This window comes from Paenibacillus sp. strain BS8-2, assembly GCF_054483835.1.
This window is the reverse complement of sequence record NZ_CM137010.1, coordinates 5,804,901-5,862,571: the sequence shown is the minus strand read 5'-3', so window position 1 is coordinate 5,862,571 and position 57,671 is coordinate 5,804,901. Positions and strand designations below refer to the sequence as shown.

The 57,671-nt window shown below is 50.7% G+C and carries 45 protein-coding genes and 1 tRNA gene (2 of these 46 cut by a window edge); 33 read left to right on the top strand and 13 right to left on the bottom strand.

Annotation, left to right across the window (positions count from 1 at the left end):
• A protein-coding gene (locus tag ACX1C1_RS25325; RefSeq protein ID WP_458957797.1) for a Ppx/GppA phosphatase family protein crosses the window boundary here: on the bottom strand, nt 1-701 show its start. 787 nt of this gene lie to the left of the window's left edge; only the first 701 of its 1,488 coding nucleotides appear in the window; it begins with the start codon at nt 699-701; its stop codon lies off the left edge, out of view.
• A 327-nt stretch (nt 702-1,028) separates the two neighbouring features.
• On the opposite strand from ACX1C1_RS25325, the gene citZ reads away from it, so the two are divergent.
• The 4 genes from citZ to recQ all read left to right on the top strand — a co-directional run bounded on the left by citZ (nt 1,029) and on the right by recQ (nt 6,841).
• A complete protein-coding gene (gene citZ / locus ACX1C1_RS25320) occupies nt 1,029-2,141 on the top strand; it encodes a citrate synthase (protein ID WP_458954883.1) in 1,113 nt (370 codons plus the stop codon).
• 106 nt (nt 2,142-2,247) lie between these two features.
• A complete protein-coding gene (gene icd, locus ACX1C1_RS25315; protein WP_458954882.1) occupies nt 2,248-3,543 on the top strand; it encodes an NADP-dependent isocitrate dehydrogenase in 1,296 nt (431 codons plus the stop codon).
• 77 nt (nt 3,544-3,620) lie between these two features.
• A complete protein-coding gene (mdh, locus tag ACX1C1_RS25310; RefSeq protein WP_458954881.1) occupies nt 3,621-4,565 on the top strand; it encodes a malate dehydrogenase in 945 nt (314 codons plus the stop codon).
• A gap of 119 nt (nt 4,566-4,684) precedes the next feature.
• Entirely contained in the window at nt 4,685-6,841 is a 2,157-nt protein-coding gene (gene recQ / locus ACX1C1_RS25305) for a DNA helicase RecQ (RefSeq protein ID WP_458954880.1), read from the top strand.
• 75 nt (nt 6,842-6,916) lie between these two features.
• Here recQ and ACX1C1_RS25300 read toward each other — a convergent pair whose 3' ends face one another.
• Nucleotides 6,917-7,471, bottom strand: a complete 555-nt coding sequence (locus tag ACX1C1_RS25300; protein ID WP_458954879.1) for a manganese efflux pump MntP — start codon at nt 7,469-7,471, stop codon at nt 6,917-6,919.
• A gap of 132 nt (nt 7,472-7,603) precedes the next feature.
• Here ACX1C1_RS25300 and ACX1C1_RS25295 point away from each other — a divergent pair, with 132 nt between their 5' ends.
• The 7 genes from ACX1C1_RS25295 to ACX1C1_RS25265 all read left to right on the top strand — a co-directional run bounded on the left by ACX1C1_RS25295 (nt 7,604) and on the right by ACX1C1_RS25265 (nt 12,203).
• Nucleotides 7,604-8,035, top strand: coding sequence for a WGxxGxxG family protein (locus ACX1C1_RS25295; RefSeq protein WP_458954878.1), 432 nt, complete (start codon nt 7,604-7,606; stop codon nt 8,033-8,035).
• Nucleotides 8,036-8,151: 116 nt separating this feature from the next.
• A complete protein-coding gene (gene pqqA, locus ACX1C1_RS25290; RefSeq protein ID WP_458957796.1) occupies nt 8,152-8,223 on the top strand; it encodes a pyrroloquinoline quinone precursor peptide PqqA in 72 nt (23 codons plus the stop codon).
• A 49-nt stretch (nt 8,224-8,272) separates the two neighbouring features.
• Nucleotides 8,273-9,184 carry a pyrroloquinoline quinone biosynthesis protein PqqB gene (gene pqqB, locus ACX1C1_RS25285; RefSeq protein ID WP_458954877.1) on the top strand — a complete coding sequence of 304 codons (912 nt, stop codon included), beginning with the start codon at nt 8,273-8,275 and terminating at the stop codon, nt 9,182-9,184.
• Nucleotides 9,184-9,909, top strand: coding sequence for a pyrroloquinoline-quinone synthase PqqC (pqqC, locus tag ACX1C1_RS25280; protein WP_458954876.1), 726 nt, complete (start codon nt 9,184-9,186; stop codon nt 9,907-9,909). Before pqqB ends, pqqC begins: the two co-directional genes overlap by 1 nt.
• A complete protein-coding gene (gene pqqD, locus ACX1C1_RS25275) occupies nt 9,906-10,184 on the top strand; it encodes a pyrroloquinoline quinone biosynthesis peptide chaperone PqqD (RefSeq protein ID WP_458954875.1) in 279 nt (92 codons plus the stop codon). Before pqqC ends, pqqD begins: the two co-directional genes overlap by 4 nt.
• Nucleotides 10,175-11,257 (top strand): pyrroloquinoline quinone biosynthesis protein PqqE, encoded by a 1,083-nt coding sequence (gene pqqE, locus ACX1C1_RS25270; protein ID WP_458954874.1) that lies wholly within the window; start codon nt 10,175-10,177, stop codon nt 11,255-11,257. The genes pqqD and pqqE overlap by 10 nt, the downstream gene beginning before the upstream one ends.
• Nucleotides 11,258-11,264: 7 nt before the next feature.
• A complete protein-coding gene (locus ACX1C1_RS25265) occupies nt 11,265-12,203 on the top strand; it encodes a dipeptidase (protein ID WP_458954873.1) in 939 nt (312 codons plus the stop codon).
• 7 nt (nt 12,204-12,210) lie between these two features.
• Here the strand turns inward: ACX1C1_RS25265 and ACX1C1_RS25260 are convergent, their stop codons facing one another.
• From ACX1C1_RS25260 to ACX1C1_RS25250, 3 genes are all read right to left on the bottom strand, one after another.
• Nucleotides 12,211-13,323 carry a carboxypeptidase-like regulatory domain-containing protein gene (locus tag ACX1C1_RS25260; RefSeq protein ID WP_458954872.1) on the bottom strand — a complete coding sequence of 371 codons (1,113 nt, stop codon included), beginning with the start codon at nt 13,321-13,323 and terminating at the stop codon, nt 12,211-12,213.
• A 77-nt stretch (nt 13,324-13,400) separates the two neighbouring features.
• Nucleotides 13,401-15,128, bottom strand: a complete 1,728-nt coding sequence (locus ACX1C1_RS25255) for an outer membrane protein assembly factor BamB family protein (protein ID WP_458954871.1) — start codon at nt 15,126-15,128, stop codon at nt 13,401-13,403.
• 226 nt (nt 15,129-15,354) lie between these two features.
• Nucleotides 15,355-15,597, bottom strand: coding sequence for a hypothetical protein (locus ACX1C1_RS25250; protein WP_458954870.1), 243 nt, complete (start codon nt 15,595-15,597; stop codon nt 15,355-15,357).
• A 166-nt stretch (nt 15,598-15,763) separates the two neighbouring features.
• Between ACX1C1_RS25250 and ACX1C1_RS25245 the strand changes: the two genes are divergently transcribed.
• From ACX1C1_RS25245 to ACX1C1_RS25230, 4 genes are all read left to right on the top strand, one after another.
• Nucleotides 15,764-16,165: a cupredoxin domain-containing protein gene (locus ACX1C1_RS25245; RefSeq protein ID WP_458954869.1), complete on the top strand. Its 402-nt coding sequence runs from the start codon at nt 15,764-15,766 to the stop codon at nt 16,163-16,165.
• Between the two features lie 336 nt (nt 16,166-16,501).
• Nucleotides 16,502-16,921: a hypothetical protein gene (locus ACX1C1_RS25240; RefSeq protein ID WP_458954868.1), complete on the top strand. Its 420-nt coding sequence runs from the start codon at nt 16,502-16,504 to the stop codon at nt 16,919-16,921.
• A gap of 43 nt (nt 16,922-16,964) precedes the next feature.
• On the top strand, nt 16,965-17,921 hold the full coding sequence (locus ACX1C1_RS25235) for a sugar kinase (RefSeq protein WP_458954867.1): 957 nt from the start codon (nt 16,965-16,967) through the stop codon (nt 17,919-17,921).
• Nucleotides 17,921-18,709, top strand: a complete 789-nt coding sequence (locus ACX1C1_RS25230; RefSeq protein ID WP_458954866.1) for a DeoR/GlpR family DNA-binding transcription regulator — start codon at nt 17,921-17,923, stop codon at nt 18,707-18,709. Before ACX1C1_RS25235 ends, ACX1C1_RS25230 begins: the two co-directional genes overlap by 1 nt.
• 65 nt (nt 18,710-18,774) lie before the next feature.
• On the opposite strand, the gene ACX1C1_RS25225 is transcribed toward ACX1C1_RS25230, so the two are convergent.
• From ACX1C1_RS25225 to nagB, 3 genes are all read right to left on the bottom strand, one after another.
• Nucleotides 18,775-19,398 (bottom strand): hypothetical protein, encoded by a 624-nt coding sequence (locus ACX1C1_RS25225; RefSeq protein WP_458954865.1) that lies wholly within the window; start codon nt 19,396-19,398, stop codon nt 18,775-18,777.
• A 168-nt stretch (nt 19,399-19,566) separates the two neighbouring features.
• A complete protein-coding gene (nagA, locus tag ACX1C1_RS25220; protein ID WP_458954864.1) occupies nt 19,567-20,754 on the bottom strand; it encodes an N-acetylglucosamine-6-phosphate deacetylase in 1,188 nt (395 codons plus the stop codon).
• Entirely contained in the window at nt 20,755-21,480 is a 726-nt protein-coding gene (nagB, locus tag ACX1C1_RS25215; protein WP_458954863.1) for a glucosamine-6-phosphate deaminase, read from the bottom strand.
• 299 nt (nt 21,481-21,779) lie between these two features.
• Here nagB and fni point away from each other — a divergent pair, with 299 nt between their 5' ends.
• Together fni and ACX1C1_RS25205 are read left to right on the top strand one after the other, a co-directional pair.
• On the top strand, nt 21,780-22,853 hold the full coding sequence (fni, locus tag ACX1C1_RS25210) for a type 2 isopentenyl-diphosphate Delta-isomerase (RefSeq protein ID WP_458954862.1): 1,074 nt from the start codon (nt 21,780-21,782) through the stop codon (nt 22,851-22,853).
• Nucleotides 22,854-22,892: 39 nt separating this feature from the next.
• The gene (locus tag ACX1C1_RS25205; protein WP_458954861.1) at nt 22,893-23,903 is read left to right on the top strand and encodes an MBL fold metallo-hydrolase; all 1,011 of its coding nucleotides are present in this window, start codon (nt 22,893-22,895) and stop codon (nt 23,901-23,903) included.
• Nucleotides 23,904-23,927: 24 nt separating this feature from the next.
• On the opposite strand, the gene ACX1C1_RS25200 is transcribed toward ACX1C1_RS25205, so the two are convergent.
• Nucleotides 23,928-25,532, bottom strand: coding sequence for a response regulator (locus ACX1C1_RS25200; protein WP_458954860.1), 1,605 nt, complete (start codon nt 25,530-25,532; stop codon nt 23,928-23,930).
• A gap of 2 nt (nt 25,533-25,534) precedes the next feature.
• Nucleotides 25,535-27,295: a sensor histidine kinase gene (locus ACX1C1_RS25195; protein WP_458954859.1), complete on the bottom strand. Its 1,761-nt coding sequence runs from the start codon at nt 27,293-27,295 to the stop codon at nt 25,535-25,537.
• Between the two features lie 319 nt (nt 27,296-27,614).
• Here ACX1C1_RS25195 and ACX1C1_RS25190 point away from each other — a divergent pair, with 319 nt between their 5' ends.
• The 5 genes from ACX1C1_RS25190 to glpX all read left to right on the top strand — a co-directional run bounded on the left by ACX1C1_RS25190 (nt 27,615) and on the right by glpX (nt 41,455).
• A complete protein-coding gene (locus ACX1C1_RS25190) occupies nt 27,615-28,469 on the top strand; it encodes an ABC transporter permease (protein ID WP_458957795.1) in 855 nt (284 codons plus the stop codon).
• A gap of 18 nt (nt 28,470-28,487) precedes the next feature.
• Entirely contained in the window at nt 28,488-29,366 is an 879-nt protein-coding gene (locus ACX1C1_RS25185) for a carbohydrate ABC transporter permease (protein ID WP_458954858.1), read from the top strand.
• 128 nt (nt 29,367-29,494) lie between these two features.
• Nucleotides 29,495-31,228, top strand: coding sequence for an extracellular solute-binding protein (locus ACX1C1_RS25180; RefSeq protein WP_458954857.1), 1,734 nt, complete (start codon nt 29,495-29,497; stop codon nt 31,226-31,228).
• Between the two features lie 155 nt (nt 31,229-31,383).
• The gene (locus ACX1C1_RS25175; protein WP_458954856.1) at nt 31,384-39,936 is read left to right on the top strand and encodes a carbohydrate binding domain-containing protein; all 8,553 of its coding nucleotides are present in this window, start codon (nt 31,384-31,386) and stop codon (nt 39,934-39,936) included.
• 547 nt (nt 39,937-40,483) lie between these two features.
• Nucleotides 40,484-41,455: a class II fructose-bisphosphatase gene (gene glpX / locus ACX1C1_RS25170; protein WP_458954855.1), complete on the top strand. Its 972-nt coding sequence runs from the start codon at nt 40,484-40,486 to the stop codon at nt 41,453-41,455.
• 94 nt (nt 41,456-41,549) lie between these two features.
• Here the strand turns inward: glpX and ACX1C1_RS25165 are convergent, their stop codons facing one another.
• A complete protein-coding gene (locus tag ACX1C1_RS25165; protein ID WP_458954854.1) occupies nt 41,550-42,089 on the bottom strand; it encodes a phosphatidylglycerophosphatase A family protein in 540 nt (179 codons plus the stop codon).
• A 133-nt stretch (nt 42,090-42,222) separates the two neighbouring features.
• Between ACX1C1_RS25165 and ACX1C1_RS25160 the strand changes: the two genes are divergently transcribed.
• The 3 genes from ACX1C1_RS25160 (at nt 42,223) to rdgB (ending at nt 44,856) form a co-directional block, all read left to right on the top strand.
• A complete protein-coding gene (locus tag ACX1C1_RS25160; protein WP_458954853.1) occupies nt 42,223-43,278 on the top strand; it encodes a GerMN domain-containing protein in 1,056 nt (351 codons plus the stop codon).
• Between the two features lie 155 nt (nt 43,279-43,433).
• Entirely contained in the window at nt 43,434-44,174 is a 741-nt protein-coding gene (rph, locus tag ACX1C1_RS25155; RefSeq protein ID WP_458954852.1) for a ribonuclease PH, read from the top strand.
• 4 nt (nt 44,175-44,178) lie between these two features.
• Nucleotides 44,179-44,856, top strand: a complete 678-nt coding sequence (rdgB, locus tag ACX1C1_RS25150; protein ID WP_458954851.1) for an RdgB/HAM1 family non-canonical purine NTP pyrophosphatase — start codon at nt 44,179-44,181, stop codon at nt 44,854-44,856.
• 66 nt (nt 44,857-44,922) lie between these two features.
• On the opposite strand, the gene asnB is transcribed toward rdgB, so the two are convergent.
• Nucleotides 44,923-46,767 carry an asparagine synthase (glutamine-hydrolyzing) gene (gene asnB, locus ACX1C1_RS25145; protein ID WP_458954850.1) on the bottom strand — a complete coding sequence of 615 codons (1,845 nt, stop codon included), beginning with the start codon at nt 46,765-46,767 and terminating at the stop codon, nt 44,923-44,925.
• 157 nt (nt 46,768-46,924) lie between these two features.
• Between asnB and ACX1C1_RS25140 the strand changes: the two genes are divergently transcribed.
• Nucleotides 46,925-47,269, top strand: coding sequence for a hypothetical protein (locus ACX1C1_RS25140; protein WP_458954849.1), 345 nt, complete (start codon nt 46,925-46,927; stop codon nt 47,267-47,269).
• Between the two features lie 249 nt (nt 47,270-47,518).
• On the opposite strand, the gene ACX1C1_RS25135 is transcribed toward ACX1C1_RS25140, so the two are convergent.
• Nucleotides 47,519-47,595, bottom strand: a tRNA-Arg gene (locus ACX1C1_RS25135).
• 285 nt (nt 47,596-47,880) lie between these two features.
• Here ACX1C1_RS25135 and ACX1C1_RS25130 point away from each other — a divergent pair.
• From ACX1C1_RS25130 to lon, 7 genes are all read left to right on the top strand, one after another.
• The gene (locus ACX1C1_RS25130) at nt 47,881-48,729 is read left to right on the top strand and encodes a hypothetical protein (RefSeq protein ID WP_458957794.1); all 849 of its coding nucleotides are present in this window, start codon (nt 47,881-47,883) and stop codon (nt 48,727-48,729) included.
• Between the two features lie 89 nt (nt 48,730-48,818).
• Nucleotides 48,819-50,108 carry a trigger factor gene (tig, locus tag ACX1C1_RS25125; RefSeq protein WP_458954848.1) on the top strand — a complete coding sequence of 430 codons (1,290 nt, stop codon included), beginning with the start codon at nt 48,819-48,821 and terminating at the stop codon, nt 50,106-50,108.
• A 302-nt stretch (nt 50,109-50,410) separates the two neighbouring features.
• Nucleotides 50,411-50,998: an ATP-dependent Clp endopeptidase proteolytic subunit ClpP gene (gene clpP / locus ACX1C1_RS25120; RefSeq protein ID WP_458954847.1), complete on the top strand. Its 588-nt coding sequence runs from the start codon at nt 50,411-50,413 to the stop codon at nt 50,996-50,998.
• Nucleotides 50,999-51,022: 24 nt separating this feature from the next.
• On the top strand, nt 51,023-52,279 hold the full coding sequence (clpX, locus tag ACX1C1_RS25115; protein WP_458954846.1) for an ATP-dependent protease ATP-binding subunit ClpX: 1,257 nt from the start codon (nt 51,023-51,025) through the stop codon (nt 52,277-52,279).
• Nucleotides 52,280-52,432: 153 nt separating this feature from the next.
• On the top strand, nt 52,433-53,542 hold the full coding sequence (gene ispG, locus ACX1C1_RS25110) for a flavodoxin-dependent (E)-4-hydroxy-3-methylbut-2-enyl-diphosphate synthase (RefSeq protein WP_458954845.1): 1,110 nt from the start codon (nt 52,433-52,435) through the stop codon (nt 53,540-53,542).
• Between the two features lie 140 nt (nt 53,543-53,682).
• Nucleotides 53,683-55,386 (top strand): ATP-dependent protease LonB, encoded by a 1,704-nt coding sequence (lonB, locus tag ACX1C1_RS25105; RefSeq protein ID WP_458954844.1) that lies wholly within the window; start codon nt 53,683-53,685, stop codon nt 55,384-55,386.
• A 39-nt stretch (nt 55,387-55,425) separates the two neighbouring features.
• Nucleotides 55,426-57,671, top strand: the 5' portion of a protein-coding gene (gene lon / locus ACX1C1_RS25100; protein ID WP_458954843.1) for an endopeptidase La. 157 nt of this gene lie beyond the right edge of the window; only the first 2,246 of its 2,403 coding nucleotides appear in the window; the start codon lies at nt 55,426-55,428; the stop codon falls past the right edge of the window.

Genomic DNA, 57,671 nt, shown 5'->3' with positions numbered 1-57,671 from the left:
AATAACTCGTCCACGCCCTGCTTCTCGATAATGTAATTATGGGTTTGACGCAGCGGATAGTCGATGGCAGCCTGATGGACCTTGCCAAGCGCCCGCACAGTCCCGCCTACTCCAATTAACGGAAGTCCAGAAATTTCACCTATCCATGGATGCTCCTTAACGGCTGCGGTTACGATCGTTTCAATGGCTTTCAGCGATTCATCGGACAAACCTTCCTTCGAATCGAAAGTTTTGTTCATGCTGACGCAGCCGAACGGAAAGGAGACGGATTGGATTAATTCCCTGTCTTTGAATAACGAAACCTCGGTGCTGCCTCCGCCAATATCAATTAAATAACCTTGATCTGCATCAAGTGAGTTAATCATGCCAAGGAAACCAAACGAGGCTTCGTCTTCTCCGGATAGAAGCTCGATGACGAGACCTGTACCGATCTTAATCTGACCCAGAATCTCGTCGCGATTAACCGCGTTGCGGATGGCGGCCGTTGCGACGGCCCGAATCTGCCCGATGTCATGATTGGCGCAGATTAGCGTGAAGTGGTTGAGTGTATCGACAAGTTCAACGATATCTTCTTGAGGAAGGGATCCGCCTTCATCCATCTTGCCGCTCAGCCGCGTCGAACGTTTGCTGCCGTCAACGACCCGATGACTGCCCCTGTCCGTTCTTTCGTAGACGACGAGGCGTACGGAGTTGGATCCTATGTCGATAATTCCTATACGTTGTCCGGTTATGGCGATACCTCCGTTCAGGCAAGTGCTTTAGTCTTCTGGACATTTTATCATATATTCGGCCAATTTTCGAAGTATAATACCTTCCCTTCTGTGGAATAATTACTTGTCGAGGATAGATTTGTTCGATCGTTATTTATGGCCGGATAAAGCGATTCAAATTATGTATGATGCTGATAAAGCATTTTTATGTCCCGTTTTGTTGGCTTCATGGGCAAAATCAATTATGATTAATAGCGACAATCAGAAATGTATTCCAACTGTTTGAATAATAATTGATGTATAAAAGGAGAGAGAACGATGACAGCAACCAAAGGTCTTGAAGGCATCGTCGCAGCTGCTTCGTCCATCAGTTCGATCATTGATGGAGTGCTGACGTATCGCGGCATTAATATCGACGATCTTGCCGAGAACGCTTCCTTCGAAGAAGTTGCCTACCTGCTCTGGTATGGCAAGCTTCCGAATCGTTCCGAGCTTGATAAGCTTCAGCAACAATTGGACGAGTATGCGGCAGTACCAAGTGCGGTGCTCGAAGGCATGAAGCTCTACCCGTCCCAAACCAATTCCATGGCGGCTCTCCGTACGGCGATTTCCAGCCTTGCTCTGTATGATCCGGCTGCTAACGACATGAGTCCAGAAGCGAACCAACTTAAAGCGATTAAGCTGCAAGCGCAGCTGCCTACGATCGTTGCTGCTTTCTCGCGTATCCGCGAAGGCAAAGACCCGATCGCGCCGAAGAAGGGCGTTTCTATCGCTCACAACTTCCTATACATGTTAACAGGCAACGAGCCGGCTGAAGTAGCAGTTAAGGCTCTTGATCAAGCCCTTGTTCTGCATGCAGACCATGAGCTTAACGCATCCACGTTTGCAGCACGTGTAACGGTTGCTACGCTTTCCGACATTTATTCCGGCATTACCTCTGCGATCGGCGCTCTCAAAGGACCGTTGCATGGCGGCGCTAACGAAGCCGTAATGGTTATGTTGGAGGAGATTGGTTCGTTCGCGAACGTAGAGAGCTACATCAATAACGCGCTCACGAACAAACAGAAAATCATGGGCTTCGGTCACCGCGTTTACAAAAACGGCGATCCGCGCGCCAAGCACCTGCAACAAATGTCCCGCGAGTTGGGTAAGCTTAACGGCAATATGGAGCTTTACGAGATGTCGGTTAAGATCGAAGAATTGGTTACAGGCCAAAAAGGTCTGAAGCCGAATGTCGATTTCTATTCCGCTTCCGTATACACAGCGCTAGAAATTCCGCGCGACCTGTTTACTCCAATCTTCGCGATCAGCCGCTTGTCTGGCTGGAGCGCGCATATTCTGGAGCAATACCAAGACAACCGCTTGATCCGTCCGCGCGCCGACTATGTAGGTCCAGTCAACGCAAAATACATTCCGATCGAGCAACGCTAATACACCTTGGGAGAAGAGAGGGAGCAAGCTGACGGCTTGTTCTCCTTTTCCTTGTTTGCAGCACAACGTATCATACATCCAACCATTATTTAGGAGGAATTCATTCATGGCAACATTCGAGAAATACGCGCTTCCAACAGAAGGCGAGCAAATTACAATTGACAATGGCAAACTGCAGGTCCCTAATCAGCCGATCATTCCTTTCATCGAAGGCGACGGCACAGGTCGTGACATCTGGCGCGCTTCCAAGCGTGTTCTTGACGCAGCAGTAGAGAAAGCATACAACGGCGAGAAAAAAATCGCTTGGTATGAAGTATTCGCAGGCGAGAAGGCGTTCAACGAATACGGCGAATGGCTTCCAGCTGACACATTGACAGCAATCCGCGAATACATCGTTGCGATTAAAGGACCTTTGACTACGCCAATCGGCGGCGGCATCCGTTCCCTTAACGTCGCGCTTCGTCAAGAGCTGGACCTGTACACTTGCTTGCGTCCAGTTCGTTACTTCGCTGGCGTACCATCCCCGGTTAAACGCCCTGAGCTTGTAGACATGGTTATCTTCCGTGAGAATACAGAAGATATCTATGCAGGTATCGAGTATGCAGAAGGTTCTGCTGAAGTTAAAAAAGTAATTGCTTTCTTGCAAAATGAAATGGGCGTTAAAAACATTCGTTTCCCTGAAACTTCGGGTATCGGTATCAAGCCAGTTTCCGCAGAAGGTTCGAAACGTCTGGCTCGCGCTGCGATCGAATATGCGATCAAACACGGTCGTAAGACTGTAACACTTGTACACAAAGGCAACATCATGAAGTTCACAGAAGGCGCGTTCAAAAACTGGGGTTACGAAGTAGCCGAGCAAGAGTTTGCTGAACAAACGTTCACTTGGGGACAATATGACCGTATCAAAGAAGCTGAAGGTACAGACGCAGCGAACAAAGCTCAAGCTGATGCTGAAGCAGCTGGCAAAATCATCGTAAAAGACGCAATTGCGGACATCGCTTTGCAACAAGTATTGACTCGTCCTACAGACTTCGACGTAATCGCGACGTTGAACTTGAACGGCGACTACCTGTCTGACGCTCTTGCTGCACAAGTTGGCGGCATCGGTATCGCACCAGGCGCTAACATCAACTACCTGACAGGTCATGCGATCTTCGAAGCTACTCATGGTACAGCTCCTAAATACGCGGACAAAGACGTTGTGAACCCTGGTTCCGTTATTCTGTCCGGCGTTATGATGCTTGAGCACCTGGGCTGGCAAGAAGCGGCTGACCTGATCTACAAAGGTATGGAAACTTCGATCAATAACAAAACGGTAACTTACGACTTCGCGCGTCTGATGGAAGGCGCAACTGAAGTGAAGTGCTCCGCATTTGCAGACCAAATCATCACAAACATGTAATCAAAAGTCGCAAACATACCCTCGGCCGCCTCTAGGCCGAGGGCTTCGGCGTCTTTTGAACGGGAGGGTAAACTCATATGGCAATCAAACGCAACAAAATTACGGTAGTCGGGGCAGGCTTTACTGGCGCAACAACAGCGCTAATGTTGGCACAGAAGGAACTTGGCGACGTCGTTCTGCTTGATATCGCGCCGCTTGAGAACCCAACCAAAGGAAAGGCGCTCGATATGCTTGAGGCTACGCCGGTGCTTGGTGTAGATGCGAAAATTATCGGTACGGCCAACTACGAGGATGCTAGAGATTCCGATGTCGTTATTATTACAGCGGGTATCGCGCGCAAGCCTGGCATGAGTCGTGACGATCTTGTTAATACCAACGCAGGTATCGTTCGTTCCGTATGCGAAAGCGTGAAGGCTACGAGCCCAAATGCTTATGTGATCATCTTGAGTAATCCCGTTGATGCCATGACGTACGTGGCGTTCCAAACGCTCGGATTCCCTAAGAACAGGGTCATTGGCCAATCCGGTGTGCTCGATACGGCTAGATACTGCACATTCATCGCTCAGGAGCTTAATGTTTCGGTTGAGGATGTACGTGGTTTCGTGCTTGGCGGACATGGCGACGATATGGTACCGCTTGTACGTTATTCCAACGTTGCTGGTATTCCGATCGAGAAGTTGATTTCCGCTGAACGGATCGATGCGATCGTACAACGCGCACGCGTAGGCGGCGGTGAAATTGTTGGATTGTTAGGCAATGGCAGCGCCTATTATGCGCCTGCCGCATCGCTTGTCCAGATGACCGAAGCCGTACTTAAGGATAAGAAACGAATCATTCCCGTCATCGCTTATTTGCAGGGCGAATACGGCTACGACAATTTGTTTATGGGCGTACCTGCGGTATTAGGCGGCGACGGTATTGAGAAGATTATTGAGCTGGAACTAACATCGGAAGAAAAGGCGGCGCTCGACAAGTCCGCCGATTCCGTCCGTAACGTCATCAGCGTTGTCGAGGCGGGTTAGAAGCAGCCGTCCACACATATACGAAGGCCGCATCTTACGGCCGTTACAGGAGGACCCTGACAGCTGTTGCCAGGGTCCTCTTCTTTTTTTTTCAGAAGCAGATGGAGAGGAGGATCGGAATGGAAGAAGCATACTCGATCTTAAAGCAAGTTTATGGTTACGATACCTTCCGTAAAGGGCAAGCAGAGATTATTGAGGGGATCGTGGAAGGGCATGATACGCTTGCGATCCTTCCGACGGGGGGAGGAAAGTCGATCTGTTATCAGCTTCCTGCATTGCTGTTGCCAGGCACGACGCTTGTTATTTCTCCACTTATCTCGCTCATGAAGGATCAGGTGGATAGTCTGCGCAGACTTGGTGTATCCGCGGCCTATCTCAATAGCTCGCTTGGTGCCGCCGAGTACAGAGATGTGCTGCGAAGCGCTATGCAGGGCGAATATAAGCTGTTGTACGTTGCCCCGGAGCGTCTGGATTCTGCCATGTTTCAATCGTTATCCGAACAACTCCAGATTCCGCTTATCGCTATCGACGAGGCACACTGCGTATCGCAGTGGGGGCATGATTTCCGGCCGAGCTACAGACAGCTGGCAGGTTGGATCGGTCGTATGTCGAACCGCCCTCTGGTAGCGGCCTTTACGGCAACGGCCACGCCTGAAGTGGCCGAGGATATCGAGGCGATGCTGAGGCTAAGAGAGCCGCGTCGTTTCGTAACGGGTTTCGCGAGACCAAACCTCTCGCTTTCGGTCGTGACCGGAGTGGACAAGAAGCGGTTTCTTGCCCAGTTTCTGAAAGATCGTCCCGATCAGTCCGGCATTATCTATGCGGCTACCCGAAAGGAGACAGATGAGGTATGCGCGATTCTGAAGTCTAGTGGAATTGAGGCGGACAAATACCACGGAGGTCTAAGCGATGTCGAGCGAGCAGAAGCGCAAGAGTCGTTCCGATTCGATCGCAGCAAGGTTATGGTGGCGACTAATGCGTTCGGTATGGGGATCGACAAACCGAATGTCAGGTTCGTGCTTCATTGGCAGATGCCTGGCGACCTGGAGTCGTATTACCAAGAAGCAGGCAGGGCAGGACGGGATGGCGAGGAAAGTGATTGTATTCTGTTATTCGAGCCTGCCGATATGCAAGTCCAACGCTTTCTAATCGAGCAGGGCACTGGCGACACGGATCGTAAGTCGATTCAGTTGTCCAAGCTGAACCTGATGATGAACTATAGCCGGACACAGCGCTGCCTGCAGCAATTTATCGTCGACTACTTTGGCGAATCGGACGTCGTCCCTTGCGGGAAGTGCAGCAGTTGTCTGGACAAAAGTGAGGCCGTCGATCGAACGGAGGAAGCGAAGATGGCGCTCTCCTGTGTTGGCCGCATGAAGGGACGTTTCGGCGTCATGATGGCCGCCAAGGTGCTTAAGGGCTCGAGGGACAAGCGATTGCTGGAGTTCGGACTAGATCGGTTGACTACATATGGTCTTATGAGTCGGCTTCCTGAGCGAGAGATTGCGGATTGGCTCTATTGGCTTGTCGCGGAAGGGTATATGAGGCTAAGCGAAGGACAATATCCGACGGTATCGCTTACCGCGAACGCTCTCCCCGTGCTTGAGGGCAAACAGAATATAACCCAGCGTATGCGCGTGACGGTCAAACAGACCGCCGGCGGATCGTCGGCAATCGAGTCCTCGCCGCTATTCGAAGCGCTGAAGCAGTGGAGAAGAGAGGCTGCAGCAAGAGAAGGCGTGCCGCCGTTTATGATTTTCTTCGACTCCACGCTTAAAGATATAGCGGATGCAAAGCCACGGGATTTGAATTCGTTGCTGACTCTGAAGGGGATTGGCGCTGCCAAAGGAAACAAATACGGCGAAGATCTGCTGCGGATCGTAACGGAGTTTGCCGGAATGGGTGATGGTGTAAGCAGTTCAGCGGGGACAGGAGCTACAAAGTCGCGTGCGGTTACGCGTGCTGTAGCCGTTGGTGAAACACCGAGCCACCTCGTGTCGCTAACCATGTTTAACGAAGGCATGACGACGGCAGAGATCGCGAAGGAACGCGGCTTCAGCCAGGTAACAGTGGAGGGTCATATTATCCGCGGTGCTGGCGAAGGGAATGAAGTGGATTGGGAGCGTATTGTTCCACCGGATCAAGAGTTGCTTATTCTGGCGGCGATCGAAAAGGTAGGCGCTGAGAAATTAAGGCCGATCAAGGACGAGCTTCCGCCTGAGGTCGCGTATTTCTCGATTCACGGGGTTCTGTGCAAGCATGGAATTGGACAATAACAGAGACATTAACAGATATAATGCCCGCGGGAGAGATCCTGCGGGCTTTAACGTGTTTGGCTGTAAATAGCAGCATTACAAGGCAATGATTTCGACAAGCATCCATACGCCGATCAGCCCCAGCACGAGACCGGATCCCTTCTCTGCCCATTCGCCAAGGTAACGCTTAAGCTTGGCTCCGAAAGTAAGTCCAATCCAAGTGAATACGAAGGACTGGATCGCTATCATCATAATGGTGAATACAATCGGCAATTGCATCAATCCGGCGGAAAAGCCGACAGCAAGCTCGTCCAAGCTGATGCCGATTGCTACTGTAATGAGTGCCCATCCGACGAGCGGCTGCTCGGACGCCCTGTCAGCATCTTCGTCTCGGTCGAACCAAACAAAATAGACTGCTACACCGATCAACATCAGTGCGCCAATCGCCGATATGACGCCATCGAAATAATGGCCGAGCGCTGCTCCAATGATCATACCGGCAATGGGCATGAGGGATTCGGCTAAAGCAAACACTAACGCGATTTGCATCTTGTTCCCTGACTTTTTTCTGAGCCCCAATGAGGATGAAATAATTAAAGCATCGAGGCCTAGCGACAAGGTTATAAGCCCTGCGTACAACATCTCCATCATTCATCCACCATCCTTGTATCCAAATATATACACAATAACAAGTTCGTAGTACAAGCATGGAATAAATTCACCGCTCCTATGGGAATCTAATGAAAACAGTATCAATATCCTTTAGAAGGCTGGTGTTCAATAATGTTAGCTAAATGGTTGTTAAGGCTCAGTATCCCCCTTGTCGTGCTAATGACCGCGTCTCATGTTTATGCTTATGCTGGAACGGACAACGGAGGAAATGGCGGGTTAGGTGGCGGTATGGGGACCAATAGGTCCGTCGTGAACGAAGGGATTACTACAAAAAGCTACGATTCAAGGATGGACAAGATGGACCACTCGTCAAACGTTAGTGTATACGGAACGGGAACGGGCAGCCAGTTCTTGAACGTAAATACGGACACTCCTCGCGCAATTGGCAATATCCCGCAATATCAAATGGATTCTTATACCGGCAACGATTTTCATGCCGCATCGACAACGTCCACTAAAACGACAAATTGGAGCTGGCTGGGTCTGATTGGACTGCTCGGTTTATTCGGATTTCGTAGCCGTAATCCAGAACGTAACAATTAAGAACGCAACAATTAAGAAGCCCAGAGAACCAATTTGATTCTTGGACATCCACAAGCCGACATATAATGGATTACAATCATGTCGCCTGCAAAAGTCCATAGAGAGGAGGGCTGGCCATGTGGGTAAAACCAGAATTCAAAATTATCGATCTATGTGCCGAAGTGACGGCATACTCTTATAAGAAGTAATTTGTCATGCCGGTGCAAACCGGCATCTTTTTCTATAAGGGGGGATGATATGATCATTAAAGTGTTAGGCTCCGCGGCAGGCGGGGGGTATCCGCAATGGAATTGCGCATGCCCCAATTGCATACGATTGAGAGCCGGCGACACCGCGGTAAGCGCCCGCAGCAATGATTCATTGGCTGTAAGTCCCGATGGGATCCACTGGGCGCTGCTCAACGCTAGTCCGGATATTTGCGAGCAGGCAGTTTCGCACGACTGTCTCCACCCTGGACCTTCCCTACGTGGTTCCCCCATTAAAGCCGTATTGCTGACGGACGCTGAATTAGATCATACAACAGGTCTTCTCCAACTCAGACAAGGCTCCTCCATTCAAGTATACGCTCCTGCTCCTGTTCTTCATGCTCTTGCAAATGACTTCCCGATTCGCCGAATGATTGAACCTTTTGCGAGTTTTGAATGGTTAGAGGCGATGCCAGAAGAATATTTCCCACTTTTTGGGGGGAAATTATTAGTATGTCCATTTTATTTGAGCGACAAGTTTCCTCGGTATATCGAGTCTAATCAACCCCTTCAGGAGCGGGACCATTGGGTGATTGGCTACCGCATAATGGATCGATCAACTGGAGGCGTCGCTGTCTACGCGCCTGGAATAGAGGCATGGTCGCCGATATTGGAGCGACATATGGAAGGCGCAGATTGTCTGTTCATAGACGGTACCTTCTGGTCTGGTGATGAGCTGCGTGCGCTGGGAATATCCGATCTGGACGCCTCTGATATGGGACACATCCCGATATCCGGAGCGAATGGAAGTGCCGAACGGCTTGCGCGTTTACACGCGCGACGCAAAGTCTATATTCACATTAATAACACGAATCCGATATTAGTAGAGACTTCGTCTGAACGCCGAAGTTTGACTGCCCTTGGTATTGAAGTTGGATTTGACGGAATGGAGATGGAGGTTTGATGTTGGAGTCTTATTTGCTTTCGAATGAACAATTCACGTCGCGATTGCGACAGGTAGGAGAGAAGTATTATCACGACAAACATCCCTATCATATTGCCATGCATGCAGGAGAACTTTCCCCGGTGCAGCTTCGAGCCTGGATCGCTAACCGCTTTTATTATCAGAAGAACATCCCGATTAAGGACGCGCTGATCCTGTCCAAATTGCCGTCCATCAATGATCGCCGCGAATGGATTCAACGTATTATCGATCATGACGGGAGAGAAGGCAGTGAAGGCGGCATTGAAGCATGGGTTCGGTTGGGTGAGGCGGCAGGTATACCGCGAGAAGAAATGCTGGATGAACGCCATGTGCTTCCGTCTGTCAGGTTCGCCGTTGATGCATATGTGAACTTCTGCAGGCTTGAGCCATGGCCAATAGCTGTCGCTTCTTCATTGACAGAGTTGTTCGCCCCTACTCTAGTATCCAAGCGGATCGGAGTATTCGAGCAGCTATACCCATGGATTCTTCCGGAAGGACTCGCCTACTTCCAAGCCCGGCTTCACCAAGCTCCACGTGATGCAGATCATGGCCTGAGTATCGTATTGCGCGAATGCAGCGATCGCAGCGACCAAGAGCAGGCAATTAACGCTTTGCGTTTCAAATGTAATGTACTATGGTCGCTCTTGGACGCATTAAGTTTGGCTTATCCCATTTCCGCTGATGCTGGAGCTAATGGCCGATGAGTGTATGGGCGCTGTCGGAAAGGCCGATACTGCGCAGTCCAGGCCGCATGAAATACGATAAGGCCCGTCAGATGGAGCTGTTGCTGCTGCCGGAGCGAGTCGTCGAGCTTAACGAGGCGGCCGCAGCGATTCTCAGGTCTTGCGACGGGCAGCGTACAATTGCACAAATCATCGAGGAACTCGAGTTGAAATATAATCAGACAGGTCTCAGTGATGACATTATGGAGTTCTTCGTTGCGGCTGCGGAGAAAGGATGGTTGGAGCCATGTCAGTAAGTTTGCCTTATGCCTTGACCGCGGAGCTCACTCATCGCTGTCCGCTTCATTGTCCATACTGCTCGAACCCAATGGAATTGCAGAAAAGAGAGAATGAGCTGACGACGGACAAATGGCTAAGCGTGTTAGAGCAAGCTAGCGAGCTAGGGGTTGTGCAGGTACATTTCACTGGCGGAGAGCCCTTGCTGCGCTCGGATCTGGTGCAATTGGTAAGGTATGCTCGAGAACTGGGGCTGTATGTCAATCTCATCACGAGCAGCGTCGGCTTGACGGATGGGCGAGTCCGGCAGCTGGCAGAGGCTGGGGTCGACAGCATTCAACTTAGTCTTCAGGCCGCGTCGGCAGACATTTCCGATCACATTGCCGGCTTCAAAGCTCACGAGCTGAAACGACAAGCTGCTAATTGGATCCGTGCAAATGGTCTCGCTCTAAATATGAACGTCGTTCTCCATAAGGGCAATCTGCATCAGTTCGAACAGATTATCGAACTTTGCGCGGAATGGGGGGCACAGCGTGTGGAGCTGGCTAACGCACAGTATTATGGCTGGGCTTTGCATAACGTACATAAACTGTTGCCGCGGAGAGAACAGCTCCAGGAGGCAGAAGCCGCATTTGTTAAAGCAAACGAGCGATATGGCAATCAAATGGAACTTATTTGGATTTTACCTGATTATTACGAGGATTTCCCGAAGCCCTGTATGGGCGGTTGGGGCAAACTTTCACTTACGGTTGCTCCTGACGGAAGGGTATTGCCCTGTACGGTCGCATCAGAGATTCAGAGCTTGTCTTTCGAAAATGTGAAGGAACGCGATCTGGCTTGGATATGGCATCATGCCCCTTCGTTTAACGTTTTCCGAGGCTATGATTGGATGGAGGAGCCATGCAGAAGCTGTGAGCGGCGCGAGCTGGATTATGGCGGATGCCGCTGTCAGGCTTTCCTGTTGACAGGCGACGCTCGGGCTGCAGATCCGGTATGTATACATTCTCCTCATCGCAAGGAAGTCATGAACCGGGTGGACTTGACCGGGCATGACGAAAGTGCGGAAGCTACTTATACTTACCGCGGCAGGTGATCGTGAGTTGAGAATATTCGATGCGCACTGCGATGTGCTCAGCAAGCTATTACAAAATCCTGAACTGGATTTTGCCAATGGCCAAGAAGGTTTGGATGTTACGCTGAACAGAATGTTGTCATCAGGCATCTGTGTTCAGAGCTTTGCCGTCTATCTGCCGCAGCGATGGTCGCGAGAATTTACGTATGTGCTGGAGAGCATCGACTTATTCTACGAACGTATTCTTTCCTTGCCTCAAATGAAGATAATCCGCACTCAATCCGATTTGCGAATCGCCTTGAACGGAGATCGGATCGGAGCCATGCTGTCTCTTGAAGGCGTAGATTCACTTCATGGGAACCTGGCCTATCTACGTATTCTATACCATCTTGGACTAAGGACCGTCGGCATTACCTGGAACCGCGCCAACTGGGCGGCAGACGGTGTGCTCGAGCCTAGAAAAGGCGGTTTTACTTCGGCGGGAATGGACTTGATTAGCGAATGCAACCGCCTGGGCTTGATCATGGACGTCTCCCATCTTGCAGAGAAAGGCTTCTGGGAGCTTATCGAAGCTTCCCGGAAGCCTGTCATTGCTTCTCATTCCAATGCAAGTGCAATCAGCCCTCGCTTAAGAAATCTATCAGACGATCAAATCAGAGCACTCATTCAAAGGGATGGCGTCATTGGGATTACATTCGTCCCTCCGTTTGTGAGTACAGAACAACTGGTTTCGTTAGATCAATTGCTGCTTCATATTGACCACGTTTGCGCATTGGGCGGCAAGCGTAATATCGGCTTTGGCTCTGATTTCGACGGGATACAGGAATGGATCACCGGTTTGGAGCACGCTGGTCAGTACGACAGGCTGGTCAATCTATTGTTGAAGCACTATAAGGAAGAGGATGTCGAGCACTTCGTTTACGGTAATTGGTCCCGATTCTATCTGGAGCATCTGCCGATCGAATAGCCGTCCATCAGGATGCCGAATACTCTACTTTCGGATCTGTTGATTTAGGTTGCAAATATTCGCCAGGCAGCTCGTCCCCCGCCTTCAGTATGTTCGCCTGCTCGATAAACTTTTTCAGTTTCATCTCAATGAAGAGCGGGTGCTTGTCCCAAACCTCCTTATGGACTGTCAGAACGAACCGGCCAAGTTCATCGGGTATCGTCACAGAATAGGAAGTACCGAGAGGTACGTCTAGTCCGGCAAGCAGGCCGGAATATGTCGCTCCCTTCGTAGTCGTGCCTACAAGGTAAGGCGGCTTATCATCGATCACGAGCCCTTCTCTTGGCAGTTGAATCTCAATATCAACGCTTGTGTTCCGCGGCAGGCTAAATACTTTGCCCTCGGGCAGCGTGTATCTGCGCGTACCTACGATTACTGTAAGATTCGTGTCCTCGGCCTCCGGCCAGTACATCATCTCGTATCGCCCTTCCTTATCGGTCGGGGTTGACTTGGCAAAGCCCTCACCTTGATCTCGGTCGATCCATACGATTGCGTCCTTAACAGGATTTCCATCGGCATCGCGCAATTGTCCTGCAATCCGGTACTTGTCTGCCTGGAAATATGAAATGATGTCACCCGAATTGCTCGTGATCCTGGCGTGCACCATAACCTTGCTCGCGTCTTCAGCTGACGGTACTACCTTCGATACTTCAATAGGATGGAAGATGCTGATAGAGGAGGAAATCGACCTTATGGATGCCGTTTCTTCATTCCCGATTGGCTTGCTATCGATTGAAGCGCCTTCGAGCGAAATGACGCGAAGGTGCTTCATGGCGATTAGACTTCGGTCCACCAACAGCTCAAAGGTTCCGTCTTCTCCTGTTTGTATGCTCCTGCCATTAGAATCGGTTTGCAGCAGGGCGCCTGCGACTGGCCGATCTCCAAGTGTCAGTCTGCCTTTGACAGCAGCCAAGTGGGAGCTGTCATGTCGCCATGCCTTGACGGCAAAGCTCGACTGCTCCAGCTCCAATCTGGCCCCAATGTCATTTGTTCTTGCAATTGCAATTGAGCTAGGATCTGTCAAGAAGACTGCCGCAACAGCAGACAACACAAACAGTCCCGTCATGATTCTTCTAATCATAGTCGTAATCTCCTGGTTATGTATTGATCAAGCCAGGACGAAGGGCGACCTGGCTTGGCGATAAAGTCTGAGCCGAATTACTTCGACGACGAATGCGCACTGCCCGAATCTGCTTGGCCGGATGATCCTTGCGTCTTGTCGCCGCCAAGCCCGAACACATGCACTTTAGGTTTAGTTCCGCCCGTAGTGATCGCCACATATTCTTTGTCATCAACTGTGTAGATCGATGGAGCAGCCTGCACGTTATCTCCGGACATTTGGAAAGTCCAAATGATTTTGCCGGCTTTAATATCGAGCGCATTCAGCTTGCCGTCCAATTCTCCGAAGAACGCAAGTCCCGAGCCAGTACTCGACAGCCCTCCGCGTTGTGCATCCTTTGTTTTGATCTGATAAGCTTGTTTGCCAGTATTTACGTCAATCGCCGTCACCGTACCGTAACCCGTAACACCTTCTACCGCTTCGTATATGGTGCCGAACGCCGCTGCTCCAGGGAAATCGGGTGTACCCGCCTCAGCTTCGGACTTAGCCGACTTGAACAGAGAAGGATTCTCGATACCTGGAATCAAGACGTAATTCGAAGCGGGATCATAGGTTTCGGGCGCGTAATTCTCCCCGCCAAGCACGCCGGGATAACTGATGGTACCTTCAGGCGTAACTTCCTTCTTGTCGATCTGGGCGAATGGAACCTTGTCCCATACGGCGTCCCCGGTAGCAGCATCCCAAGCGAACCATAACCCGCTCTTGCCGCCCTCTACAACCAGCTTTTTCTCCTCGCCTTTCACTGTGGCGTTAATTATCATTGGAGATGCCGCCGCATCGTAATCCCATGTGTCGTGGCTGACCTCCTGCTTGGCCCAAATAAGCTCACCGGACATTGCGTTGACTGCCACGACCGAGTCCGTGTTCGGGTTGTCTCCCGGACGACCTGCACCATAGAAATCTGGAGCCGGATTACCTGTCGCAAAGTACATAATGTCGGTATCTTCGTCGATGGCAACAGGATTCCATACCGCGCCTCCGCCTTGGAACGAGCTGTTCGCTAACCAATCTTGGCCCTTCGGCGGTACGGTCCAGAAGGGAGAATCCCAGGCTGGCGTCAAGTCACTCGCCTTAAACGCCGCTACAAAACCTCGAGTACCGTTGTCGCCGCCGCTATTGCCGAAATAGATGTTGCCCTTATAATATTGGGGCGCGGTCGTCTCATAGTAACCATTCTCTAGCGAAACCCCTTCAATATAATCGGAGAGCTTAATCATTTTTACCAGCTCACCGGTTTTCTGATCTAAGGAAATGAGCGAATTATCGACCGCAAGCATAAAGACTTTGCCGTCACCTACGGCTACGCCGCGATTGGCAATGATTCCTGCCTTGGAGAAGGTTGCGGCTTGCTCAGCCGACGGCTTCCAGTGCCAGATCGTCTTTCCAGTCACTGCGTCTAACGCGAACACCTGATTGCCAGCTGTTGTGATAAAGATGACACCGTCAACGACGACCGGATACGACTGATTTCCGTTTTTGACATCTGGGTCGAGCGTTTTAAGGTCTGCGGACCAGACGACGCCAAGATCGTTGATATTGTCGGCTGTGATCTCTTTGTAAGGGACATGACGGGTATTAGCGAGCGTAAAACCATAGGATCCCCAATTCTCAAAGGACTTCCCTTGCCCGCCTTCAGCAGTAGGTGCATCTGTGGCGCTGGGGCTCGGCGTTGCCTCAGGTAGATTGTTAGTGTTGTTTCCGCTGCAAGCGGTAATAGCCAACAATAGTAACAGTGCAGCTCCGCCTTTTGGATATGTGTTCTTCATCGTTGTAACCTCCATGCGTATGAGTTGGCGATGTGGTAGGGGATCCAAATGGAGATTCCGCTTCACATGTTTTATGAAATATGGTATTTCCTAATCAAAGTAAATTATGCAAATAAACGAAACAAAAAGAGGCCTCTCTATGACTCGAGAGACCTGCTTTTATCGTAACGTTTGCTTCTGTATTATGTGTAATAACCGGGCAGTGCAAACCTTCTACGACAGGAATTCAAAGCAAGCTGGTTGCGTTCTTGGCATCAGAATCGACAACTGATTCCTTATCATTGGCACCTTGTGAATCATAGAGCTTTCCGAGCGTCCAGCCAACCCCGATATTGACGACTGCCATCGCCGAGAATAAGACAACATCCCCCCAAGGCTCAGGAAGCAAGAGATCGCCTAAGAGCCAACCGCCAGTCATGGAGGCTCCCATCAAAGCGCCTTTCATATGCGATTTCATCTTTCTAGCCATCCGCTGCACTCTCCCTATTCGCTCATTTTATTGGGTACGTTCTTGAGACACTTATCAAATAGGTATGTCTAGGACAAGAGCGATTATGACTTAAATTCTCCGAGTATGGTTTATGCTGGAGACGGGCATAATCTTGACGAATAACATAAAAAGGAGGGTTAGATACATGATGAAATTAAATTTCTCTAAGCTATGTATGGCTCTTGCGCTAATCGCCCTATTAACGCTTAGCGCATGCGGCAATTCGAATGACAATAACACAGGCTCTCCGTCGGATTCAACCAAGGCACCTGCTGGTGGAGGTGCAACGAAGGAAATCACCATCAATGCCGTGAACTGGTCGTTCAACGAACCTGAGATAAAAGCGAGCGTAGGCGATACGCTTAAGATTACCTTGGTTAACGAAAAAGGGGTTCACGCGCTGCAAAGCGACGATCTTAACTTAACGATCAATGGTGGAGAAAGCGCAACGATCACCTTGGATAAAGCAGGGACGTACGAGTTTCATTGCAGCATTCAGTGCGGGCAAGGCCATGACAATATGGTGGGACAAATTATCGTAGAATGATAATCGGGCAGATGGATCCCTTTATCCATTTGGTTCATAGTTTCACGGCGGTAGTGACGGAGACTGCGAAGGTTGGGGTTATTCAAAGCAGAGATGCCGGGCATGTATGATGGAGAAGAGAGCCAAAGGAAATGAAGTCAGGTAGGGAAATAATGAAAGAGACGCCTTCTACGTTGCAGAAATGCGGCGAGGAGGCGTTTTTGCCGATTAGGGGGGTGTTTAACCAAAATAATGCTTCTAAAATTCGACAACGCTCCCCTCTCTTTGATGATTTGAAAATATTCTGGATTCTGATAAACTACTAGGTATAGGTAAATTGATACAGGAGGAATTAAAATGTCAGATGTTATGATGTTGTTACATGTGTTAGGCGCTGTCGGAATGGGATTCTATATCGTATTGCCGATCATGCTCGGAGGAGCCTCCAAGATGGATGGAAGCGGTCAAGCTGGTTTGGCCAAAGGGTTGTTATCCGCGAATCGAATTGCGCAATATTTTCTAATTGTGCAGCTACTGACTGGTGGTTACTTAATGTCGCAAGGGGAATACGCGGTAACATGGATGATCATCGTAACGTTGTTGTTCCTTGGTATCGCTGCACTTGGCGGCATTGCTACCAAACCGCTTAAATCGGTTGTATCATCCATACAATCCGGCCAAAGCGCTGCAGCTTTTGTTGGCAAAGCTAGAGTAATGAGCTTAATCATTCTTGTGCTGTATGTAGCGGTTGTTTATTTTATGGTTAACCCGTTTTAACGATTAATACCGCATGGGTGAGGATATAGAGGGGGAAGCTGTCGTGCCTGAGAATTCACCACAAATCATTACTTTCGGAGAAACAATGGCGCTTTTCATGCCAGAGGAGTACAAATCCATCGAGAAAGCCTCCAAGCTGGAGCAAGGTTTCGGCGGCGCGGAGAGCAACGTTGCTATAGGGCTTGCCCGTCTTGGTACGTCGGTTGGGTGGTTCGGTTCACTTGGTGACGATCCCTTCGGAAAAATCATCTTGAAAACGCTTCGAGGCGAAGGCGTCGATGTTTCTCGCGTCAAGCTAAGCACTGAAGCGTCAACCGGCATGATGTTCCGCGAGCAAGTTGCGGGCCGTATGGCAGTCCATTACTTCCGCAAGCATTCGGCTGCCAGCCGCATGCGTCCGGAGGATCTTGACGAGGATTACATTCGCGGCGCCAAGCTGCTGCATGTTACGGGCATTACGTGTGCGCTTAGTGAAAGCAGTCGCAGAACAGTGCGCCGCGCCATCGACATCGCAAAGGAAGCGGGCGTACTCATCAGCTTTGATCCGAATCTGCGATTAAAGCTGTGGTCGATCGAAGAAGCACGCGAAACGCTGCTGCCACTGGCCGAAGAAGCCGACTTTTTCTTGCCGGGATGGGACGAGCTTCGGCTGCTCTACGAGACCGATGATTACAGCAAGGTGAAAGCCAAGCTGACAGAGCTTAAAGCGATCAGCATCATCAAGGGGATGGGAGACTCGACAATCGTTCTGAACAAGGGCGAGGAGACGGCGGTTCCCTTCTATCCAGCGGAGCAGGTTGTGGACACTGTAGGAGCGGGCGACGGGTTCTGTGCGGGCTTCTTAGGCGGTCTTATGAAAGGTATGTCCCCGGTGGAAGCCGTTCGTCTTGCCAGCATTAACGGTTCATTGGTTATTCAGATGCGAGGCGATTGGGAAGCATTGCCCGAGTGGAGTGTAGTGGAGCAGCGTATGTCGGCGAAAGCGTGGGTGGAGCGTTAATGACAACCGAGCTTAGCGGTGGTTCCAAAGGTCAACGTCGGAGAGAAGCGATTCTCCAATTGCTGAAGCAACAGGGGCGTATTACGATCACGGAGATGGTAGATCGGTTTGGCTGCTCGGAAGCAACGGCGCGTAGAGATCTGGAGCAGATGGAGGGCGTATATCCCGTTATTCGTACAATCGGAGGAGCGATGTATGACGGCATGGGAACGATGCGCGAGATGCCGTTCTCCGAGAAGGAAGGGTTATCGATCCTCGAGAAGGAGAAGATCGCCGCGCTCGCTGCATCGTTAATCGAAGAAGGCGATGTTATCGGTTTGTCGGGCGGTACTACCAATTTCCTGCTAGCTAAGCTCCTTAAAATGCGCAAAGGGATTACGGTTGTGACGAACGCGGTTAATATCGCGATGGAGCTGGCGGGAAGTCAGATTCAGGTCGTCGTTACGGGCGGCATCATGCGCCACAACAGCTTCGAGCTTTGTGGGCCTCTTGGCGAAGGGATGATTGCGCAACTCCATATTGGTAAGATGTTTATCGGCATAGATGGCATCTCTGCCGGAAGCGGCATATCTTCATATTCCGAGCAGGAAGCTCAGAGCGCCAAGGCACTGATCAAACGTTCGCAGGAAACGTACGCCGTCTTCGATCATACCAAAACCAACAAAAACTCATTGTTTTCTGTTGCGGGCATTGCCGAGCTGAAAGCCGTTATTACGGATCTACCGCTATCGGGAGAGCTGGCCGAACAGCTGGGGCGTCATCAGGTTACAGTTTACGAAACGGAATAATAGCATAGGTACGTATATTTGTATGAAATCACCCCGCTGGATATTGCATCCAGCGGGGTGATTGTTTAGGATACGTATTTTAATTTGAACAGCAGCGCCCATTCGATCTTTGCCAGTGATTCGGGAGAGAAATCCAAGGTATGGATGGAGTTGGTGCTTGTCGTATGCCAACCCCACACGTATGCCGACGCGTCATCCTCGAATGTTATGGGGTCCTGATATCCAATGAGTCCTTGCGCCGACAAAGCTATGTCTCTCGAAACCGTGAATCCATATGAAGTATTGCCGGCTGGACGAATGTCTGCAATTTTAATGCTGCTGGCCTGTTGTTCAGCATTATCGTCTGTCACGGGTAGATTTTCGATCGAAATGATAAATTCAATCTCGTCTGTATTCCGTTCGGAATACTGTTCAAATATACTGCCAAGCGAGCCAGCAGACCCTGTTTTCCGACCGTTCTCCCAGATCTCTAAGTCAAGGTCTATTGTACGTGTTCCTTGGTACTTGAGTTTGAACGAACCTGACATAGCTCCAAGGAATGGCTTGTATTTGGCAGCATCTCCCTCGAATAACGGGATAGGTGTAAGGGTGATGGCGGTATCTGTATCGTTCCGTACATTTGATTCTGCGGTGCACCCGCTAACGGCCAGCATGACCGCGATTAGGAGGATAATCGAAACGTTACGCAAAACGCTCACTCCAATTCCTTATTATTCCACATTCAATCATACATTGGCATCCTGAATGCGTCAATCGGGTATCAGCCCAAAGGGCAGCTTGGAATGAAAAGGAGAAAAAAAGACAACCTCTGGAGCGCGTTGGCGGCTCACAAAGGCTGTCGATACATGTTATTTACATCATTGTTCTGCAGCAAAAACCTGAGAGCCTTGCACCCAAGTACTCGTTACTTGGAGCGAGTCATTGAGCAAGACGAGGTCGGCTTGTTTGCCGACTGCAATGGAGCCCGTAGAATCAAAGATGCCGAGCTCGCGTGCGGCGTTGCCGCTTGTCATGCGGCTTACGTCGTTGACCGATAGACCGAAACCGCCGTTTAGCATAAAGCGGAAAGCTGCAATCATGGTCAACGAGCTGCCGGCAAGCGCGCCGCCTTCGGTGAGGCGTGCGGTACCGCTCTTCACGGTAACGGCTAAGCCGCCAAGCTCGTAGTCGCCGTCAGGCATGCCAGCGGCCTCGATCGCATCCGTGATCAGGATTACGCGATCTTGCGGTTTCGCAGATAACATTAATTTGATAGCAGCAGGGTGGACATGCTCGCCGTCCGCAATGAGCTCGGCGTAGATCCGATCGTCTGTCAAGACGGCTCCGAGTGTGCCTGGCTGGCGATGATGTAAACCACGCATTGCATTATACGTATGAACCGCATGGGATAACCCGGCATCCGCCGCGGCGATGACCTCGTCATAAAGTGCATCCGTATGACCAGCAGCGGCGATGATTCCTTGCTCGGCAAGCCAAGCAATCGTCTCACGCGCACCATTCTTCTCAGGGGCAAGCGTCAGCAGCTTGATGAGACCGGGATATTGTTGCGTCCACTCTTGCAGCCATGGCAGCTGCGGATCATGAATGAAAGCGGGGTTCTGTGCGCCTGGCCACTTCTCGCTAATAAACGGGCCTTCCAGATGGACACCAATGAGCGGCGTATAAGCCATTCCTTGTTGTCTATATTCCGCTACGGCTGCCAATACATCATCGATCGCTTCCTTGCTCGCTGTCATCGAAGTGGCAAGCATAGCCGTCGTTCCGTGTTTGACATGGAATGATGTAATTAAATCATAGCTTTCACGATTGGCGTGCATGAAGTCACCGCCGAAGCCTCCATGTACGTGGATGTCGATAAAGCCGGGCAGCAGCATGCCGCCTCGGCCATCTATAACGGACCATCCTTCGTAAGTTGGAGAGACCTCCGCAGTTCTACCGATTACTGCAATCTTGCCATTATCGACAACAAGATAACCAACTGCAACTTCGTCCTCTAGCACGATCTGTACATTCGTTACAATAAAGCTCTTGTTATGGGCTGTCATCTATTCCAGCATCCTTCCTGCTTCACGATCCAGCAGTACGATAACTTGAGGATGCGTCTGAAGGAGCGAAGCCGGGACCGCAGTTGTAATCGGGCCGGTTAACGCTTCTTTGACGATCCCAGCTTTGTCTGCGCCGCGCACGACGAGCAGAATCGTGTTCGCCTTTAGTATGGAACCGACACCCATCGTGAAGGCTGCCTTAGGCACTTCGTCCATCGAAGCGAAGAAACGGGCATTCGCTTCGCGCGTCTCTTGTTTGAGCTCGACTACATGCGTGCCTGCAGAAAGCTCAGCATCCGGCTCATTAAAGCCGATATGCCCGTTGTGTCCAAGACCGAGCAATTGAATGTCCGCATGACGTTCTTCCAGCATATCCTCGTATCGTTTGCATTCGGCTATCGGATCGTTCGCCATGCCGTTCGGGAGATTCGTGCGGCTTGCAGGGATATCGATATGGGAGAATAGGTGTTGGTTCATATAATAGGCGTAGCTTTGATCGTTGTCCGGCGTCAATCCGACGTATTCGTCCAGATTGTATGTCGTTACGCCGCTGAAGCTTACTTGTTGTTGTTTGGCTTGTTCTATTATTTTGGCATAAATTCCGATCGGAGTCGATCCCGTCGCAAGTCCAAGCACCGCGTCTGGCTTTCGTTCAATCAGGTCAATAAACAAGTCGGCTGCAAATTTATCAAGCTCTTCTGAGGTTTCGAAAACATGAATCTTCATGGCAATTCCTCCAGGAAAGTTATTGTTTAATCCATTATGATGTAGTTTTAGTTTAATTGATTTCACGAGAATACACAATATTTTTGATTGATAATATCAATTATATGATTGAAATGATCATACTGGAACGGCAGGTGGTCTCAGCTTGCACCCATATCTTCTTACATTGTTCCCAGGCTCGGGCGTTATAGCCTCATGAGAAGCGGAGCTGGACAAATTATGATATGCTAATTGGAAAAGCAGTTGCGAGAATGCTGCGCAGGTATCCTGAGCAATCGGGATGAGAAGGGGAAATCATCGTGACGGATCATAGACGTATCGGTCAAGAAGCGACAGTCTCGCGGAAGGGCGAGCATATACGGATTTGCTTGCAAGAAGACGTAGCGAGCAGAGGCATTCGGACGGGCTTTGAGAGGTACCGTTTCCAACATAACGCACTGCCAGAGCTCAATCTGGCATCGATTCGGATGGATACAACCGCATTTGGCCGGCAGATGCGCACGCCGCTTCTTGTGAGCTCCATGACTGGCGGTACCGATGCAGCAGGCGCAATTAATCGAAGGCTTGCCATTGCGGCAGAAGAACGCGGCTGGGCGATCGGTCTCGGTTCTATGCGCGCAGCCATTGAGGATGAAAATGTGGCAGAGACGTTTCGTATTCGTAAAGAAGCGCCAACGGTGCCTGTTATCGCGAATCTGGGCGCTGTGCAATTAAATTACGGGTTCGGGATCGATGCTTGTCGTCGCGCAGTGGATATGTCAGAAGCGGATGCGCTTGTCCTGCATCTCAATAGTATGCAAGAGCTGTTCCAGCCTGAGGGCAATACGGATTTCAGCGGACTGTTAGAGAAAATCGCAATTATTAGTCGCGACTTGCCAGTGCCAGTTGGGGTTAAGGAGGTTGGCTGGGGAATCGACAGAGCGACGGCTGTAAGGCTCCGAGAGGCTGGCGTCTCCTTTATTGACGCTGCCGGTGCAGGCGGGACCTCATGGAGTCAGGTGGAGAAGTTTCGTACGACGGATCCCGTCATGCGGGAAGCAGCAGAGGCGTTCGCCGACTGGGGAATTCCAACGGCAGACAGCATAGCGGAGCTGCGCGGCGAATTGCCTGGAGGCATCATTATTGCGAGCGGGGGGCTCTTTAATGGTGTCGAAGCCGCCAAGGCGATCGCTTTGGGCGCCGATCTCGCAGGATTTGGGCGTGCGTTGCTGCCGCAAGCGGCAAATGCGGATCAGGAATGGTCCATTGAAGCGCTGCTTGATCAGTTCAGCCGGATTGAATTTGAGTTGAAGGCGGCTATGTTCGGGATTGGAGCAGGCAGCTTAGAAGAGCTGAAGCGGACGGATCGGCTAGTTCGATTAGGCCATAACTAACCCTCGGTCACTGAGGATGATTACAACGAGGAGATTACAATGAGAGACCATACAATCGTAACGGAATTGCCTGACGGATGGAAACGTATTAAAGTGCCGCTTCCGTTCTCGCTTAAGTGGGTGAACAGTTATATCATCCCGGAGGAATCGGGGTATACGATCGTAGATCCGGGTCTCCGCACAGACGAAGCTGTTGAGATCTGGGATGAAACGTTTAAGGACTGCGGAATGGAGTGGCGTGACATCGTTCGAATCGTGCTGACGCATCAACATCCGGATCATTACGGGTTAGCGGGTTATATGCAGCAGAAGAGCGGGGCGCCAGTTCTCATGACCGAGCGTTCGCATCGTTATGCGCGGCGGTTATGGGGCGGCAATCACGAATATGGAGTCGCGTTAAGTGAATTATTTATTTCTCATGGCATGCCGGAAGAATTGATGCTGGAAATAAGGATTAACCTGGATGGATTCGTAGAACGAGTGTCGCCGCAGCCGGAAATTACCTATATGCGGGCAGGAGACAAACTGAACATGAACGGTCGGGATTGGGAGCTGATTGATGCCCCGGGACATGCTTATGGCGCCGTATGTCTATACGATAACAGCAGACGCTGGATCATTTGCGGCGATCAGGTATTGCCGCATATTACGCCTAACATCAGCGTTGTGCCAGGTGAGGAAAGGGATCCGCTCGCGGACTTTCTTCATAACCTAGAGCAACTGGCTCATTATCATGTGGAGTTAGCGCTCCCCGGCCATCGCGATCCGTTCACTGACTTTCGTGGAAGAATAGGCGAGCTGCAGGCGTTCCATGGAAGAAGGCTTGCCGACATGCAAAGCCGCTTGGCGGAAAAGCCGCAGCACGCATTCGAGTTATGCGAGTCATTATTCGGCACACGTCTGAGAACCAATCCGCACAATTTGCGGTTCGCAATGGCAGAGACGCTCGCGCATTTGTTCCATCTAGAGCTGCAAGGCGTAATTACATCCTCAGAGCAGGACGGGTATCGCATATTTGCAGTAGCAGGGACAGCTACTGCCGAAGCTTAACGCTGTCCCGGCATCGCTCGCTCATTAAGAGTCTCGGAATTCCTGCGGCGTTACGCCATATCGTTCTTTGAACACCTTAATGAAATAGCTGGTTTTCTGATAGCCGACCATGGCTGCGATCTCGTAAATTTTGTTTGGCGAGGAGCGCAGTGCATGGGCGGCTTTTTCCATTTTGAGCCTGGATAAGTAGTCGCTGATCCCTTCGCCAGTCTCAAGCTTGTAAACTTTGGACAGGTAAGAAGGATTGAGATAAACATGTTCCGCGATACTTTGGAGCGAAGCCGTATCTAGATTGGACGAAGCATATTCCTGCACTTTCTGAATAATGACGGAGCGGGAATCCTGTGCCCTGCCTGAGATATTTGCGCGGAAGCCGCCAATGATCTCGGTTGTCCATACTTGTAATTGCCTGATGGTATGGAAGTGAGGGCCATTAAGGAGTTGGTTGAATTCCTGACCCATGATGTCTGATAACCACAGCTTGTTCTTGTGTACCGAATAACTTAATGAACTAATAATGGAGAAATATGTCTCCAGAATATGTTCGTGGCTGTCTCCCCATTTGTGCTCCAGCTCGGCGAATATCGCGAGCAGCTTATCTTCAGCGGCGTCCCATTGACCCGCCTCTAGCAGATGGTGGAGAAGCGGCGGCTGATAGAGCTGCGAGAGCGAGCTCGCTTCGGATGTTTCATGTCCTTCTTTGAGCGTATAGAAGAAATCCCGTTCATTCCCGATCCGCTGACGGAAGCTATTAAGCAGCTCCTCATAAATCGCCGAAATATCTACAGGGAACCGAACATCACGACTTGCGGCAAGCGATACGGTACCCTTCAAATATAGCTTCACATAATGCTGAAGATGCGACATTCGTTGTTCTACAGCCAGAAGGTCAAGCACGTCGGCATTGTCCTTAGGGAAGATCAGGAATACACAGTACCCATAGTCATCTCTCATGTACCACAGCTTAAAGCTGTCCGCAAAAATTTCCTCCGCTATGTTGCAGATCGCATATTCGAAGAGAGAGTTATCCGTTTCGCTATGACTGACAAAATAATCCTCCATTCGGAGAAGCATCATGCATACTGGAGATTCGGGTCTAATACCAAGCTCCAGCATGTCGAGTTTATGTTGCCACTCTTGAGCGTTATAACGTTTGCCGTTTAATAAATCACCTAACAGATGACCTCGCACGATTGGCAAATTATCTCTAAGAGTCGCAATCGCGCTTTGATGGGAGCTGACCTCGAGCCAGCGATTCTCCAGTGAGGCGATCGCGAATCGAACGGATTGAAGCAGCTCATCATCATCTACAGGCTTAAGCAAATAATCGCTTGCTTGACTCTTGAGCGCTCGCTGCGCGTATTCGAAGTCATTGTATCCGGATAACAGGATACATTTGACGTGACTCCATTGCGTACGAATGGTCTCGATCAGATCGAGTCCCGAAATACCGGGCATACGAATATCCGAGATGACAATATCGATTGGCGTTTCTTTCATGATACTCAACGCTTCGGTGCCTGAGCCTGCCTGAAAGACGCTGCCAATGCCGATCTCCTCCCACGGCAGCATGGTTGCAAGATCCTCTACCAGATCGGGCTGGTCGTCAACGATAAGCAATTGATACATATTCACGTCCTCCTCCTATCTTCCACATCTATCTGGGCCGAAGTGATTGGCCACCGTAAATGGACGGCGATACCACCATCCGGCTTTCTTCGGAACGTCAAGGACGATCTCTCTCCGAATTGGAACAGCAGACGCTGATTAATGTTCCAAAGTGCGCAACCCGTGTTATCATCAGGCGTTTCTAGGATGCGTTGCTCAAGCGCGTGCAGCTGCTCCTCCGTCATGCCGATTCCGTTATCCGCCACGACAATTTCATGCCAACCATCCGATGTATGACCGGTAATCGTGATTACGCCATCGCCATCGTAACGTTCAATTCCATGGAGAACGGCGTTCTCGACGACCGGCTGCAGCAGCAAGCGCGGAACCTCAAGCGCCAGCATGTCCTCTGGCATATCGATTCTATAGTTCATGTGTTGAATATGGAATCGTTGAATTTCCAGGTAGCTTTCAAGCAATTGAAGCTCCTCGCGCAGCGTTGCAGTCAGCTTCTCGACTCGAGTGGTGTAACGATAATATTTGGCCAGATGCATAGACAGCTTCATGACGGATTCTTTCTTGTCCAGACGGGCAAGGCTGCGAATCAATGCAAAACAATTATAAAGGAAATGAGGATTAATCTGGGATTGCAGCTGCTTCACATTGGCTTCTCTTCGCCGCAGCTCCTCCACATATACTTTGCCAATTAGCCTTTCGGTCTCGGCAGCCATGTCGTTGAAGCGCTCGAATAGATAACCAAACTCGTTCTTCGGATTTACATTGATTCGCGTCGCGTAGTTGCCGTCCTGCAGCCGCTTGACATTACGGATCAACAATCCGATTGGCCGCTGAACGTTGCGATACAGCATGTACGCTGTAAGCAAGCTCATTGCCAGCAACAGGATGACTGAGCCATAGAACAGAATCTGTGTTTTGACGATAGGCTGCATGACACTCTTGAGCGGCGTGTAGTCGACCAGATACCAGTCCAATGTCTCGATGGGAGCGAGCGTGACCAGATAATCGTCGCCAGCGAACTGAACGATATTGTTGCTATGACCAAGCGACATCTCCTCTGATCGCAGCAGCTCAGCAATATTAGCCACCATAGGCGCATCTGAGCTGCTGTTCAGGATGCTGTCACCTTCCATGCTCATTAGGAAAGGATCGCCTTTGCCTGTTTGCTTGAAGGCGTCCAAATCTTTAATAATATGTTCTTCCGGGAATGAAATCTCGACGATAATGCCTGCTTGATCGAGATTCGTAATTTTGCTTGCCGGCTTGACGATATGGCGGATAAAGCGCATCTGCTTGAAGCTCTGCGTGGTAATCTCTTCATACTTCCATTTCGGGGCCAGCAGTTTTTTGACCGTATCGAGATCGTAGCTAAGATAAGTGTTTGTCGATACGAACTGCTTATTCTCCGGCGAGTAGATGCTGTACTGCGTATCCCAGCGCTGGGATACGTTAAGCAGCCGCAGCCGCTCCATGATACGCAGCCGCTCGGAGTTGCGCTCGTATGCGCTTTCAAGCAGATGCAGCGTCTGCATTTGCTGGATGTGGATATCCTCACTGAGCAGGAAGCCTAGCGATGATAGTGTAGTGACGCTGCGATTGATTTCGTTCGCCAAGTAAGTGGTGTCCTTTTGCTTCAGCGACTGCATCTCGTCTTCGATGACGTTTACGCTTGTCTGCGTTGATAGCGTATACAACAAGATGATCGGAATCAATAAGAGAACGATTAGAGTGATGATTTTGGCAAAAGTGTTCTCGCGTAAGCGCATGGCAATCCCTCTCTGTTTGAGACATATATAGAAAATCGAATCGGAATGAAAGATACATGTCATAATTTGTGATCTCGTTGAACATCCTCAACAAAATGGCATCCTTCTAAAAATCGCGGCATATAGCGCGTGCCGCTCGACTGATAAAATAAATCATACAGGAGCGGAGAGAAAAAACAATCCAAATTTTTGGAAGGGAGCAATTTCAGTGGAAAGTGCGATGAACAACGAACCGCTGCAGAATACCAAACGGGGGATACAAAAAGAACAACAGAAGCGGGTAAAAGAAAAGCTAAGTCGCACTTGGCCGTTGCATCTCATGCTGCTTCCAGCGACGATCGTAACGTTAATATTCGCTTATGTCCCGATGGGCGGCCTCATTATGGCATTTCAGGATTTTAAGCCGTACGACGGCATGTTCGGCTCCAAATTCATCGGACTAGAGCATTTCCGTTTCATGTTCGAGTATCCCGACAGCAAGCAGGTCATTTGGAACACGCTGATCATATCCAGTTTAAAAATCGTATTTGGTCTTATCGTTCCATTCGTATTCGCAATCTTGCTTAACGAAGTCCGGAAGATGTTTTTTAAGCGCGTTGTGCAAACGCTCGTCTATCTTCCCCACTTTATCTCATGGGTTATTCTTGGTGCGATACTCACGGATATGTTAGGCAGTAAAGGGATCGTCAACACGACATTAACGGCGATGGGCTTTGATTCGATCTTCTGGCTCGGCGACGGAGACTGGTTCCGGTTCACGGTCGTGGTCAGCGATATCTGGCAAAACTTTGGCTTTAATACGATCGTTTTCCTGGCTGCACTGTCAGGCGTTAATCCATCATTGTACGAAGCGGCGGAAGTGGATGGAGCCAATCGCTGGAAGCAGACGATCCACATCACCATGCCAGCGATGATTCCGATTGCGGTTGTGGTAGGCACATTGTCACTCGGCAATATTCTTAACGGAGGTTTCGACCAAATTTTCAACCTGTACAACTCGCTCGTCTACGACAAAGGCGATATCATCGATACCTTCGTTTATCGGACGGCCATTCTGAACGGACAATACAGCTTTGGTACAGCGGTTGGACTCTTCAAGTCACTGATCGGTCTTATCCTGATCGTATTTTCTTACCGCATGGCCCACAAATACGCTGGATATCGAATCTTTTGACAAGGAGGGTGGAAGAACATGTATCATAAATCAAACGGTTACAGATTATTTTCGATATTCAATTACACACTGCTCGCACTAATATGTATAACCTGCGTGCTGCCGCTTATTCATATTTTGGCTGTCAGCTTCAGTGCCAGCGCGCCGGCTAACTCCAATCTCGTAGGCCTGACGCCGATTGGCTTCAACTTCGAAGCCTACACCAAGACGCTGAACAATGATAACTTCCACAATGCGCTTCTTATGGGGTTGGAGCGGACGGCGCTCGGAACGGCGGTCGGCATGTCGCTCATGTTGCTCGCTGCTTATGCCTTGTCGAAGGACGGACGAGGCTTCAACAGTCGGTCGATCTACGTATGGTTTTTCTTATTCACAATGCTTTTCAGCGGCGGGATCGTACCGTCCTACATGTTGATTCGTAATCTGGATTTGATGAACTCGATCTGGGCATTGGTATGGCCGCTTGCGATTAACGTCTTTAACATGGTGCTGCTGATGAACTTCTTCCGCGCAGTGCCGAAGGAGCTTGAAGAGGCATCTCTCATCGACGGAGCCGGACATTTCCGTACACTTTTTAGCATCTACCTGCCGATATCGATGCCGGCGATTGCTACAATTTCGTTATTCACGATGGTCATGCATTGGAATTCGTGGTTTGATGGTTTACTCTATATTTCGGACTATCGCAAATATCCGTTGTCGACGTTCCTCCAGACGATTATCGTTCAGCAGGATTTCAACAAAATTAATCCAGATGTGAATGAGCTGAAAAACATCTCGCAACGAACAGTTAAGTCCGCCCAGATCTTTATCGGCACGCTGCCGATCTTGCTCGTGTACCCGTTTCTGCAACGTTATTTCGTCAAAGGCATCATTTTGGGAGCGGTCAAAGAATAGGCGACAAAATGGCATCAATGACAAAAAAGTGGTCTTTCAAGGTTGTGAAAGCGGTATTATGATTAAATTATAACGATATAGAAATTATCGTTATTTATAACATTATTTAACTTACAGGGGGTAGCAGTATGAAGAAGTGGGTATCAACGTTGCTCGTGCTTACATTTGCAGCATCCATTGCAGCATGCTCTGGAAACAACAATGGCGGCAATGAAGGCAGCACAGCAACAAACAAACCTAGCGACAATGGCGGTCAAGCTACTAGCACAGCGGAGGAGAACGGATTTGCAGACGGCAAATATACGACGCCGATTACACTGACGACTGTATGGGGCCTGAATGAGAACGGCGCGATCTTCAAGGATGGCGAATCGATCGAAAACAATATTCTAACCCAAACGATCAAAGAACGTCTTGGCATCGAAATCAAATATAACTGGGTTGTAACGAACACAAATGATGCTTACAAAACGAAGCTGCGCCTGATGCTCTCCTCCGGTGAGAAAATGCCGGATGTCGTTGCTTACCGCGGCGACTTGGAAACGGTTAATATGTTAATCGACTCTGGACAATTCATGCCAGTCGGCGAATTAGTGGATCAGTACGCAAACGATATTTACAAAGAAGGTCTGGAGCTTGATCCGGCGATCTGGCTGCCGATTACTCGCGATGGCAACAAGATGGCGCTTCCGATTCTGGACTACGCATATAACGGCGACCATGTCATGTGGGTCCGTCAAGACTGGCTGGACAATGTTGGGCTGAAAGCACCAACGAATATCGCTGAGCTGGAGACTGTTATGGACGCATTCGTCAATGGCGATCCAGACAAGGACGGCAATAAAAATACAATCGGACTTGCAACAGGCTTCAAAAACGGCTTCAACAACTGGATGACGGATATCGGCTTCGTTTTTGGTGCTTATGGCACGATGCCTGGCCAATGGAACCTGAACGCAGAAGGTAAGCTCGAGCATGGCTCCGTGAACCCTGCTGCTAAGGATGCGCTTGGAAAGCTGAAAGAGTGGATGGATAAAGGCTACATTTCGCAAGATTCCGCGTTGTATGATGAGTCTGCAGGCTCCGAGCTCTTCACGAAAGGCGAAGCAGGCATTATGTTCGGACCGAACTGGCTGCCAGCATGGCCGTTCCCGGATCTGAAGACTAACGTGCCAAGTGCGACGTTCAAAGCTTACCCTGTACCAGCAGGCAACGATGGCAAAATTGGTTCAGCCGGCGGCAACCCGCCATCGAACGGCTACCTCTTCATTAATAAAGATGCGAAGAACCCGGAAGCTGTCCTTCATTATTACAACTGGTTCTTCGAAAACACGGCGAACCCGCAGCCGGACAGCGAATTCGCAAACGGCTTCAAAGAAGGATATGATTACGCACTGTTGCCGGATGGCAGCTTGACGGCGGATATCGCCAAGTATCCTGAGCTGTTCCCTGGCCTCAAGGACAAAGCAGCACCACCGCTGTTCTACTCACTGACATACGAAGGCGCTCGTATTCCTAGTCTGTATGCCGACACGCACATCAAGCTTGCAAGCGGCGCTGCTGCAGAAACGCCATACGAGAAACAAGAGTTTAATACACGTACCAAAGAAAATACAGACGCTATGAAAGTTGTCGTCGATCAGAAGGATATTCGGATGAAAAACTATTACATGGGTCCATTGACCGAAACCATGCAAAGCAAGAACGAGCTTCTGAACAAGCTGCTCAACGAAACCTTCAGCAAAATCATCTACGGTCAACAACCGCTTGATTCGTTCGACACGATGGTTGAGAACTGGAACAAGTCGGGCGGCGAGCAAATTACGAAAGAAGTTAACGAATGGTATGATAAAGCGAAATAAAACCAACACGAAGTAATGATTCAAATGAACTAGAAGCTTACATCCAAGCAGCCTGCCATCTTAGCGTTTCTTTACCGGACTTTAAGGGGCAGGCTGCTTTTCCTATGTCTATGAAAGCGTAATCAAATTAGATTCGTTGGAAAAGGAGAACTGGAATGTACAAAAAAATCCGAAATAAGTGGTTGATTTGGTTGTTGATTGTAACCGTGGCATGCAGCATGATCCCGGCTCAAGCTTCGGCTGACACGGCTGCTCCAGTGGCAATTGCAAAGACGGGAAAGGCCTGGGGAGAAGAGCTCATGAGAGATTGGATCGCGAAGGGTTTGCTCTCCGGCTTCCCCGATGGGTCATTACGTCCCGACGAATCCGTCACGAGAGCGCAGTTCGCCAAGCTGCTCCATACGATATTCCGGTACATAGCCGATGATTCGAAGGAGTTTACTGATGTCTCAGACGGTGCGTGGTATGCGGAGGATGTCATGTCCGCTGCGGCGGCGGGCGTTATCGCGGGATATCCGAGCGGCGAGTTTAAACCAAATGAGCCGATTACACGTCAAGATGCAGCCAAGCTCCTCGACGCGGCGTTCCAGCTTAGATCCATGGCGACAAAGTCGGCAGGCACTGGATTGGTTGGTTTCAGCGACGCAGCCGCAGTTCAAGACTACGCGAGAGGGGCGCTCACCCGATTAGTTGATGAAGGTTATTTGAGCGGTTATCCGGATGGTACGCTGCGCCCGCAGCAAGCCATGAACCGCGTTGATGCGGTATCGCTGCTTGCGGCTCTGGCCGGTGAAACGATTGGTCGTTCCGGTACCTTCCGTGATGTTTCTTATGCAGGCAACGTGCTGATCCAGACGAGCGGCGTGAAGCTCGTAGGTTCGAATATCGCTGGCCATGCGTATATAGCACCTGGCGTCGGCGAAGGAGAGGTAATATTCGAGGATACTACAATTGAAGGAATGTTGTTTGTTATGGGGGGCGGCATACATAGTATCCACCTCAATGGCTCCGACGCCAATCATATTCATGTGAACAAACAACAGGGACCGGTTCGCATCGTGATCGGCTCCGGCTCGAATGTCGATTCGCTTGATGTAGAGAGCGAAGCGATCATCGAAGTACTGGATGGAGCGAATGTGGAGGAGCTGAATTTCCGCGAGGGAGCCGAAGGGAGCGAGCTTCGTCAACGTGGCGGCACGATCGGCGGAATCACCAATAACGCTGGTGTACCAATCGGCGGCGGCAGTGGAACGGCGATTCCGCAACCTACGCCAATCGTGACAGCTGGACCGGGTACGGGATCACCGGAACCTACGGTGGAGCCGTCCCCGAGCCCGACCGTAAGCCCAACGACAGCGCCGGCCAAAACGTGGAAGCTCGTATGGAACGATGAGTTCGACCGATCCGGAGATCATTTGGACAGTAACGGAATCGATTTGGACAAATGGGGATATCAGCTCGGTACGGGCTCGCAGTATGGGCTGGACGGCTGGGGCAATCTGGAGGAGCAATATTATCTGAAGGACAATCTGTATGTCGATCCTGATAGCGGGATGCTTAAAATCACTGCCAAGAAGGAAAGTCACGAAGGGAAGCCATATACGTCGGGCAGAATCTATACGGAGCCGACCTTTAGCCAGACGTACGGCAAATTCGAAGCCAAGATGAAGCTTCCCGTTGGGGATGGCATCTGGCCAGCCTTCTGGATGATGCCGAAGGATAGCAAGTATGGGGGCTGGGCAGCATCTGGTGAGCTCGATATTATGGAAGCGAGAGGACGCTTGCCGCAAGAAGTGGGAGGCACGATCCACTATGGCCGCAGCGCGCCGAATAACAAAGCAACAGGAGACGAATACCACTTTCCGGAAGGAGAAGACATAACAGGTTTCCACACGTATGGAGTCGAATGGGAGCCGGGAGAAATCCGCTGGTATGTCGACGGCGAGCTCTATCAAACCTTAAATAACTGGGATAGCTGGGGGACGGGATTGCCGGCCAAATATGCCTATCCGGCTCCGTTCGATGAACCGTTCTGCATGATTATGAACCTAGCCATTGGAGGCAACTATGACGGTGGACGTAAGCCGGCGGATAGTGATTTGCCTGCCGAGATGATTGTGGATTATGTTCGTGTTTACGAGCCGGACGGCTGGTCCTACAGCATACCGAATGAGCCTGTTTTCCATGAAGAGCCTTATCCTGAAGGATATAAGACTCCAATCGATGGTAATTTTGTATACGACACATCGTTCACTCAACCCATTAAGGAAGTGGCATCTTCTGGCGTAACACTGAATGAAGACTATTGGAACTTCGTTCATGTAGACACATTCGGAGGCGATGGAGAGATTGCGATTGAGAACATCGGTGGTGTTCCATTCGCCAAGAGTGAAATTACGAACGGCGGAAGCCAGAACTACTCCGTTCAGCTCATTCAGAACGTTTCACTTGGCAAAGGTAGATGGTACAAGCTGACGTTTGACGCACTGACCAGCGATAATCGGTTCATATCTGCGAAGTTTGGCGGCGGGGAGTCGCGAGGATGGGCGACATATTCGGATAATCAAAGCTTTAGTCTATCTGATACGGCACAATCGTACGAGATGGTCTTCCAGATGACCGCCAATTCCGATAACTTGGCCCGTCTAGAATTTAATTTGGGTCTCAGCACGAAGCCGGTATGGATCGGCAATGTTAGGCTGGAGGAGACGGAGGCGAGTGATCCGTATAAGGAAAACGATCCCAAGACACCTCTCGCGGACGGCAATCATGTGTACAATGGAACCTTTGATCTAGGTCGTACGGACAGATTGACGTATTGGTCCTTCGAAGCGGTTAATGGGGCGTCTGCACAGGCAATGGTAGATTCCAGCGATCGCGATTTGTCCGTGGCTATCACAGATGGAGGAGAAGCAGGCGACATTGTACTTAGGCAGAATGGTATTGAGCTGGTCGAAGGAAACGACTACCGGCTAACGTTCCGCGCGGCAACCGATGAGGTTCGAACGATTAGCCTACAATTAAAGGCAGCAGGCTCTGAGGTATACGCAGAGGAGCAAATCGAAATTTCGCCAGGCGAAATCAGCGAATATACGGTTGACTTCCGGATGAATGGGGCGACGAATCGCCAGGGAATTCTTGCATTTTTGTTAGGAGGATCGTCTGGCAGCATCACACTCGATGATATCAAGCTTGTGAGTCTAACCAATGATTTGCCGCTTGAGAATCAATTCGTACTCAAAAACGGGGATTTCTCGAATGGAAAGCTATTCTGGAGCGAGCATGTTCAAGGACGTTACGATAACTGGGATCATGCAACGGCGTTCACCGTTCAAGACGGGGCGATGAAAGTATTTGTTTCGAGTACGGGTAACAATGCGTGGGATGTCATGCTGATGCAGAACGACTTCCAATTAAAGACGGCACAGACGTATATAGTGACAGTGGATGCTCGATCTTCGGTCGACCGCGAAACGGAGCTGGTGATCGACTCCGGATCTACGCGTCTATTGTCGGAGCGTGTAGCTCTGACGAGTGACTGGCAGACGTTCGCCTACGAATTGCCTGTAACGGCAGACGTAACGGCATCCTTTAAGATGCTGCTAGGCGAGCTGGAGAATGCGGCTGCAATCGGTTCACATGATGTGTTTGTCGATAACGTAAAGGTGGAAGTAAAAGGAGCGAGAGAGGCGGCTTTCTTGGCGGTCAATGGCTCGTTTGACGATGGATTGACAGGCTGGATCGCCCATGTGCAAGGTGTATACGACGGACCTTCGGAAGCAACGATTGCCGGCGATCATGGAGCATTGACGGCATCCATTACGCATGCGGGAGATATGGCTTGGCATGTGCAAGCTCTGCAAAGCGCGGTGGAATTAAAACGAAACCAAACCTACATCGTCTCGTTTGACGCGAGATCAACCTTGCCAAGATCCATTGAGGTAATTGCGGAGAATGCGTCGTATACCCGTTTCCTTAATGAGGTTGTAAAGCTGGAGGACTTCACCCAATCCTATGCATATGAATTCACGATGGGAGCGGATGAAGCCACGAGCTTGAAGTTTTTGCTCGGGAAGGTTGGGGACCTGGACGTGACGAGCGATCATCACATTTATATCGATAATGTGAGATTCGAGGTGAAGGGAGCCAAAGAAGCGACAGGAGAGAAAGTGAGTACAGGCAACGATATTAGGCTGCCTAATCCGCCGATCCTTTCGCCGGACGTTACTCATAATCTCGTGGATTCGCCTTTGTCCTTGACGTTCTTGGACCAGCCGGCTTGGCGCAGCTCCATTTACGAGGTTATGGTGAACGGCGTGTCGCTGGCTGGATCGGCGTACAATACCGAGTCGGGGGTACTGACGCTTGAAGCAAGAGCAATTGGAGCTGCTGGTGTTTATGTTATAACGATAAAAGCCGCAGGCTTTGAGCCGGCTTCGGTTACACAAGAGGTATTGGGCGAAGAGATGTGGACGCTCGTCTGGAACGACGAGTTTGACGGCACGGGCTCGCAGCTGGACGACAATGGTGTCGATCTGTCCAAGTGGGCTTACCAGCAAGGTACGGGCAGTGATTACGGGCTCGACAGCTGGGGTAACAACGAACTGCAATATTATAAGAAGGAAAATATAAAGGTCGAAGGCGGCAGCCTGCTCCTTGAAGCGAAACCTGAGAGCTATGGAGGCAAAACCTATACTTCCGGCAGACTATGGACTTCGCCTACCTTCGGCAAGGCATACGGCAAGTTCGAGGCACGCATGAAGCTGCCGGCCGGTCAAGGACTATGGCCCGCGTTCTGGCTTATGCCGAGAGATACCGAATATGGCGGATGGGCATCGTCAGGCGAGATCGATATTATGGAAGCGAGAGGTCGGCTGCCGGAGACGGTAGACGGTACGATTCATTACGGCAAGGGTTCTCCAAATAATAAGGCAACGGGCTCGCATTACGAGTTTCCAGAAGGCGAGGATTTCACCGGTTTTCATACCTATTCGCTGGAGTGGGAGCCGGGGGAGCTAAGATGGTATGTGGACGGCAATCTCTATCAGACCATCAATGATTGGCATAGCTGGGGTGCGGGACAGCCTGACAAATATGCATTCCCGGCGCCATTTGACAAAGAGTTTTATATCATCATGAATCTGGCTGTTGGGGGCAATTACGACGGTGGTCGCCTCCCCGACACGAATACGTTCCCTGCGACTATGGAGGTCGACTATGTAAGAGTATTCGATTTGACTGGCCGTCCTTACAATGAACCGGTTGAGCCGGAGCTTGTACCGGACGAATTCCCAGATGGCGGTAAAGCAGCCTTAGGCGGAAGCTTTATTTATGACATCGGTTATGAAGAAGGCATCCAAGATGTGACCGACGCAACGCCGGATATGGACCCCGTCTATTGGAATTTCCTGCATGATAATCAATTTGGGGGCTCCGGCACGGCCAGCGTCGATACGATCGACAGCATCAAGTTCGCGAAGCTGGATCTAACTGCAGGCGGCAATGCCAATTACGCCTTGCAGCTCATCCAATATTTGACGCTTGTCAAAGGAAAGGCCTATAAGTTGACCTTTGATGCTAAAGCATCGGCGAGCCGGAGCATGAGCATGAAATTCGGCGGTGATGCAAGCAGCAACTGGGCGATCTATTCGGATAATTTTGACGCCGGGTTAACGGAGGAGCTTCAATCTTACGAATATCGGTTCTTGATGACCGGCGACACGAATGCGGTAGCCCGGCTCGAATTTAATGTAGGGCAGAATACGGCGGATGTCTGGATCGGCAATGTCAGAGTCGAAGAGATCGATATGGTAAGCACACCTGATGATCCAAAGCTGCCGATGGACAACGGCAATCATGTATATAACGGATCGTTTGATCTCGGTACGATGGATCGTATGAAATATTGGCATGTCTTGCTGTCTGGGGAAGCGGAGGCGGAGCTGTTTGTCTTGCCAGATGAACGATATTTGACGGCTGATATTGTCAATGGCGGGGAGCAAACGTCAGACATCATCCTGAAACAAAAGGGGATCGGGCTGCTCCAGAATGACACCTATAAGCTTACGCTGGATGGATGGGCGGACGATGCTAGAGCCATTGAGGTTCGATTAACAGGGAAGGATGGGACGCTCTATGCCGGACCGTTCACGACTCAGCTAGGTACGGAGCGTGAAAGCATCGAAGTCGCTGTGTTCGATATGCCAGCCGGCGTTACGGATCGAGAAGCGCAGCTGGATATTCTGATCGGCGGCTCTGCAGCGCACGTATATCTGGATGATATAAGTCTCGTTAGAACCTCTAATCGCAATGTTGATTTCTCTGGAATCGATTTATATCCGGTGAAGAACGGAGAATTCTACTTCGGTCTCGACGGTTGGGAGCCGTTCACGCAAGGGGGAGCGGCAACGTTCTCCGGAGCCGGGGGAGAAGCTGTCATTGATGTAACGAATGTGGGGTCTGCAGGTTGGAACATCATGCTGAATCAATCCAATCTGCAACTGGCAGGTGGCCTCTCCTACGTACTTTCATTCGAAGCCTCGTCCAGCGTGGATCGGGACATCGAGGTGTCGTTAGAGAACGCAGGTTACGTTCGCCGTTTCTTCTCGGGGTCGCTCCCGCTTAATGAAGAGAAGCAACGCTTCGAATACACATTCCGGATACCGGCAGATGAAATCCTCGCGCTGAAGATCATGACGGGCAAGACGGCGCAAAGCCCATCAGGCGCTCATGAGGTGAAGATCGATAATGTTCGGCTCGCTGTGCAATACGCACCGCTGTTGCAGCCGGCCACGGTTCTTGCCGACACATCGGAGAACCGGATCGGCATGTCGGTAACATTGCCTTATTCGCCAACTGCTGGCTGGGCGGATGCGATTACGGAAATTACCCTAAATGGTTTGACTCTGAGTACGGACCTCTATTCGATTGCGGATGGCGCTTTGGTTATTGCGGCGGATGTTTTTGATCAAGAAGGCATATATGACATTGTGATTGCCGCTGATGGATTCGCAGAGGTTGTTGTTCATCAGCAGATGTTGGCGGGAGACGGTAATCTAGTGCTTAACGGCGGTATGGAGCAGGGACTTGCGAACTGGGATTCATGGGAAGGAGAAGGCGGTGACTCTACCATTACAGTTCAGGATGGAGCGGCGCAAGCGGTCATCCATTGGCATGGCGGCATGCACCCGACCTGGAATGTTCCTGTAGGCTGGTCTACTCAGTTTACTCAGACCGGAATCAAGCTTGAGGCTGGCCAAACGTATGAGCTTAGCTTTAACGCCTGGTCAACGGCGCAACGACCGATCGTAACGGAGCTTGGCGGTTATAACAACAATCAATCCGTCATATTCGGTTTGACGACTAATGCGTCGGATGTACACAAGACGACGCTTCGTCCTACAGGTGATATTCAATTGTCTCTGAAGTTTTTGCTCGGTAACGTGATAAGCGGGGCGCTTGTGACGCCGGATGCCGAGCATACCGTCTTTATTGATAACGTCGCGATCAAGGAAGTGAAGTCTCCGCCAGCACTGACGGCCGACTCCACGGATAATAAGCTTGGACAGCCGATCACCCTTCAATTTGCGGATAATGCTGAATGGAGGAGCGCAGTAACTGCGGTGCTTATCAATGACGTTGTAGCGTCTATGGATAATGTGACGTTAGAAGCGGGCAACCTGACATTGGCTGCGGAGCTGTTCCCGTCGACCGGCACATACGCGATCACGATTGAAGCTCCGGGTTACGGAGTGAACAGCGTGCAGCAGAAGGTGTTGACTGCCGCGCCTAACATCGGTCTCGCGCGTGCATCCAGCGCAGCCGCGTCAAGTGCGAACGGCACAGGCGGAGCAGCTTCCCGCGCTTTCGACGGCAATGCGGGCACGCGCTGGGAATCTGTTGCTGGAGTGGATCCACAGTGGCTTGCGATCGATCTCGGCGGTGTGTACACGCTTGATGCAGTGCTGCTCGAGTGGGAAGGCGCTTATGCGAAGTCGTATAAGCTGCAAATTTCGGATGAGGCTGCCCCTGGTGAGGGTGACTGGACGGATGTATTCTCTGAGTCTAACGGAAATGGCGGCCTAGATGAAATTACATTGCATGGCGAAGAAGCTAGACATGTGCGGATGTACGGCACCACTCGCGGTACAACATGGGGATATTCGTTATGGGAGTTCGCCATTTACGGCACGTTGGTTGGCGGAGGAGGAACGGAGCCGGGAGATGGCGATGGCGATGGCGATGGCGGTACAGAGCCGACCTCCACTAATCTGGCACTAGGCAGAACGGTTGTGGCATCCAGTGTTAATCCGGTATTCCCCGCCGCGAATGTGACGGATGGAAACGATGGAACGCGCTGGGAATCCGACTGGGCTCAGAACCAGTTGTCTCCATATGCGGCAGAATGGGTATACATCGATCTTGGCAGTACACAATCATTCTCCCGACTCGTACTAACCTGGGAGCGCGCATACGGCAAGTCGTTTGAAGTCCAAACAGCGTCCGCATCCGCTAACGATCTAGGCGCTGAGAGTGATGAATGGGTAACGGTGTTCTCGGCGAGCCGGGCACTTGGCGATAGTGAGCTGAAGGAAACCGTTACGCTGGAGCAGGCGGCATCAGGACGTTATGTCCGCATCCGGATTACGGATAAAGGATTCCCGCCGTATGGTCCCTCCTTATTCGAAGTTGAGATTTATTCGAGCTAGTTGCTCGCAGCAGGTATCGTAACAGCATGAAGTGATCGTCCTGCCCCTCTCGGTGATATTGATCTGGGAGGGGATTTTTGTGCGTTGCGAGAGTAGTTTGTTCGGCGTACCAATTGAGCTCCATAGCCAACATGATGGTGGGACTAACTAGCTCGCCCTTAACTAGCCTATGCCTGTCCAACTTGTCGTTTCCGCCGACATAACCGCCCAAAAAAAAGTTTTGGCTTTAGCTCAGAGCTACATTGTTCAAGCGAGTTTGTTTGTATTTTGCAGCAACTTCAATATAAAACTAATTAGGTCATAAGTGATGTATTAAATAAAAATATATGACTAATATATTGCGTCATATATAAATATATGATACATATTAAATAACTACCACAGATGAACGAGACGAGATTAGCAAATAGGTTGGCTGGTGCCCCGCACGTAGTTGCGGCCCATTTCACACGAAACACCTCGGCACGGCACGACAAAAAGAACGAGCTTGGTACACACGGGTACCGGGTACACGTCCACACACAATCAGGATGAGGAGAGAGTAACAATGGAGAGAGAGCTTGCGCTAGAGATTGTCAGAGTAACGGAGTTGGCGGCATTGGCTTCGGCGCCTTGGATGGGGCGAGGGGATAAGAATGGTGCAGACGGAGCCGCCACTTCAGCGATGCGGACGATGTTCGACTCCGTATCGATAAGGGGGACGGTCGTGATCGGCGAAGGTGAGATGGACGAGGCGCCGATGTTATATATTGGCGAAGAGGTAGGGAGTCTGAACGGGCCCGAGGTTGACGTTGCGGTGGATCCGCTAGAGGGAACCGAAATTGTAGCCAAAGGGCTTAATAATGCGATGTCCGTTATTGCGGTCGCAGGTAAGGGACAGCTTCTGCACGCGCCGGACATGTATATGGAGAAGCTTGCATATGGGCCTACGCTGGTTGGTAAGCTGAGCATTACAGATCCCTTAGAGGAGACATTGACAAAGGCGGCGGAAGCTCTGGGCAAAAAAGCGTCAGAATTAACCGTCATGATCCTTGATCGAACGCGTCATGAAACATTGATTAAAGTGCTCCGCAAAGTCGGAGTTCGAATCAAATTCCTGTCCGACGGTGACGTAGCCGGGGCAATGGCGCCAGCCTTTCCCGAGGCGGGGATCGATCTATATGTAGGCTCAGGCGGGGCTCCCGAAGGCGTACTTGCTGCAGCTGCGCTCAAATGTATGGGAGGAGAGCTTCAAGGCCGATTAATGCCGGCAGATGCCGCCGAATACGACCGATGTATTGCGATGGGCATCACCGAGCCATACAAAGTTTTAACCATGGACGATATGGTCGGAACAGAGGATGTTATATTCGCAGCTACCGGTGTTACGCCCGGAGAGTTTCTTGGCGGCGTACGCTATTTTCCGGATGAGAGAGCGGAAACTCACTCTATCGTGATGCGCGCCAAAACCAAAACGATCCGCTTCATCAAATCCATCCACTATCTTCCCAACAAGGCGCTTCTACAAATCGCAGATTAACGAGTAATTGAAAAGCGGAATGTCCCCGTGCTGCAAGCACGGTGGAACATTCCGCTTTATTTGATTGCTGATAGATGATGAGTTCGCTACGCTACTAATCCAGAGGTGGAGTCGTGACGTTTTCGCGTTCAGCCTGTTTGCGGTGGGCGATGCGGCTAGCGGCCGAAGCAGCGATTGCCCCTACGATATCGTCTAGAAACGTATGGATTTCTCCGCTTGTTTTGCTATTGAGACGTACCAGGATGCCGGGTTTTACTTTGTCGATATACCCGAAGTTGGTAAACCCAATGCTGCCATAAACGTTGACGATCGATAGGGCCAATATCTCGTCACAGCCGTATAATCCTTCATCGTGCTGAATCATGTCTTGCAGCGGCGGCAGCAGCTTGCCCTCTTCGGCAAGCATGTCAAGCTGGATGCCGGTCAAGACCGCGTTCTGCACCTCGCGTTTCGACAATACGGCGTCTACATGTATGATACATTCTTCCATTGTCAGCTCGGGGAAATAGTCCTTTTGCAAAAATAGAACGAGTTCCGCGATTTCGAGTTTGGTAATGCCTCTTTTCTCCAACCACTCCTCAGTTGCGTGCGCGACTTTCTGGCTATTCAGACTATACTTTGCTGGATTACTCATCTTCTTTGTACCCCCTCATGATTTTGTGGACAAAACTGGTCTAAAAAAGGGAAGGGCTCGTATACATAGTACTACAAATGATGAGTTGTACAAAGTTAAGCAGGCCATTTTCCATTGGGGAGGAATTATAATCATGGTTCAAAAAAGATGGATTCGCCATACCGCATTCACGGCTGTTCTCGTATTACCGGTACTGACCGCAGGCTGTGGGTTGTTCTCGCAGCAGACAAGCAAGTCGATTGATCCGCCGCCGTCTCAAGTCGAGGAAACAGAAGGCGAGCCGACCGGACAGGTTTCTCCTGACGGACAAGCGGGAGGCACTAGCCTTACGGTATATCTGAAAGACCGCAACGGCTATTTGGCGCCGGTCTCGATCCCGCTTACTTATGGTGAAGATGAGCTGCCGGGGCAAAGAGCATTAGAGATCATGGTGGATGGGGGCACGTATGCATCCATATTGCCAGAGGACTTCCGTGCTTTGATCCCGCAAGGGACACAAATTCAGTCGTATACGTATGACAAAGAGCAACGAATCGCAAAAGTAGATTTCTCCGAGCCGTTTGTCAATTACAACGCAGCGGACGAGCGTGATATCGTCGAAGCGATCACATGGACGCTAACGGCAATGAGCGGCGTCGAAGGCGTTGAGCTGTCCGTACAGGGAGAACCGCTTACCGAGATGCCGGTGGCAAATTACCCGATCGACGGCAAGCTTACGCGGGCAATCGGTATCAATATCGAAGCGGCGGATGGCGTTGATATCGCCAACTCGTCGCCAGTCACACTTTATTTCTCGTCAGAAACGATGAACGAAGAACCGTATTACGTCCCAGTCACTCGACTAATCTCCCGTTCGGACTCTCCTGCGTTAGCGGCGATGGACGAATTGATTGCGGGTCCTTTGGACAAAAAATCGCTGAACAGCGTCTTGTTGCCAGATGTTGAAGTATCGAGTATCGAGGAGAAGGATGGTGTCGTAATCGTCGATCTCGAGGATTCGGCTTACGAGACAGGACATCAGCTGCCGGCAGAAATGCTGGAAGCCGTCGTACTTTCCATAACAGAAACAACTGGTGAATCGCTCGTTCAAATCCGAATCAACAGCGACAGTGAGCTGATCGATTCTAACAACACGGATTACAGCGTCCCGGTAGGTAGACCTCATCACGTTAACGCTTTGAAATCGTAACATAAGCAATCGCAGTAAGGGCGGACACCGCGGCAACGCGGGTTCGTCCTTTCTTGCATTGCAGTTGTAAGATGCAATTGCACGGCTACTTTGTTAAAATAGGAACGACCCTAACGACACGGTCGGAGACGGAAAACAGTTCAGGAGGCATACATATGATAAGAAATGACGGTCGGCAACCGAATGAGCTTCGTTCGGTCACGATAACGGCAAATGTAAATAAACATGCAGAAGGTTCGGTTATGATTGAATTCGGCGATACGAAGGTCATCTGTACCGCAAGCGTTGAGGAACGTGTGCCGCCCTTTATGAAAGGGCAGGGCAAGGGCTGGATTAACGCAGAATACGCCATGCTGCCGCGTGCGACGCATTCCCGCAACCAGCGCGAATCGGCGAAAGGCAAGCTGACGGGCCGGACAATGGAGATCCAGCGCCTGATCGGGAGAGCACTACGATCCGTTGTTGACTTGCAAGCGCTGGGCGAACGGACGATTACACTCGACTGTGATGTCATCCAGGCCGATGGCGGCACCAGAACCACATCGATTACGGGCGCCTTTGTCGCATTGGCGATCGCATTAGACAAGTTGTCCGCGAATACTAATTTCACCAAATTCCCGATCCGGGATTTCCTTGCATCCGTTAGCGTTGGCATTGTGGGAGACAAGGCGCTGCTCGATCTGAATTACGAAGAGGATTCCAAAGCGAAGGTCGACATGAACGTGGTGATGACGGGCAATGGACGTTTCGTGGAGGTGCAGGGGACAGGTGAGGAAGCCACGTTCTCTCGCGAAGAGTTGAACGAGCTGTTGGCGCTTGCCGAGGGCGGCATCAATGAGCTGTTCGCCAAGCAGCGCGAGGCCCTCGGACATATCGCGGATAGAATCGGAGGGTAAATCCATGGCTGACAATGAACATGCCGTTGGTGCCGAGGCAGCCCTTACAAGTCAAGTCATCGTAGTCGCAACCAAGAATAACGGCAAGGTCAAGGAATTTGCGCATGCGCTGGACAAGCTTGGCAAGGCGGTAGTCAGCCTGCATGACTATCCGGAGATTCCGGATATCGTGGAGGACGGCGACACGTTTGCGGCCAATGCCCGCATTAAGGCCAAGACGACCGGCGATGCGCTCGGCGTGCCGGCGCTTGCGGATGATTCGGGTTTACGGGTTGAAGCGTTAGGTGGAGAGCCAGGCGTATATTCTGCCAGATATGCAGGAGAAGGCGCATCGGATCAGGATAACAACGACAAGCTGATCCGAGAATTATTGGCAGCGGGCGCAACGTGCTCGGAAGAAACGCTGGTTGACGGCTCAAGGCAATTAAGCAAAGCGCAATTTGTCTGCGCGCTAGCGTTGTACGATCCATCGACCGGCGAATTCGTAGAAGCGGAAGGAACTGTAGACGGAGTCATCACGGATCGAGCGCATGGCGACGGCGGTTTCGGTTACGATCCGCTATTCTGGCTGCCGCAGCTTGGCAGAGGGATGGCGGAGCTGACCAAGGAAGAGAAGGGGCAGATCAGCCATAGAGGCGAGGCGTTGACCAAACTTCTGCCGCTTCTAATGAAGCAACGTTAATCTAGCCTTGCAACATTACTAAATGAAGGACGGCCCAACCGGGCCGTCCTTCTGCATATCTATAGACTAACCAACGCTTATCTTGTATTGCTTCAGCCACAAATTGACCTGATAGAGGTACGCGAACAGCTGCGGGCCAGACATGAGCTGACCAAACCATGGAATGTTGGATTTGGCCGAGTCTGATTCTGCCAGTGCTCGAACCTTCTTCACATCGATAAGCGGAAGCAGAGGAGAGTTCGGATCGTTCAACACATCGAGCAGCAGCCCTTTGACAGCTGTCAAGTAATTTGGATTATGCGTCTTGGGATAAGGACTTTTCTTGCGATACAGCACATCGTCAGGCAGAACGCCATGCAGCGATTTGCGCAGAATGCCCTTCTCGCGGTCTCCCGCCGTCTTGATTTCCCAAGGGATATTCCACACGTATTCCACCAATCGATGATCGCAGAACGGAACGCGCACCTCAAGCCCTGCCGCCATGCTCATCCTGTCCTTACGATCCAGGAGCGTCGGCATGAAACGTGTAATATTGAGGTAGGACATCCGTCTCATGCGGCTTGTCATTTCATCCTCACCTATTAACTTTGGCACCTCGGCAACTGCATCCGCATAGCGGTCGGTGATATATTCTTGAGGTTTGATCCAGGCTGCTACCTCAGGCGACAGCAGATCGGCTCTCATCGCTGTAGCGAGCGACCAAGGGAAGGTATCGGCTTTCAGCGCTTCTTCGCGGTGGAACCAAGGGTATCCGCCAAAAATCTCGTCTGCGGCTTCGCCAGACAGTGCGACGGTAGCGCCTTTCTTGATCTCGCGGCAGAACAGCAGAAGGGAGGCGTCTACATCCGCCATACCGGGCAAATCGCGAGCGAGCGTAGCATCTCTCAGCGCATCGACAAGCTCAGGTGTATCGAATTGAATAGGATGATGAATCGTCCCGAGATGAGAGGTCATCCGCTCGATCCAAGGCGCGTCGCTGTTGGGCTGGAAGGCATGCGCCTTAAAATGTTTGTCATTGTCGCGGTAATCGACGGAATAGGTATGCACGTTGCCTTGGTTATTCTCGTCATAATATTTGACCGCAAGTGTCGTGAGCGCGCTGGAATCCAGTCCGCCCGACAATAACGTACAGACGGGCACATCCGATACGAGCTGGCGTTCCACGGTGTCTTTCAGCAACTCGCCGACATGCTGGGCCGTTTCATCGACGGATTGTTCATGGGCGGTGCTGCGCAGCTGCCAATACGTGATCGTCTTGATCCCGGATCGGTTGACGACCATACATTGCCCCGGCTTCAGCTCGCTGAGATTTTTGTAGATGCCCTGACCAGGCGTGCGGGCTGGTCCCATAACAAAGATTTCGGCCAAACCTTCGGCACCAACCTCGGCTTTTACCGCAGAATGCTCCAGAATACATTTCGGCTCGGAGCCGAACAGAAATAAGCCGTTATACTTGCTGATGAATAACGGTTTGACGCCAAGACGATCTCGCGCGAGAAAAAGTTCTTGCGCCGTTACATCCCAAATCGCAAAAGCAAAAATACCATTAAACCGCTCGACGCAGGAGCGGCCCCATTCCATAAAGGCGACTAGCAGCACTTCGGTATCGCAAGTCGTCGTAAAATCCCGTCCCCTGCTCTGCAGCTCTCTTCGCAGCTCCGGAGCGTTATAGAGCTCTCCATTGTAGACGACAATGTATTGATCGTCACCTGTATACCTAATCATCGGCTGGGCGCCGTTCTCGGGATCGATCACAGACAATCGGCGATGCCCAAGCGCACAGTGAGCCGATATCCACGAGCCGGCAGCATCGGGACCGCGCGGTGCGAGCGTATCGGTCATGCGCTCTAGATTCGCGCTCTCGCGGGTTAAGTCACTGTTCCAATCAATCCAGCCGGTTATTCCGCACATGTATCTCATTCCTCTCTTTGCTGGACTCCAATAGCGATAATAACAGTTATATGCAGAAAAAAGGGATAAAATGTCTGTCCACGGGGGGAAGCTAGAGGGGCATCTTCCGGCCTTGAACCGGAAACAGATAGTAACTGGAGCGGAGGTGAAGAGGAGGATGAAAGGACAACATGAGCAATGGAGCGAGGATGAGGGTCAGCGCCAGCATTATTACGTATCGGTCCAGGCAGGGCAAATATTAAGTGATTCTGAGTCAGCGGCGTACGAGCTCGATATCATGGCGAATGATAAGGAAGTGAGTCGACTGCAGGAGCTGTTCGAAGAACTGTCGAGCATGGCAGAGGCGGATATTGCTTTCTTCGCAAGGCCGGTCGGGAAAACAGATCATGACGAAACGATCAATGGCGCCAGCGACGAAATCATTACACGAATCTATCGTTTGTTGTATGAGTGCGGTACAGAACAGACGCGCAGTCACATTGATTCGATGGGTCTTCTGTAGCCTGGGATGCTTCACGTTGCGGTAATCGGCGTTAGCCGATTACCAGCGTATATAAAATACTTATACGTCTTGCTGCCGCACCGGTGCAGCACGTGCCCAACGTATGTAAAAAACTACATCCATTGCGCCGCACCGGTGCAGCACGACATGGATGGCGGCATATATATGCAAAAAAATCCCCGCACGCCTAGAGATTAAAGGCGTGCGGGGATTTTTATTTATGTTCAATTGGATGCCAATGCATAGTAATGGCGTCCCAGGAGGGATTCGAACCCCCGACAACTCGCTTAGAAGGCGAGTGCTCTATCCGACTGAGCTACTGGGACACTGTTTGATACTATATCATGAGGTTAGATGGTTTTGCAAGTCAAAAAATGGCGAATCGCAAAAAAACTTTGTCGGAGAATAGAGATGGAATAAATGTCGAACAGTTGTTTTGTACTTATGTATTCGCGTGGTATAATCGAACGCAAGATTATTCGAACATGTGAAGAGCATGCCTAAAAGGCGGTGTTATCATTACGACTTCTGGGGATTCGCATACGGAAGGCAAAGACAATGTTTATTTATTTCCCAGCATGCTGGATCAATATCAGATTTCATTGACTCGAATGCTGGAGGCAGAGCAGTATCGGGAAGCGAAGGAGCTTCTCCGTTTTCTTGTCCAATGCCAAGGGCAGGAGAAACGTCACTATGAGGAATGGACCAACCTGCTGAGCTGGCTGGAAATGGCATTCCCGCTTGGTGAGGATGCACCAGAGCATTACGAAAGCACGGACGAATCCGAAGATGAGGAGACGCTGCGTGCAGAACTGCTGAAGCCGCCTGTTCAGGACGAGGCGTACATCAGCCAGCTCCTGTACATCATGCGTAATCATCCCATGCTGGACCAGCAGCTTCTGGCGCTGGAACGCGCAACTTACATCGAGGCACCTGGCATCGATACAGCTATTCTGGACTGGGTGAGTGAAGCGGAGCTTCACCCCATTCTGCAATTCAAGGCCTTGCAATGTTTGAAGCGTCGAGGGCAGACTGGTACGATCTTGTTAAGAAGACTTGACGAAGCGGTCGAGCTCGAGATTGAAGCGACGCCGTTGTCGCTGGATGATTTCCCAGAGCCCGTTATTCAAATATTGGAACGGACGATTGCGGTAGCTGAAGTAGATGACCCTACTCTGCCACATTTTGCCACGGAGTTGTGGAAGGAAAGCTTGCAATTTCTGTACGGTACAGCAGCCTATGGATGGATGTTGAGAGACGATGACGAGACGGTGGATTGTTTCGCGGCGGCGCTGCATCTCACGCTGCACCTGACGGTTTACGGCTCGGCCAATGATGACGATATACGTGATACATACGGCATTTCGGACAACCTCAGATTTCGATACGAACAAGCTTGTCGCACGCTTCGGGGCATTGCGATGCTGCTGCAGGCGGGCGGGGACGAACATCAGCCTTGAAATGCATGACCAACTTTGTATATAATAGAGTGGTTTATGTAACGTGAAAACTATTGATGCATGCGCATTTTTGGAGGGGAAGGCATAAAATGAAAGCAACTTGGGAAAAAATAGACAAGAACATCGTGTCGATCGATGTTGAGGTAGGAGCGGATAAGGTATCCGGCGCTCTGGATCAAGCCTTTAAGAAAGTGGCGGCGAAGGTTAACGTACCTGGCTTCCGCAAAGGCAAAGTGCCACGGGGCATCTTCGAATCCCGTTTCGGCGTAGAAAGCCTGTATCAAGACGCAATCGACATCCTTCTGCCGGAAGCGTACACGGCTGCCGTTCAAGAGAACGAGCTTCAGCCTGTAGACCGTCCGGAGATCGACGTTACGCAATTCGCTAAAGGACAAGCTTTCAAGTTCATCGCGAAAGTAACGGTTAAACCTGAAGTTACACTTGGTGAGTACAAAGGCCTCGAAATCGAAGCTGTAAGCTCCGAAGTAACGGAAGAAGAAGTAGCGGCTGAGCTTGAGCGTCTGCAACAACGCCATGCTGAACTGACTGTCGTTGAAGAAGGCGCTGCAGAGAACGGTGATATCAGCGTAATCGACTTTGACGGTTATGTTGACGGCGAGCAATTCGAAGGCGGCTTCAGCGAGCGTTATTCTTTGGAGCTGGGTTCGAACTCCTTTATCCCAGGTTTCGAAGAGCAAGTTGTTGGTATGCAGCTAGGCGACTTCAAAGACGTAGAAGTGACATTCCCTGAGGAATACCATGCTGAGCATCTGGCTGGCAAACCAGCCGTGTTCAAAGTGAAGCTTCACGAGCTTAAGCGCAAAGCGCTTCCAGCGCTTGACGACGAGTTCGCCAAAGATGTTAGCGAATTCGACACGCTCGAAGAATACAAACAAGATCTGAAAGCCAAGCTTCTTGAGCGCAAGGAGAAAGAAGCGGATCAAGCTCGCGAAGTTGCTGTCGTAGACAAAGCAACTGCTGCTGCAGAAGTGGAAATTCCTGATGCGATGATCGTTACCGAAACCGACTACATGGTGAAGGATTTCGAGAACCGTCTGCGTATGCAAGGCATGAACATGGATCTGTACTACCAGTTCTCCGGACAGAACGAAGAAGCGCTTCGCGGTCAAATGCGTTCCGACGCTGAGAAACGCGTTCGCAACAACCTTGTGCTTGAAGCGATTGCAAGTGCAGAAGGTTTCGAAGCGGGCGAAGAGGAATTGGTTGCTGAGCTTGAGAACCTGTCCAAGCAATACAACCGTCCTGCAGAAGAGCTGCGCGACATCTTCGAGAAAAACGGCAATATCAGCAACCTGCAAGAAGACATCTTGCTTCGCAAAACAATCAAGTTCTTGCTCGACAACAGCAAAACTGCTTAAGAACGAGACTTACGAGACTTTTGAAGGTCCGTTTCTCGGCATCGAGAAGATTGCATAACATACGGCCAGCTTTGCTGGCCGACATAGAAGAATATGATTGACCGAGGATAAGGCGCGTGCATGTAACGTGCCTTATTTTCACCCTACATATGATTTGCTGGATTGGCGACGATCCGTGAAGGAAGCGTACATATCGCGCGTTAGGCGCCGTATACTGTAGTAGCCCGCAAAAATGACAATGCATTACTTAACGTGTTACAATAAGGAAGCGTTAAAGTCCAAAACGAAAAGAGGTTGGTCGCATGAACCTGGTACCGATTGTAGTCGAACAGACGAATCGCGGAGAGAGGTCTTATGACATCTATTCCCGATTGCTGAAGGATCGCATTATATTCCTTGGAAGTGCCATTGATGACGATGTCGCGAATTCCATCATCGCTCAGCTGCTGTTTCTGGCGGCCGACGATCCAGAGAAGGACATCCATTTGTACATCAACTCTCCGGGCGGTTCTGTAACCGCGGGAATGGGAATATACGATACGATGCAGTATATCAAGCCTGAAGTATCGACGATATGCATGGGCATGGCAGCAAGCATGGGCTCTCTTCTATTGACTGCTGGCGCCAAGGGCAAACGTTTCGCATTGCCTAATGCCGAGGTCATGATCCATCAGCCGTTAGGCGGAGTAAGAGGTCAAGCAACCGACATTAAGATTCATGCCGACTGGATTCTTAAGACCAAGCAGAAGCTGAATCAAATATATGTCGATCGTACAGGACAACCTTATGACAAGATCGATCGGGATACTGACCGCGATTACTTCATGAGTGCAGAAGAAGCACTTAATTATGGATTGATCGACAAAGTCATTACGACGCCGCTCGGATAACATTACGATTGAAGGGGTGAATACATGTTCAAATTCAATGATGAAAAAGGTCAATTGAAATGTTCGTTCTGCGGCAAATCGCAGGACCAGGTCCGTAAGCTGGTTGCTGGTCCTGGCGTCTATATATGCGATGAGTGTATCGAATTGTGCACGGAAATCGTAGAAGAGGAACTCGGCAACGACGAGGAACTGGATCTGAAGGATATCCCGAAACCGCGTGATATTCGGAACATCCTGGATTCTTATGTCATTGGTCAAGACTTCGCCAAGAAGTCATTGTCCGTAGCGGTATACAATCATTACAAGCGGATTAATTCCGGCAGTAAGATTGAGGACGTTGAACTGCAGAAATCCAACATTCTATTGCTGGGTCCTACAGGCTCTGGTAAAACATTGCTTGCTCAGACGATGGCCAAAATTTTGAACGTGCCATTCGCCATTGCCGACGCTACTTCCTTAACAGAAGCAGGTTACGTAGGCGAAGATGTTGAGAACATTCTGCTCAAGCTGATTCAAGCTGCTGATTACGATGTGGAGAAGGCCGAGCGCGGCATTATCTACATCGACGAAATCGATAAGGTAGCACGCAAGTCGGAGAATCCGTCCATTACGCGTGACGTATCGGGCGAAGGCGTACAGCAAGCGCTGCTCAAAATTTTGGAAGGTACGGTTGCTTCCGTTCCACCGCAAGGCGGACGCAAACATCCGCATCAAGAATTTATCCAAATCGACACAACCAACATTCTGTTCATCTGCGGCGGCGCGTTCGACGGGCTGGAGCAGTTGATTAAACGTCGGATTGGCAAGAAGGTCATCGGCTTTAACTCCGCTGGAGACACAACAAAAGATCTGAAGCCAGGTGAATATCTCGGTATGGTGCTGCCTGAGGATCTGTTGAAATTCGGTTTGATTCCGGAGTTTGTCGGTCGACTTCCTGTTATTTCTACGCTGGAGCCGCTCGACGAGCCTGCGCTCGTACGGATTCTTTCCGAACCGAAAAACGCTCTAGTGAAGCAGTACCAGAAGCTGCTGGAGATGGACAATGTGAAGCTGGACTTTGAGCCGGCGGCACTGGATGCCATCGCCAAAGAAGCGATCAAACGTAATACGGGTGCTCGCGGATTGCGTGCGATCATCGAGGGGATTATGCTCGATGTTATGTACGAGGTTCCTTCTCGTGACGACGTGAACACTTGCCTCATTACGGAGAAGTCTGTGCAGGATAAGATCATGCCGGAGTTGTCCACGAAGAAAGGCAAGAAAAAGGAAGAAAGCGCCTAATACGGACAACGTAACTCCACCCTGTGGCATGCGGATTAACGCTTGCTGCAGGGTGGACTTTGACGTTTTTGTTACCTTTGCGTGTTGCGAGTCGTAGTAGGGAGAGTGTGTTCCATCATGGAATATCGGACGCATGAGAGGGAGAGATAACGTATGTATAAGCGCCAGGATACAGTTCCGGTGAAAGTCGGCGATCTGACGATCGGCGGCAGCAACGAAGTCATCATACAGAGCATGTGTACAACGAAGACGGCAGATGTGGAAGCTACAGTTGCCGAAATTCTTCGTCTGGAGGAAGCAGGCTGCCAGATCGTCCGCGTTACCGTTAACAACAAGGAAGCGGCCGAAGCGATCAAGGAAATCAAGAAACGTATTCATATTCCGCTTGTTGCGGACATTCATTTTGACTATAGACTTGCACTTGCTGCAATCGAGAACGGTATAGATAAGGTTAGGATCAATCCCGGTAACATTGGGCGCCGTGAAAAAGTCGAGGCCGTTGTCAAAGCTTGCAAAGAACGCGGCATTCCGATTCGAATTGGCGTAAATGCAGGTTCGCTCGAAAATCATCTGTTAGAGAAATATGGATATCCAACTCCGGAAGCCATGGTGGAGAGCGCTTTGTTCCACATCGGTATCTTGGAGGAGCTGGATTTCCATGACATAATCGTCTCGCTCAAAGCTTCTGATGTGCCTATGGCAATCGCGGCTTACAGTATGGCGGCCGAAGTTATCAAATATCCGCTTCACCTGGGTATTACAGAAGCTGGTACGCTTCATACGGGTACAATCAAGAGCTCAGCCGGCATTGGAGCGCTACTGGCGCTTGGTATCGGCAACACAGTTCGTATCAGCTTAAGCGCCGACCCTGTAGAAGAGGTGAAGGTTGCTCGCGAGCTTCTCAAGACCTTCGGACTCATTACTAATGCAGCGACACTGGTTTCATGTCCAACATGCGGAAGGCTCGACATTGACTTGTTCTCCATCGCTAACGAGGTGGAGGACTACATCTCCAAAATAAAAGTGCCGATCAAAGTTTCTGTGTTAGGCTGTGCGGTTAATGGTCCTGGCGAGGCACGTGAAGCGGATATCGGCATTGCCGGTGCTCGCGGAGAAGGTATGTTGTTCCGTTATGGAGAGATGATTCGCAAGGTGCCTGAGGCGGAGCTGTTGAGTGAATTAAAGAAAGAAATCGACCATATCGTGAGTGTATACGAAGCGACCGGTGAAATTCCCGGCCGCAAAAATCACGCCCACGCATAGCGGTAGAAGGAAGAGGTTTCTCACGTTGCAGTCCCGGACTGCGGGGGCCTCTTCTTTTTTATGACGTCATCGCGATTATTCCTGTTTCCAAGCGGCAATACTGACAGAATACGGTTGGTATGAAAGGAGCGGGAATGGATATGAGTTTAAATTTGGTATTGATGTTGATTCAAGTATTTTTTGCCGTGGTAATTGGATTATACTTCTGGAATTTGCTGCGCAACCAGAAGACGAACCGTTCGGCGGTTGATAGAGAGTCGAAGAAGGAGATGGATAAGCTCAGGAAGCTTCGTTCGATCTCACTTACAAAGCCGCTGGCTGAGAAGACGCGCCCACAGACGATGGATGATATCATCGGACAGAAGGATGGGCTTCGCGCGCTCAAGGCGGCACTCTGCAGCGCCAATCCGCAGCATGTCATTATCTATGGGCCTCCAGGCGTTGGCAAGACTGCAGCAGCCCGTGTCGTGTTAGAGGAAGCGAAAAAAAATCCGACCTCGCCTTTTTTGACCGAAGCTAGATTCACGGAGATCGATGCGACCACGGCTAGATTTGACGAGCGTGGAATCGCAGATCCGTTAATCGGATCCGTTCATGACCCTATCTATCAAGGCGCAGGGGCTATGGGAGTTGCTGGCATTCCGCAGCCCAAGCCAGGTGCTGTGACCAAAGCGCATGGCGGGATTTTGTTCATTGACGAAATAGGGGAATTGCATCCAGTGCAGATGAATAAATTGTTAAAGGTGCTAGAGGATCGGAAGGTCTTTCTTGAGAGTGCGTATTATCATTCCGAGGATGCTAATATCCCCCTTTACATCCATGATATCTTTCAGAATGGCTTGCCCGCTGACTTCCGGCTAGTCGGAGCAACTACCCGTTCTCCTCAAGAGATTCCGCCTGCGATTCGTTCGCGCTGCATGGAGGTGTATTTCCGTCCGCTGCTTGCAGACGAAATTGCGCAGGTTGCAGAGAACGCGGTCAAGAAGATCGGGTTCGCGCCTTGTCCGGATGCGATTGACGTTGTGAAGCGTTACGCGACGAATGGCCGTGAAGCCGTTAACGTGATTCAACTAGCGGCGGGAGTTGCGTTATCGGAGAAACGTGAGGTTATCTCTGCGGGCGATATCGAGTGGGTGGTCAATAGCAGTCAAATTCCACCGCGCCCGGATCGCAAGGTGCCGCAGCAGCCTCAGGTCGGTTTCGTGAATGGGCTAGCGGTTTATGGACCGAATATGGGCACGCTGTTGGAAATTGAAGTAAGCGCCATTCCGGCCGCTAAAGGGAAAGGCAACTTTAATATTACCGGAGTCGTTGATGAAGAAGAGCTTGGAGGCGGTTCGCGCACGCTCAGAAGAAAAAGCATGGCGAAGGGTTCCGTAGAGAATGTGCTGACGGTGCTGCGCAGGACGGGGCTTAATCCTCAAGATTTCGACCTGCATATTAACTTTCCAGGCGGTACGCCAATCGATGGTCCTTCTGCTGGCATTGCTATGGCGACGGCGATCACCTCTGCGATACGCGGACTGCCGATCGATAACAAGCTGGCGATGACTGGCGAGGTCGGCATTCATGGCAATGTGAAGCCTGTAGGCGGTGTTCTGGCTAAGGTAGAGGCCGCGTTCCAAGCTGGAGCCGTGGTGGTGATCATTCCGAAGGAAAATTGGCAAGCAATCTTTGCTGATCTGAATGGTCTTCGAGTGATCCCTGTAGAACGCGTCGAAGAAGTGTTCAGGCACGTCTTTCCGGAGATGGATATGGCGCGCGAAGAGAAGGAAGTACCCGTTTTGAACGAATTATTTGTACCAACTAGCGTACCTTATTTGCAGGCGGATTCCGCGGAATGATAAAATGAGGTATACGCTTTAGAAAATGGAGGTGCAGGTATGGGACCAAGCAAGTCGAAAGGTCGCCGGCTGCCCTTGCTTCCGCTAAGAGGGCTACTCGTATATCCCAGCATGGTGCTTCACTTAGATGTGGGCAGGGATAAATCCGTCCGCGCGCTGGAGCGGGCAATGGTCGATGATCACATGATTCTGTTATGTTCGCAATCGGAGGTCAATATCGAAGAGCCGACCCAAGAAGATATCTACAAAGTGGGTACGGTCGCTAAGGTCAAGCAAATGCTCAAGCTGCCAAACGGGACGATTCGTGTTCTGGTAGAAGGCGTTGTTCGTGCCGAAGTGCAAAGCTACTTGGCGAACGAAGAGTATTACGAGGTTATGGTGAAGGAATTACCTGAGGAGGAGACGGACGATCCCGAAGTGGACGCTCTGATGCGCTCCGTCCTCAGCCAGTTCGAACATTATATTTCGTTGTCCAAGAAGGTTACTCCGGAGACTTACGCCGCGGTATCGGACATCGATGATCCGGGTCGCCTCGCGGATGTCATCACGAGCCACTTGTCGCTTAAGATCAAAGACAAGCAAGACATCCTTGAGACGATTGAGGTAGCTGCAAGACTTGAGAAATTGTTGGATCTGCTTAATAACGAACGCGAAGTGCTGGAACTAGAGAGACAGATTAATCAGCGCGTCAAGAAGCAGATGGAAAAGACGCAGAAGGAATATTATCTGCGAGAGCAGATGAAGGCGATTCAGAAGGAGCTTGGCGAGAAAGAAGGTCGCGCAGGCGAGGTCGAGGAGCTGAGAAGCCAGCTTGAAGAAGCAGGTGTTCCTGATGCGGTGAAGGAGAAGGTCACCAAAGAAATCGACCGGCTCGAGAAGATGCCGTCATCCTCGGCTGAGGGCGGCGTCATCCGCAATTATATCGATTGGTTACTAGCATTGCCGTGGAGCAAGCGTACCGAAGATGATCTCAGTATCGACAAAGCAGAGGACATTCTAAATGACGATCATTACGGGCTCGAGAAGCCGAAAGAACGTGTACTGGAGTATCTCGCCGTTCAGCAGTTAGTCGGCAAGATGAAGGGGCCTATTCTGTGTCTCGTGGGTCCTCCAGGGGTAGGTAAGACGTCGCTAGCGAGATCCATCGCGAAGTCGCTTGATCGCAAGTTTGTTCGTATCTCTCTTGGCGGCGTACGCGACGAGGCAGAGATTCGTGGTCATCGCCGGACCTATGTCGGCGCGATGCCAGGTCGCATTATGCAGGGGATGAAAACTGCAGGCAGCCTGAACCCGGTATTCCTCTTGGACGAAATCGACAAGATGGCGTCTGATTTCAGAGGAGATCCTTCCTCTGCGCTGCTTGAAGTATTGGATCCAGAACAGAACAACACGTTCAGCGATCATTATATCGAGGTGCCGTTCGATCTCTCGAGCGTCATGTTTGTTACGACAGCCAATACGCTGCATAACATTCCGCGTCCGCTGCTCGACCGGATGGAAGTACTGTACATCCCAGGTTACACGGAGCTCGAGAAGGAGCAAATCGGCGTTCGTTATCTGCTTCCCAAGCAGAAACGCGAGCACGGACTAACGGAGGAGCAACTGGAGCTTACAGACGAGGCGCTGCGCCTCCTCATTCGCGAATATACGCGGGAGTCCGGCGTTCGGAATTTGGAGCAGCAGATCGCGGCCGTATGCCGTAAAGCAGCCAAACATTTCGTGTCCGCAGCCAAAGCTGCTCAGCCAGCTCTTATTAATGATGAGGAAGAAAATGTACGGCCTTCGCTCAAAGTGGATTCGCAGCTCATGAAAGAGTGGATCGGCCCGCCTAAGTTCAGGTATGGTCTAGCCGAGAGCGAGGACCAGATTGGCGCCGTGACGGGGCTCGCCTGGACCGAGGTTGGAGGAGATACGCTTGTCATTGAAGTGACTGTTATGCCGGGCAGCGGCAAACTTACATTGACAGGCAAGCTCGGAGACGTGATGAAGGAATCCGCGCAGGCTGCGTTCAGCTACACGCGCTCCAAAGCGGTAGAGCTATCTATCGATACATCCTTCCACGAGAAAAACGATATTCATATCCATATCCCAGAGGGAGCTATACCGAAGGATGGCCCATCCGCGGGCATTACGATCGCTACGGCGCTTATTTCCGCACTAACGAATCGATATGTCTCACGGGAAGTCGCGATGACGGGCGAAATTACACTGCGCGGACGAGTGCTTCCGATCGGCGGATTGAAAGAAAAGTCGCTGGCCGCACATCGAGCGGGCATCCGCAAGGT

What these genes read in the sequence shown, in the direction of transcription:
- citZ (WP_458954883.1), top strand. Translation starts at nt 1,029, where the DNA reads ATGACAGCAACCAAAGGTCTTGAAGGCATCGTCGCAGCTGCTTCGTCC.
- icd (WP_458954882.1), top strand. Translation starts at nt 2,248, where the DNA reads ATGGCAACATTCGAGAAATACGCGCTTCCAACAGAAGGCGAGCAAATT.
- mdh (WP_458954881.1), top strand. Translation starts at nt 3,621, where the DNA reads ATGGCAATCAAACGCAACAAAATTACGGTAGTCGGGGCAGGCTTTACT.
- recQ (WP_458954880.1), top strand. Translation starts at nt 4,685, where the DNA reads ATGGAAGAAGCATACTCGATCTTAAAGCAAGTTTATGGTTACGATACC.
- ACX1C1_RS25300 (WP_458954879.1), bottom strand. Translation starts at nt 7,471, where the DNA reads ATGATGGAGATGTTGTACGCAGGGCTTATAACCTTGTCGCTAGGCCTC.
- ACX1C1_RS25295 (WP_458954878.1), top strand. Translation starts at nt 7,604, where the DNA reads ATGTTAGCTAAATGGTTGTTAAGGCTCAGTATCCCCCTTGTCGTGCTA.
- pqqB (WP_458954877.1), top strand. Translation starts at nt 8,273, where the DNA reads ATGATCATTAAAGTGTTAGGCTCCGCGGCAGGCGGGGGGTATCCGCAA.
- pqqC (WP_458954876.1), top strand. Translation starts at nt 9,184, where the DNA reads ATGTTGGAGTCTTATTTGCTTTCGAATGAACAATTCACGTCGCGATTG.
- pqqD (WP_458954875.1), top strand. Translation starts at nt 9,906, where the DNA reads ATGAGTGTATGGGCGCTGTCGGAAAGGCCGATACTGCGCAGTCCAGGC.
- pqqE (WP_458954874.1), top strand. Translation starts at nt 10,175, where the DNA reads ATGTCAGTAAGTTTGCCTTATGCCTTGACCGCGGAGCTCACTCATCGC.
- ACX1C1_RS25260 (WP_458954872.1), bottom strand. Translation starts at nt 13,323, where the DNA reads ATGATTAGAAGAATCATGACGGGACTGTTTGTGTTGTCTGCTGTTGCG.
- ACX1C1_RS25255 (WP_458954871.1), bottom strand. Translation starts at nt 15,128, where the DNA reads ATGAAGAACACATATCCAAAAGGCGGAGCTGCACTGTTACTATTGTTG.
- ACX1C1_RS25250 (WP_458954870.1), bottom strand. Translation starts at nt 15,597, where the DNA reads ATGGCTAGAAAGATGAAATCGCATATGAAAGGCGCTTTGATGGGAGCC.
- ACX1C1_RS25245 (WP_458954869.1), top strand. Translation starts at nt 15,764, where the DNA reads ATGATGAAATTAAATTTCTCTAAGCTATGTATGGCTCTTGCGCTAATC.
- ACX1C1_RS25240 (WP_458954868.1), top strand. Translation starts at nt 16,502, where the DNA reads ATGTCAGATGTTATGATGTTGTTACATGTGTTAGGCGCTGTCGGAATG.
- ACX1C1_RS25230 (WP_458954866.1), top strand. Translation starts at nt 17,921, where the DNA reads ATGACAACCGAGCTTAGCGGTGGTTCCAAAGGTCAACGTCGGAGAGAA.
- nagA (WP_458954864.1), bottom strand. Translation starts at nt 20,754, where the DNA reads ATGACAGCCCATAACAAGAGCTTTATTGTAACGAATGTACAGATCGTG.
- nagB (WP_458954863.1), bottom strand. Translation starts at nt 21,480, where the DNA reads ATGAAGATTCATGTTTTCGAAACCTCAGAAGAGCTTGATAAATTTGCA.
- ACX1C1_RS25205 (WP_458954861.1), top strand. Translation starts at nt 22,893, where the DNA reads ATGAGAGACCATACAATCGTAACGGAATTGCCTGACGGATGGAAACGT.
- ACX1C1_RS25200 (WP_458954860.1), bottom strand. Translation starts at nt 25,532, where the DNA reads ATGTATCAATTGCTTATCGTTGACGACCAGCCCGATCTGGTAGAGGAT.
- ACX1C1_RS25195 (WP_458954859.1), bottom strand. Translation starts at nt 27,295, where the DNA reads ATGCGCTTACGCGAGAACACTTTTGCCAAAATCATCACTCTAATCGTT.
- ACX1C1_RS25190 (WP_458957795.1), top strand. Translation starts at nt 27,615, where the DNA reads ATGCTGCTTCCAGCGACGATCGTAACGTTAATATTCGCTTATGTCCCG.
- ACX1C1_RS25185 (WP_458954858.1), top strand. Translation starts at nt 28,488, where the DNA reads ATGTATCATAAATCAAACGGTTACAGATTATTTTCGATATTCAATTAC.
- ACX1C1_RS25180 (WP_458954857.1), top strand. Translation starts at nt 29,495, where the DNA reads ATGAAGAAGTGGGTATCAACGTTGCTCGTGCTTACATTTGCAGCATCC.
- ACX1C1_RS25175 (WP_458954856.1), top strand. Translation starts at nt 31,384, where the DNA reads ATGTACAAAAAAATCCGAAATAAGTGGTTGATTTGGTTGTTGATTGTA.
- glpX (WP_458954855.1), top strand. Translation starts at nt 40,484, where the DNA reads ATGGAGAGAGAGCTTGCGCTAGAGATTGTCAGAGTAACGGAGTTGGCG.
- ACX1C1_RS25165 (WP_458954854.1), bottom strand. Translation starts at nt 42,089, where the DNA reads ATGAGTAATCCAGCAAAGTATAGTCTGAATAGCCAGAAAGTCGCGCAC.
- ACX1C1_RS25160 (WP_458954853.1), top strand. Translation starts at nt 42,223, where the DNA reads ATGGTTCAAAAAAGATGGATTCGCCATACCGCATTCACGGCTGTTCTC.
- rph (WP_458954852.1), top strand. Translation starts at nt 43,434, where the DNA reads ATGATAAGAAATGACGGTCGGCAACCGAATGAGCTTCGTTCGGTCACG.
- rdgB (WP_458954851.1), top strand. Translation starts at nt 44,179, where the DNA reads ATGGCTGACAATGAACATGCCGTTGGTGCCGAGGCAGCCCTTACAAGT.
- asnB (WP_458954850.1), bottom strand. Translation starts at nt 46,767, where the DNA reads ATGTGCGGAATAACCGGCTGGATTGATTGGAACAGTGACTTAACCCGC.
- ACX1C1_RS25140 (WP_458954849.1), top strand. Translation starts at nt 46,925, where the DNA reads ATGAAAGGACAACATGAGCAATGGAGCGAGGATGAGGGTCAGCGCCAG.
- ACX1C1_RS25130 (WP_458957794.1), top strand. Translation starts at nt 47,881, where the DNA reads ATGCTGGAGGCAGAGCAGTATCGGGAAGCGAAGGAGCTTCTCCGTTTT.
- tig (WP_458954848.1), top strand. Translation starts at nt 48,819, where the DNA reads ATGAAAGCAACTTGGGAAAAAATAGACAAGAACATCGTGTCGATCGAT.
- clpP (WP_458954847.1), top strand. Translation starts at nt 50,411, where the DNA reads ATGAACCTGGTACCGATTGTAGTCGAACAGACGAATCGCGGAGAGAGG.
- clpX (WP_458954846.1), top strand. Translation starts at nt 51,023, where the DNA reads ATGTTCAAATTCAATGATGAAAAAGGTCAATTGAAATGTTCGTTCTGC.
- ispG (WP_458954845.1), top strand. Translation starts at nt 52,433, where the DNA reads ATGTATAAGCGCCAGGATACAGTTCCGGTGAAAGTCGGCGATCTGACG.
- lonB (WP_458954844.1), top strand. Translation starts at nt 53,683, where the DNA reads ATGAGTTTAAATTTGGTATTGATGTTGATTCAAGTATTTTTTGCCGTG.